Raw genomic sequence first — 57671 nt, 5'->3', positions numbered from 1 at the left:
TGCGCCGCAGCCGGCAAGTCGGTGATGCTCATCACGTTCTTGGTGATCAGCACCTGGATCAAGTCATCCAGCACGCGGATCATCTCAAGGTCACTGCTCTTGAGCTGCTTGAGGCTGGTCTCAATCTCATCGTCGGCAAACCACGCCTGGATTTCATGATGGTCAGCCGGTAGCGTCTCGCTCGCTTCGGCGAAGGCCTGCGCCTCGACGCGGACCAAAGCGTTGTATTGATCGCGTTGCACGTAGAACATCAGCCCTCTCCCAATAAAAAATCCCTGCAGGCGCCGCACACGGCTCCCACAGAGATTACACACATTTCCCCAAAGCGCCTGCCAAAGGGGCGTCAATCCCGAAAGTTTGACGCCCCTTGGGTGATCAGTCGTGGTGCTTGACGGTCAAGTCACCACCGGCGATCAGGCTATTGATCGCGGCAGAACCCGAGCCCCAACCGGCGCCATCCACCTTGATCGTGACATCAGCCGTACCGCCGCTGTTGCCGGTGAACGAGCCGGTGCTGCTCACGCTCAGCGTCGAGTTGCCCGACGCATCGGTGGTCAGCCTCAGGTAGCTCGACAGGTTGGTGTCGTTATTGCCTTGCAGCAAGTCGGACAGGTCCAGCTTGTCGCCTTCGCCGTGCTTGAAGTCAGTGATGCGGTCAAAGCCACCGCTGGTGTTGGTGTCGCCTTTGAGCCACACAAAGGTATCGGCACCCGCGCCGCCGGTGAGGATGTCGTTACCCTTGCCGCCCACCAGGATGTCGTTGCCTGCACCGCCGGAGAGCGTGTCGTTACCGCCCTGGCCGAACAGGATGTCATCGCCAGCGTTGCCGATCAGGGTGTCGCCGCCATCATTGGTACCGTAGATGTTCGACGCGTTGGCCAACGCACCGACGTCCTGCACGTGCTCAGAGATGTACTGATGCAAGGTGCGGTCATCGACCTGATCGACGCTGATGGACAGCTTCTCGGCCGCGAAGGCCTTGAGTGCCGCGCCGCCTTCCTGGCCTTTGTAGCTGATCAGGTCGCCGAAGATGATGTCGTTGCCCGAACCGCCGGAAACGTTGTCAGCACCGGTATCGGCGGTGTGGCCGGTAATGGTGTCCGCCAGCTTCGCGGTGTCGATCGTGCTAACCGTCTTGTCGGTATCGAAGTACTTTTGCAGCATGTCCTTATCGACATTACTGCCCAGGCCGATGGCCTGAACCTCAACCCCGCCCTTGATCGCAGTGGTCAGCGCGGCGTAAGCGGCTTTGGCCGCCTCCAACGGATAGTTGTAGTAGTAGTTGCTAGCACCCGCCACGTCGAAACCACCGCGGCCATCGGACACGACATAACCTTCAAAGGTCTTGGCGCCGGACGAGTTGTACGAATAGACCTTGCCATCGCTGTCAACGATGACCTGGGTCTTGCCGTAGATCGTTGCGGTGACCTCAGCGGACTGGCCCAGGGTGTAGTTTTTGCTATTGACCCTGCTGTCGAAGTAAACCGTATCGCCGTAGCGGCTGGTCGCGCCAAGAGTGATGTCGTCGTACGTGTAGTTGTAGACGTTCGGCGCACCGTCGGTAATGAAGTACGTCAGGTTCTTCGCACTGGCGTTGCTGGTCGCTTCAGAGCTCTTGAACCAGGCCGTCGCGGTGTTGAAGGCGTCCTGGTAGTTGGTCACGTCAGTCGAGTTGGAGCTCATGTTGTTCAACACAGCCTGCAACGCATCCTTGGCAGCCGCCTGGTCAGCCAAGTTGACCGACACTTGCGATTCGACCTTGGTATCGAAGTCCACCAGCAACACTTTCACCACACCCGAACCGGTCAACTTGGCGTTGGCGATCAGGGTATCGAAGATGGTCGACAACTGGGACTTGATCGAGGTCATCGCGTTCGGGCCGATACTGCCCGAGGTGTCAACGATAAACGCGATGTTGTAGTTGGTGCCCGGGGTGGTGATGCCACCTTTGTCGCCAATCACGATGTTGTGGGTCGAGGTGGAGCCCAGGTCGATGTTATCCACCGCAGCGCCGCCTTCCGTAACGGGGGTGTAGACCTGAGGCTTGACCGTGATGGTCGTCGTTGCCGGCAACGAACTCAGGCTGTTGCCCCCCTCGTTGTCAGTCACCGAGACATCAATGGTGCGATCGCCCAGCGTCGGGTACTTGCTGGTGCTGGAGTACTGGAACGACTCAAGCAGCGTCTTGTAGGTCGCCGCATCCGCCACGCCCGATAGGGTCAGCACGATCTTGCCGCTGACGTCAGTCCCGACGCTGGTCACGGTGATGCCTTTGTAGGTACCACCCACCGCTACCAGGTTGGAGCTCAGTACATCGCCCGAACTGGCGTTTTTCAGGGTGATGGTCGCACTTTGCATCTGGGTGCTGTCGACGTCGCCAATGGCAACGCTGCCGGTAATCGCCACACCCGTAGTGCTGCGTTCGGTGTACGCGGTGTTGTAGCCGGTGGCGACAGCACCGTCAGCCGTGCTCAGGTCCAGGGTTGGGGCGTCGTTGACCGCCGTGATTACGATGCTCACTTTGCCGGTCGTCACCGCCGAAGCGCCGGTGCTCAACTCGGTGGCCGTGGCTTTCACGGTGATGTCGAAGCTGGCGGTCGAATCCTTGAGCGGCGTAACCGTCAGGGTTTTCAGGTTCCAGGTGCTGACATCGTAGAGCGTGCCGCTGCCGTTCGACGTAATGCTGTGCCCAGTGGTGCCGTCGGTAATCACGGTACCGGCTGGCAAGCCGCTGATTTCCACCTTGTGCGACTCCGAACCATCGTTGTCGACAAACGTGGTGGTAATCGGGCTGACCTTGATCGCGGTGTCTTCCAGGCCGCGGTTGTAGACGTAGCCGGTGTAATAGCCTTCGCCATTGACCACGTGGCTATCGCCGAGCACTGCACCTGCGGCTTTCAACGCGTCCACGCTGGTGTAGGTCTGCAGGCCGCTGTTGCCCAGGGACATCGATACGCCGTTGTTGGTCGACACATTGACGTCGTAGTTGCCCGCGCCTGCCTGGTTGTAGTGGTAGATATCGAGGGTGTAGTAGCCCGATTCGGTCGGGGTGTAGCTCGACCCGGAAATCGCGCTGCCCTTGCTCCAGGTCTCAGTGGCAACCAACTTGCCGCCCACGGTGATTGCCAGGCTGTCGTCGGCCGTACCGGTGAAGGTGTAGCTCTTGCCCGCTTCCAGGTAGATCAGGCCAGAGACTTTGGTCGCCGTGCCATCAACCACATTGCTGTTGCTGACGTTGTTGGTCACACCGGTGGAGGCTGCGCTGGCGGCTGTCTTGGCGTCGATCACACGGATCAGATCGCTGGAATTGGCCACACCGTTACCGTTGGTCCCCAGATCATTGCGCAGGGTGCCGCCGGTCCAGGTTTGGATCACCAGGCCTGTCGGCACAGCGCCGAAAGCGCCAACCGCCACGACAGGCACATCCGCCACCGGGTGGATATCCACGGTGATGGTCTTGGTGTCGCTGTAGGAATTGCCGTCGGTAGCCTGGAATTTCAGTTGGGTGTAATCGCTCTGCTTGTTGCCGACAGCGGTGCCGCTGAAGCTGTTATCGCCCGACTCGTTGGCCGCCGGGGTGTAACGCACGTTGTGGCTATCGAAATCAGCCTGGCTGAACGACTTGCCGGCCGAGGTATCGGTTTTCAAATCAGTCGTGGTGAGTGCGACCCACACCCCGTTGACTTTGTACTCGATCGAACCGGCCGGAAGGCTGGTGAACACCACTTTCGGATTCGCGGTGTCTTCATCCTTGACGCCGAAGGTCGCCCAGGTCAGCTCGACCGGAGTGTCTTCGTCGCTCTGGATATAACCGTTGGTGGCGGTTGGGGCGTCGTCGACCAGCGTGACGGTAGGCGTCGCTTCATTGTGCGAAGTGGCATTGCCAGCGTCAGTGACAGTCAGGTCGATTTTCGGCAGTTGATTGCCAGCGTTGACCCAATCGGCGCCCTTCTGAGTCAGCACCACGTTGGTACCGGACAGGGTGTAGTAGCCGTCGGTGTTGGTGCCGGTGGTGAACGCCACTTTCAGGCTGGCAACCGGGGTTTCTTCGTCGGTTGCAACGAAGCTACCGGCGACGGTGCCGACCTTGGCGGTGTTTTCCACGATGGTGGTGGCGGTAACGGTGATGACCGGGATGTCGTTGACCAGCGTGACGGTTGGCGTCGCTTCATTGTGCGAAGTGGCATTGCCAGCGTCAGTGACGGTCAGGTCGATTTTCGGCAACTGGTTGCCGGCGTTGACCCAATCAGCGCCTTTCTGTGTCAGCACCACGTTGGTACCGGACAGGGTGTAGTAGCCGTCGGTGTTGGTGCCGGTGGTGAACGCCACTTTCAGGCTGGCAACCGGGGTTTCTTCGTCGGTTGCAACGAAGCTACCGGCGACGGTGCCGACCTTGGCGGTGTTTTCCACGATGGTGGTGGCGGTAACAGTGATGACCGGGATGTCGTTGACCAGCGTGACGGTTGGCGTCGCTTCGTTGTGCGAAGTGGCGTTGCCAGCGTCAGTGACGCTCAGGTCGATTTTCGGCAGTTGATTGCCGGCGTTGACCCAATCAGCGCCCTTCTGAGTCAGCACCACGTTGGTACCGGACAGGGTGTAGTAGCCGTCCGTGTTGGTGCCGGTGGTGAACGCCACTTTCAGGCTGGCAACCGGGGTTTCTTCGTCGGTTGCAACGAAGCTACCGGCGACGGTGCCGACCTTGGCGGTGTTTTCCACGATGGTGGTGGCGGTAACAGTGATGACCGGGATGTCGTTGACCAGCGTGACGGTTGGCGTCGCTTCATTGTGCGAAGTGGCATTGCCAGCGTCAGTGACGGTCAGGTCGATTTTCGGCAACTGGTTGCCGGCGTTGACCCAATCAGCGCCTTTCTGTGTCAGGACTACGTCGGTACCGGACAGGGTGTAGTAGCCGTCGGTGTTGGTGCCGGTGGTGAACGCCACTTTCAGGCTGGCAACCGGGGTTTCTTCGTCGGTTGCAACGAAGCTACCGGCGACGGTGCCGACCTTGGCGGTGTTTTCCACGATGGTGGTGGCAGCCACGGTGATGACCGGGATGTCGTTGACCAGCGTGACGGTTGGCGTCGCTTCGTTGTGCGAAGTGGCATTGCCAGCGTCAGTGACGGTCAGGTCGATTTTCGGCAGTTGATTGCCGGCGTTGACCCAATCAGCGCCCTTCTGAGTCAGCACCACGTTGGTACCGGACAGGGTGTAGTAGCCGTCCGTGTTGGTGCCGGTGGTGAACGCCACTTTCAGGCTGGCGGTCGGGGTTTCTTCGTCGGTTGCAACGAAGCTACCGGCGACGGTGCCGACCTTGGCGGTGTTTTCCACGATGGTAGTGGCGGTAACGGTGATGACCGGGATGTCGTTGACCAGCGTGACGGTTGGCGTCGCTTCGTTGTGCGAAGTGGCGTTGCCAGCGTCAGTGACGGTCAGGTCGATTTTCGGCAGTTGATTGCCGGCGTTGACCCAATCGGCGCCTTTCTGAGTCAGCACCACGTTGGTACCGGACAGGGTGTAGTAGCCGTCCGTGTTGGTGCCGGTGGTGAACGCCACTTTCAGGCTGGCGGTCGGGGTTTCTTCGTCGGTTGCAACGAAGCTACCGGCGACGGTGCCGACCTTGGCGGTGTTTTCCACGATGGTGGTGGCAGCCACGGTGATGACCGGGATGTCGTTGACCAGCGTGACGGTTGGCGTCGCTTCGTTGTGCGAAGTGGCGTTGCCAGCGTCAGTGACGGTCAGGTCGATTTTCGGCAACTGGTTGCCGGCGTTGACCCAATCAGCGCCTTTCTGTGTCAGGACTACGTCGGTACCGGACAGGGTGTAGTAGCCGTCCGTGTTGGTGCCGGTGGTGAACGCCACTTTCAGGCTGGCGGTCGGGGTTTCTTCGTCGGTTGCAACGAAGCTACCGGCGACGGTGCCGACCTTGGCGGTGTTTTCCACGATGGTGGTGGCGGTAACAGTGATGACCGGGATGTCGTTGACCAGCGTGACGGTTGGCGTCGCTTCGTTGTGCGAAGTGGCATTGCCAGCGTCAGTGACGGTCAGGTCGATTTTCGGCAGTTGATTGCCGGCGTTGACCCAATCAGCGCCCTTCTGAGTCAGCACAACGTTGTTGCCGGAGATGGCGTAGTAGCCGTCCGCATTGGTGCCGGTGGTGAAGCTAACAGTCAGACCATCACGCGGGGTCTCTTCGTCTTTAGCAACGAAGGTACCGGCAACGGTGCCTGCTTCAGCGGTGTTCTCGATGATGGTGGTCGGCGTGACAGCAATTTCTGGAACGTCGTTGACCAAGGTAACAGTCGGCTGACCTTCGCCAGTAGAGCTGAGACCACCAGCATCGGTGACGGTCAGGTCGATTTTCGGCAACGGGTTACCCGCGTTGACGAATTCAGCGCCTTTGGCGGTCAGGACAACGTTGTTGCCGGAGATAGCGTAGTAACCGTCGGCGTTGGTGCCGGTGGTGAAGCTAACGGTCAAACCATCACGTGGAGTTTCTTCGTCACGCGCGTTGAAAGTACCGGCGACGGTGCCTGCTTCGGCTGTGTTCTCAACGATGGTGGTGGCAGCCACGGTGATGACCGGGATGTCGTTGACCAGGGTAACAGTCGGCTGACCTTCGCCAGTAGAGCTGAGACCACCAGCATCGGTGACGGTCAGGTCGATTTTCGGCAACGGGTTACCCGCATTGACGAATTCAGCGCCTTTGGCCGTCAGCACAACGTTGTTGCCGGAGATAGCGTAGTAACCGTCGGCGTTGGTGCCGGTGGTGAAGCTAACAGTCAGACCATCGCGTGGAGTTTCTTCGTCTTTGGCAACGAAAGTGCCGGCAACGGTGCCTGCTTCAGCGGTGTTCTCAACGATGGTGGTGGCAGCCACGGTGATGACCGGGATGTCGTTGACCAAGGTAACAGTCGGCTGGCCTTCGCCAGTGGAGCTGAGGCCACCGGCGTCGGTGACGGTCAGGTCGATTTTCGGCAGCGGGTTGCCCGCGTTGACGAACTCGGCGCCTTTCGCGGTCAGCACAACGTTGTTGCCGGAGATAGCGTAGTAGCCGTCTGCGTTGGTGCCTGCGGTGAAGCTAACAGTCAGACCATCACGCGGGGTCTCTTCGTCTTTAGCAACGAAGGTACCGGCAACGGTGCCTGCTTCAGCGGTGTTCTCAACGATGGTGGTGGCAGCCACGGTGATGACCGGGATGTCGTTGACCAAGGTAACAGTCGGCTGACCTTCGCCAGTAGAGCTGAGACCACCAGCATCGGTGACGGTCAGGTCGATTTTCGGCAACGGGTTACCCGCATTGACGAACTCGGCGCCTTTAGCGGTCAGGACCACGTTGTTGCCGGAGATGACGTAGTAGCCGTCGGCGTTGGTGCCGGCAGTGAAGCTAACGCTCAGACCATCGCGTGGAGTTTCTTCGTCTTTGGCAACGAAAGTGCCGGCAACGGTGCCTGCTTCAGCGGTGTTCTCAACGATGGTGGTGGCAGCCACGGTGATGACCGGGATGTCGTTGACCAAGGTAACAGTCGGCTGGCCTTCGCCAGTGGAGCTGAGGCCACCGGCGTCGGTGACGGTCAGGTCGATTTTCGGCAACGGGTTACCCGCGTTGACGAATTCAGCGCCTTTGGCCGTCAGCACAACGTTGTTGCCGGAGATAGCGTAGTAACCGTCGGCGTTGGTGCCGGTGGTGAAGCTAACAGTCAGACCATCGCGTGGAGTTTCTTCGTCACGTGCGTTGAACGTACCGGCAACGGTACCTGCTTCAGCAGCGTTCTCAACGATGGTGGTCGGCGTGATGTCGATCAGCGGAACGTCGTTAACCAGCGTTACGGTCGGCTGGCCTTCGCCAGTAGAGCTGAGGCCGCCAGCATCGGTGACAGTCAGGTCGATCTTCGGCAGCGGGTTACCCGCGTTGACGAATTCAGCACCTTTGGCGGTCAGGACGACGTTGTTGCCGGAGATAGCGTAATAGCCGTCGGCGTTGGTGCCGGTGGTGAAGCTAACAGTCAGACCATCGCGTGGAGTTTCTTCGTCTTTGGCAACGAAAGTGCCGGCGACGGTGCCTGCTTCGGCGGTGTTCTCAACGATGGTGGTGGCAGCCACGGTGATGACCGGGATGTCGTTGACCAAGGTAACAGTCGGCTGACCTTCGCCAGTAGAGCTGAGGCCACCGGCGTCGGTGACGGTCAGGTCGATTTTCGGCAGCGGGTTGCCCGCGTTGACGAACTCAGCGCCTTTGGCGGTCAGGACCACGTTGTTGCCGGAGATGACGTAGTAGCCGTCGGTGTTAGTACCGGCAGTGAAGCTAACGCTTAGACCATCGCGTGGAGTTTCTTCGTCACGCGCGTTGAAAGTACCGGCAACGGTGCCTGCTTCGGCAGTGTTCTCAACGATGGTGGTGGCAGCCACGGTGATGACCGGGATGTCGTTGACCAAGGTAACAGTCGGCTGACCTTCGCCAGTAGAGCTGAGGCCACCGGCGTCGGTGACGGTCAGGTCGATTTTCGGCAGCGGGTTGCCCGCGTTGACGAACTCAGCGCCTTTGGCGGTCAGGACCACGTTGTTGCCGGAGATGACGTAGTAGCCGTCTGCGTTGGTGCCAGCGGTGAAGCTGATAGCCAGGTTTTCGCGCGGGGTTTCTTCGTCACGCGCGTTGAAGGTACCGGCAACGGTGCCTGCTTCGGCGGTGTTCTCAACGATGGTGGTGGCAGCCACGGTGATGACCGGGATGTCGTTGACCAAGGTAACAGTCGGCTGACCTTCGCCAGTAGAGCTGAGACCACCAGCGTCGGTGACGGTCAGGTCGATCTTCGGCAGCGGGTTACCCGCGTTGACGAATTCAGCACCTTTGGCGGTCAGGACCACATTGTTGCCGGAGATAGCGTAGTAGCCATCGGTGTTAGTACCGGCAGTGAAGCTAACGCTCAGACCATCGCGTGGAGTCTCTTCGTCACGCGCATTGAACGTACCGGCAACGGTACCCGCTTCAGCAGTGTTCTCAACGATAGTGGCCGGCGTTACATCAATCAGCGGCACATCGTTGACCAGCGCCACACCCGGCGTCGCCGCATCGTGGGAGCTGCCCTTGTCGGCATCCGTCACGGTCAGGTCAATGGCCGGCAGTTTGTTACCCGCGTTGACGAAGTTTGCGCCCGCCAGGGTCAACACCACGGCATTGCCCACGAGGGTGTAGTAGCCGTTTTTGTTGGTGTCGCCGGTGAAGGTGACTTTCAGATCGGCAATCGGGGTTTCGACGTCGCTGACGGTAAAGGTACCGGCCACGGTGCCTTCGCCGACCTGTTTTTCCACCAGGTCGTTCGCGACGACTTCAATCACCGGCAGGTCGTTGACCGCAATCACGTTGATTGGCAGCGTAATCGACTCGGACTTCGACGTCGCATCACCATCTTGCGCGGTGGCGGTAACGGTAAGGTTCACCAGGCCGTTGGCGTTTGGCACCGGGTTGTAGACCAGTGTGGCTTTGTTCCAGGTGCTGATATCGATGCTTTGCACGTCAGCCGTGGCCGTGAAGCTGTGGCCCGGCGTGCCGTCGGAAATGGTCGCGCCTTGCGGAATGCCGCTGATTTCCAGCTTGAGCGTCTCGGAACCATCTGTGTCAGTGGCATAAGCGTCGATCGCGGACAACTTGATCGCGTGGTCTTCAAGGCCAGTGTTCAGCACTTGGGTGACGCTGATGTTGTCCAGCACGCCACCAACCGAGTTGTTGGTGTCGCCGGCCGGGGCCTTGAATTCGAGCCTGGCGTCACCGTCAGCGGTGACGGGCACGGTGAAGGTGTAGGTCTTCATGCCCACGACGGTGGCGTCCAGGGTGCCGACTTTGACGCCGCCCCAGAACACGTCGATCACCGAGTTGTTCTCGGCGCCCGCACGCGGCGAGTAGTCAACCGAGATGGTGTACGCCGTGCCGCTTTCAGCCTTGATGATGGTGTACAGGCTGGCGTCGTCGCCGGCGCTTTTCTCCAGCTCGATGACCTGGCTGTTGCCTGGGGTCTCTACGCCGTAGACGCTGCCTTGGCCGATTTCCACGTTGCCGTCGGCGTTGCCGGTCAGCCATTGGGTATTCGGATTAGTGCCCGTGCCGGCTGCGTTGTTGGCATCGCCAACCGCGACCGTGCTCCAGGCGCCGTTGATCGGGGCGCTGTCGAAGTTGATCGCGCTCACCACGCCGCCGCCGAGCAGGCCCAGGTGCGGGGTGTCGGTGACTGGCGCGATGGTGATTGCGGCGGTGGTGTCGCCGCTCGGTTTGCCGTCATTGTCGACAGCGGTGAAGGTCAGCGCAGTGCTGCCGCTCCAGTCGCCGGTCGGCGAGAAGTACACCGAAGCCTTACCGTCGGCGCCTGCTGGTACCGAGTCGCCGACTTTCAGGGCGGTGGTGAGCGTCGAGTCGCTGTACAGCGTGCCGTTGGTCGGCAAGGTGGTGATGACGAAGCTGGCAACGGAGCCGTCAACATCGGCGCCGCTCAGGACGATCGTGGCCGCGTGGTCTTCGTTGGCAGTGGCGGGGGCAGCCGATGCGGTCGGCGCATCGTTGAACAGGTCGATGGTGACCTTGCCGGTGGCGCTGCCGGTTTCCGGTGGCTCGCGGTCAAGGTTGCCGCCGCCGATGTCGGTGACGTCGATGGTTACGGTGCGATCAGTGCCAGCTGGATTGTTGCCCGGGGCCTGGAAGGTAATCGCTTCAACCAGCTTGATGAAGTCCGCCGCACTGCTGCCGGCTGGCGAGTTGCTGGTCAGGGTGTAGACGACTTTGCCATCGGCGGCGCTGCCGGTTTCGGTGATGGTGATGCCGGCAACAGCCAGGGCCTTGAGTACATCGGCATTGCTGAGCAGATCACCAGACACCAGGTGATCAACCGTAACCACCACTTTGCTGAAGGTGGAGTTGTCGACGTCGCTGATGGACAGGTTCTTGACCAGCGCGCCGCCTGCGGTTTGCTCAGTGAAGGTGGTGCTGTCGAAGCTGACTACCGGCACATCGTTGACCGGCACAACGTGGATCACGGAGGTCACCGGTGCGGAGTCCGCCTGACCGTCGTTCACGGTGATGGTCAGGTTGCGATTGACCGGGCTCGGGTTCTCGCTCTCGCTGGCGAAATGCACCGAGCGCAGGACTTCCTGGTACTCAGCCTTGGTGGCTTCGCCGGACAGGCTCAGCACACCGGTGTTTTTGTCATAGCTGACGGTGATCTTAGTGTTGCTGACATCCGCGATCAGCACGTCATCGGTCAGGTGGTTGACCAGCGTGACTTTGGCGCTTTGCAAGGTGCTGTTGTCGACGTCGGCGATGGTCAGGTTGGCCGCGACGTAACCGCCCGGCTTGCCTTCGATGTAGGTGTCGCCGAACGCATTGGTCGAACCGTTGCCCAGTACCGGCGCGTCGTTGACCGCCGTGACTACGATGCCGATCTTGCCGCTGGTTACTTCTTCAACACCGGTGCTCAGCTCTTTGGCCGTGGCCTTCACGGTCAGCTCGAAACTGGCGGTCGAGTCCTTGAACGGGGTAACGGTCAGGGTGCTCAGGTTCCAGGTGCTCACATCGTAGAGCGTGTTGGCGCCCGTCGAGGTGATGCTGTGGCCGGTGGTGCCGTCGGTGAGCACGGCGCCTTCCGGCAGGCCGCTGATTTCGACCTTGTGGGACTCCGAGCCGTCGTTGTCGACAAACGTGGCGGTAATCGGCGCGATCTGGATCGCGGTGTCTTCCAGGCCGTGGTTGTAGACGGAGCCGGTGTAATAGCCTTCGCCGTTCACCACATGGCTGTCGCCGAGCACCATGCCGGCGGCTTCCAGCGCGGCCACACTGGTGTAGGTCTGCAGGCCGCTGCTGCCCAACGACACGGCCGGGCCGTTATTGGTCGATACGTTGACGTCGTAGTTGCCCGGGCCGTTCTGGTTGTAGTGGTAGATGTCGAGGGTGTAGTAGCCCGACTCGGTCGGCGTGTAGGAAGACCCGCCAATCCCGCTGCCCTGGCTCCACGTCTCGGAAGCAACCAGCTTGCCACCTACGGTGATTGCCAGACTGTCGTCGGCAGTACCGCTGAAGGTGTAGCTCTTGCCGGCTTCCAGGTAGACCAGGCCCGACACTTTGGTCGCGGTGCCTTCGGCCACGTTGCCGTTGCTCACATTGCTGGTCACGCCGGTGGAGGCTGCGCTGTCAGCGGTCTGGGCGTTGATCACATTGATCAACGTGCTCGACTGGGTAACACCCTGGCCGTTGGTGCCCAGCTCGGACGGCAGGTTGCTGCCGGTCCAGGTTTGGATGACCAGGCCAGTTGGCACTTGGCCAAAGGTCAGGACCGGCACATCCGTCACCGGGTGGATATCCACGGTGATGGTTTTAGTGTCGCTGTAGGAGTTGCCGTCGGTCGCCTGGAAGTTCAGCTCGGTGTAGTCGCTTTGCTTGTTACCCACGGCGGTGCCGCTGAAGCTGTTATCGCCCGATTCGTTCTCTGCCGGGGTGTAACGCACATTGTGGGCATCGAAGTCAGCCTGAGTGAAGGCCTTGCCTGCCGAAGTGTCGGTTTTCAGATCGGCCGTGGTGAGCTTGACCCACTCGCCGTCGACTTTGTATTCGATGGAACCGGCCGGCAGGCTGGTGAACACCACTGCCGGGCTGGTGGAATCTTCGTCCTGAACGCCAAACGTCGCCCAAGTGAGCTCGATCGAGGTGTCTTCGTTGCCCTCGATGCGGCCGTCGATGGCGGTTGGGGTGTCATCGACCAGCGTTACGGTCGGCTGGCCTTCGCCGGTGGAGCTGAGGCCGCCAGCGTCGGTGACGGTCAGGTCGATTTTCGGCAGCTGGTTGCCAGCGTTGACGAATTCGGCGCCTTTAGCGGTCAGGACGACGTTGTTGCCGGAGATGGCGTAGTAACCGTCGGCGTTGGTGCCGGTGGTGAAGCTGATCGTCAGGTTTTCGCGCGGCGTTTCTTCGTCACGTGCGTTGAAGGTACCGGCGACAGTGCCTGCTTCGGCGGTGTTTTCAACGATGGTGGTCGGCGTGATGTCGATCAGTGGAACGTCGTTGACCAGCGTTACGGTCGGCTGGCCTTCGCCAGTGGAGCTGAGGCCGCCGGCGTCGGTGACGGTCAGGTCGATTTTCGGCAGCTGGTTGCCAGCGTTGACGAACTCGGCGCCTTTAGCGGTCAGGACGACGTTGTTGCCGGAGATGGCGTAGTAACCGTCGGCGTTGGTGCCGGTGGTGAAGCTAACAGTCAGACCATCACGTGGGGTTTCTTCGTCACGTGCGTTGAACGTACCGGCAACGGTGCCTGCTTCGGCGGTGTTTTCAACGATGGTGGTCGGAGTGATGTCGATCAACGGTACGTCGTTAACCAGGGTCACAGTCGGCTGGCCTTCGCCAGTAGAACTAAGACCACCGGCGTCGGTGACGGTCAGGTCGATTTTCGGCAGCTGGTTGCCAGCGTTTACGAATTCGGCGCCTTTAGCGGTCAGGACGACGTTGTTGCCAGAGATGGTGTAGTAGCCATCTGCGTTGGTGCCAGCAGTGAAGCTGATCGTCAGGTTTTCGCGCGGGGTTTCTTCGTCACGTGCGTTGAAAGTACCGGCGACTGTGCCTGCTTCAGCGGTGTTCTCGACGATAGTGGTCGGCGTAACGTCGATCAGCGGAACGTCGTTGACCAGGGTCACAGTCGGCTGGCCTTCGCCAGTAGAACTAAGACCACCAGCATCGGTAACAGTCAGGTCGATCTTCGGCAGTTGGTTGCCAGCGTTGACGAACTCGGCGCCTTTGGCGGTCAGCACAACGTTGTTGCCGGAGATGGCGTAGTAGCCGTCGGCGTTGGTGCCGGTGGTGAAGCTGATCGTCAGGTTTTCGCGTGGGGTTTCTTCGTCACGTGCGTTGAAAGTACCGGCAACGGTGCCTGCTTCGGCGGTGTTTTCAACGATGGTGGTCGGCGTGATGTCGATCAGTGGAACGTCGTTGACCAGCGTTACGGTCGGCTGGCCTTCGCCGGTGGAGCTGAGGCCGCCAGCGTCGGTAACAGTCAGGTCGATTTTCGGCAGCTGGTTGCCAGCGTTGACGAACTCGGCGCCTTTAGCGGTCAGGACCACGTTGTTGCCGGAGATGGCGTAGTAGCCGTCGGCGTTGGTGCCGGTGGTGAAGCTGATCGTCAGGTTTTCACGTGGGGTTTCTTCGTCACGCACGTTGAAAGTACCGGCGACTGTGCCTGCTTCGGCAGTGTTCTCAACGATGGTGGTCGGAGTGATGTCGATCAACGGTACATCGTTAACCAGGGTCACAGTCGGCTGGCCTTCGCCAGAGGAGCTGAGGCCGCCAGCATCGGTAACAGTCAGGTCGATCTTCGGCAGCTGGTTGCCAGCGTTGACGAATTCGGCGCCTTTAGCGGTCAGCACAACGTTGTTGCCGGAGATGGCGTAGTAACCGTCGGCGTTGGTGCCGGTGGTGAAGCTGATCGTCAGGTTTTCGCGTGGGGTTTCTTCGTCACGTGCGTTGAAAGTACCGGCAACGGTGCCTGCTTCGGCGGTGTTTTCAACGATGGTGGTCGGAGTGATGTCGATCAGTGGAACGTCGTTGACCAGCGTTACGGTCGGCTGGCCTTCGCCAGTGGAGCTGAGGCCGCCAGCGTCGGTGACGGTCAGGTCGATTTTCGGCAGCTGGTTGCCAGCGTTGACGAATTCGGCGCCTTTAGCGGTCAGGACGACGTTGTTGCCAGAGATGGTGTAGTAGCCATCTGCGTTGGTGCCAGCAGTGAAGCTGATGGTCAGGTTTTCACGCGGGGTTTCTTCGTCACGTGCGTTGAAAGTACCGGCAACGGTGCCTGCTTCGGCAGTGTTCTCGACGATGGTGGTCGGCGTGATGTCGATCAGCGGCACATCGTTGACCAGCGTTACAGTCGGCTGGCCTTCGCCAGTGGAGCTGAGGCCACCAGCGTCGGTGACGGTCAGGTCGATTTTCGGCAGTTGATTGCCAGCGTTGACGAATTCAGCACCTTTGGCGGTCAGGACCACGTTGTTGCCGGAGATGGCGTAGTAGCCGTCGGCGTTGGTGCCGGTGGTGAAGCTGATCGTCAGGTTTTCGCGCGGGGTTTCTTCGTCACGTGCGTTGAAGGTACCGGCAACGGTGCCTGCTTCGGCGGTGTTTTCAACGATGGTGGTCGGCGTGATGTCGATCAACGGTACATCGTTGACCAGCGTTACAGTCGGCTGGCCTTCGCCAGTAGAACTGAGACCACCAGCGTCGGTGACGGTCAGGTCGATCTTCGGCAGCTGGTTGCCAGCGTTGACGAATTCGGCGCCTTTAGCGGTCAGGACGACGTTGTTGCCAGAGATGGCGTAGTAACCATCGGCGTTGGTGCCTGCGGTGAAGCTGATCGTCAGGTTTTCGCGCGGGGTTTCTTCATCTTTGGCAACAAAAGTGCCCGCAACAGTGCCCGCCGCTGCCGTTTCTTCAACAATGGTGTTAGCCGTGATTTCAATCACCGGCACATCGTTGACCAGGGTCACGGTCGGCTGGCCAGTTGCGTTGGCGTTGAGGCCTTCGGGGTCGGTGACAGTCAGGTCGATCTTCGGCAGTTGATTGCCGGCGTTGACGAAGTCAGCGCCCTTCTGAGTCAGCACGACAGTGTTGTCGACGATGGCGTAGTAGCCATCTTTGTTGTTGTCGCCCGTGAACGTGACGGTCAGTTGGTCAGCCGGCGTTTCTGCATCGCTGATAACAAACGTGCCTGCCACGCTGCCCGCGACGGCGGTGTTTTCGACCAGGGTCGTGCCCGTCACGTCGATCACCGGTGCATCGTTGACCGGCGTGATTGTGATTGTCAGCGTGCTGCTCGAGCCGGTGTTGGTGGTGTAACCGATCTGCGGCACTTCGCCACTGTAATCCTTGACCGGGGTAAACACGTAAGCGCCATCAGCCCCGATGGTGATGGAGCCAATGCCTTCGATGTCAGCAGTCTGACCGGCGCTGTAGGTCGCGTTACCCACGCTGAAGGTGGCGACAGCCAACGTGTTATCGATGTCGGTGTCGTTGTTCAGCACGTTGCCGACTGCGAGGCTATCTTCGACGATGGTGTTGGTATCTGCGACCAACACGCTCGGATCATCCACAGCAACCACGGTGGAAGTGGCCGGCTCTGGGTTGATTGCCAAGTCTTCGTAGTTACCGCCAGTCGCCTCGGTGATCGTAACGCTGACGGCCAGGTTCTTGCCGTCCGCCAGGTTGGCAGGTGTGTCGGCCGTGACCGTGCCGGTGGTTTTACCGGCCTCGATGGTGATGCTCAGGTCGTTGGACAGCTTGATCACAACGTCGGTCTGCGCCGCGTTGGTCACGGTGGCGGTGTAGACGATCTGGCCGCCTTCGTTCACCGACGGGGTCGCGGTCAGGGTGACGGTGGTGGTGTCGATGGTGTCCGCGATCTGCGTGACGGCTGGCGCAGGGTCGGTGGTGATGATCAGGTTGCCGCCGCCGGAGGTGCCGGCGATGGTGGCGGAGATCGACGAGGCGTCCAGGTAAGGCGTGTCATTCCCGGCAAACGTGACGTTCAGCACGCCGGAGGTCTGGCCGGCGGCGATCACAACGGAGAGGCCGTTGGACAAGGTCACGGTCAGGTCGCTGGTCGGTGCCTGGGTGATAAATACGGTGTAAACCACGACGCCACCGGCTTCGGTGATGCTCGGCGTGGCGGTCAGGGTGATGGTGACGTTGCGCGGGTCGACGCCGTTATTGTCGGCGCCGGTTTGGGTAGTGCCTACGGCATCACCGGCATTCAAGCCGGTCGTGGGGTAGCCGATGGTGGGGTCGACCACGCCTGCGGTAGCTTCCAGCACAACAAAGCTGTGGCCGCCGCCCACGGCACCGTCGGCGCCTGCGGAGGTCGGGCCGGCAGCGGTGGCTTCGAGGTCTTGGGTCGGGTCGGCGCCGGCAGCAATGGCTTGCTGCAGTTCGGCAACGGACGGTGCGGCTTGTGCAGTCGCGGCGCTCAGGTCGGTGACAGAATCAGGAGCGTTTGCGCTCCACTGAGTGTCGCGACCCAAATCGATGGTACGGCCGTCGGCCAATTCCAGAGACACGGCGCCCGATGCGCCGGTATCGACTTGCTCACCCGCGAACAGGCGATCCCCTTCTACAAGCAGGCGACGAATCCCTTCCGGGGATACCGCGAACACTTGACCGACAATGCTTTTGACGACCGCAACGCTGCTCATAAAAGACTCTCCGTGTATTACCGTTCGGGGGCATCCATCAAGGAGACCGGCCCGCTCACTGGTGCCGATTCAATAGCTGGAGTACTTAATTTCTTTGAAAAAACTTTGGCGTCAATATTTTGTTGTCCTGTCAGGAAAATTACTTTTCCGTCAAGGTATTGACCTATTGGGCGTCATCCTAAACAATCCGCCCGGTAATGTCACATTGATATTTATGCGGCCTCGCGACTTTCTGTTTGCGCCCTCCGGCGCCCTAGAAAAACGGGCATTTCGAGTTGCCACTCCAATGCAATATTCCAAGTTTGTTGCGGTTTTCAGGCAACCAATCCCCGGGAAAACATCAGAATGCGTTTGCACCTTCTTAAAGCTGTGCCTTTTGCTCTAGCCGCCAGTTTCGTCCAGGCTCAGACCCTGCCCGAAGCCATGCAAGATGCTGTGGAAAACCACCCGGAGATCCAGGCCGCTATCAATGCGCGCATTGCCGCTGACTATCAGGTGAGAGAAGCCCAAGGCGGTTACCTGCCTAAAGTCGACCTGCTGGGCGGTTATGGCCGTGAAAGCTCGGACAACACCTCGACCCGTGCCGCCAGCAACAGCCATGACTGGAAAACCTTGAACCGCGGCGAGTCGACCGTGCGCCTGCAACAAAATTTGTTCCAGGGCTTTGGCACCGTCAATGAAGTCGGCCGCCAACAAGCCACTGCCAACTCCCGTGGGTATGCGCTGCTCAATACCTCCGAGCGCACCGCGCTGACCGTCGCCCAGGTGTATCTGGATGTCTTGACCCGTCGCGAGATGGTGCAACTGGCAGAAGACAACCTGAAGAGCCACGAACGCATTTTTGACCAGATCAAACTGCGCACCAGCCGTGGCGTCGGAAGAATGGCGGACATGGACCAGGCCGAAGCCCGTCTGGCCCAGGCGCAAAACAACCTGATCACCGAGCAGACCAACCTGGCTGACGCCAACACCAACTTCCTCAGCGTTGTTGGCAAAGAGCCCGACCAATTGGAACGGCCAATGGGCATCGTGACCGCCCTGCCGGCCAGCCTGGATGAAGCCCGTCGCCAGATGATTGCCGACAGCCCGGTACTGCGCTCGGCCGAATCGGACATCGCCGCTGCCGAAAAGCAGTACGAAGCCGCGAAGTCGACTTTCTACCCGCGCTTTGATGCGGTGCTGCAACGCTCGGCCAACAACAACATCGGCGGCGAAGAAGGCCATGACAATGGCTATTCCGCCATGTTGAACATGCAGTTCAACCTGTATAACGGCGGCAGCGATAAAGCCAGCCTGCAGTCCAAGGCTTCCCAGGCCACCCAGGCGCTGGATATCCGCAACAACGCCCTGCGCCAGCTGAACGAAGAACTGGGCCTGGCGTGGAACGCCTACAACAACGCCAGCCAGCAGGTGCCAATCGCGCAGCAGTACGTGGACCGCAGCACCAAAGTGCGCACCTCGTACCAGCAGCAGTTCAGCCTCGGTGAGCGTACACTGCTCGACTTGCTCGACAGCGAGAACGAACTGTTCACCGCTCAGCAGCGTTTGGCACAGATCAAAAGCCTCTACGTTTACACCCAGTACCGTATCAAGGCCGACATGGGCCAACTGCTGAGAAGTCAGGGCGTGGTTGCCCCGCTGGCATCAGTTGTGCAGAACGATATTAAACCGTCGGTAAACCTGCCAGGGATGAACTGATTCTTGACGGCGTTGGACCACACAACCGTTTAAGAGAGAGTCAGCTTGGATTCTGAAATAGGTTTGGCGCCACTTCACCATGACCCGCGCACTCAGCATGACGACCCATTGCTAGATGGGTTGTTGGCTCTCTGTTCGCTGCACTACAAGCCTGCCAGCCGGGCCATGCTGACCACCGGCCTGCCCTTGGCCGGTCAGCGCCTGAGCGCCGATTTGCTGCCCCGCGCAGCCGCCCGGGCGGGTTTGCAGGGCCGCTTGCTGCAACGCAAGCTGGAGCAGATCCCGTCCATCGCATTGCCAGCCTTGCTGCTATTAAAGGAAGGACGCAGTGCGGTGCTGTTGGGATGGGAGGGTGATACTGCCCGCCTGCTGCTCAGCGAAAGTGACGGCGGCGAAGTCCAGGTCACTCGCGAGGTACTGAGCCAAGATTACAGCGGTCGGGTTTTCTTCGCCCAACCGCAACATAAATTTGACGTCACCAGCGGCACGCTGATCCCTCGCGCACGCTCGTGGTTCAAAGACACCCTCAAGCGCTCGCGCTGGCTGTACGCCGACGCCATCGCTGCCAGCCTGGTGATCAACCTGATCGCCCTGGCTGCGCCACTGTTTGTGATGAACGTGTACGACCGCGTGGTGCCGAACCAGGCCACTGCCACCTTGTGGGTGCTGGCCATCGGCATTTGCGGCGCCTACCTGTTCGACCTGCTGCTCAAGAGCATGCGCAGCCTGTGCCTGGACCTTGCGGGCAAAAAAACCGACCTGATCATTTCCGCGACGCTGTTCGAGCGCATCGTGGGCATGTCGATGAAAATGCGCCCGGCGCGCGTCGGCAGCTACGCCTCCAACATCCATGAGTTTCAGGGGATGCGCGACTTCCTCACTTCCCTGACACTCGCCAGCCTGATCGACCTGCCCTTTACCCTGATCATCCTCGCGGTGATCGCGCTGCTGGGCGGCCACCTGGTGTGGATTCCCATCGTCGCCTTCCCGCTGGCATTGGGTATCGGCCACTTCCTGCAAAAACCACTGACCGCGACACTTGAGCGCACCATGGCCCTGGGCGCCGAACGCCAGTCGAGCCTGATCGAAACCCTCGCCGGGCTCGATGCAGTGAAGGTCAACAACGCCGAAAGCGAGCGCCAGTACCAGTGGGAACAAACCATTGGCACCCTCAGCCGTCTGGAGCTGCGGGTCAAAGTGCTTTCTGGCCTGGCGATGAACATCACCTTGCTGATCCAGCAAGTCGCTGGCGTGGCGATGATCATCTTCGGCGTGTACCAGATCATCGATGGCACCCTCAGCATGGGCGGCCTGGTGGCGTGCTACATGCTCAGCGGCCGCGCACTCGGCCCGCTGGCCCAACTGTCGGGCCTGCTGACGCGCTACCAGCAAGCCAAGGTGACGATGGTCTCGGTGGACCAGATGATGGAGCTGCCGCAAGAACGCAACTTCGACGAACGCCCGCTCAGCCGCAAAACGCTGCAAGGCGCGATGACGTTCCGCGAGGTCGACTTCACCTACCCGAACCAGCAAACCCTGGCCCTACGCGGCATCAACCTGAACGTTCGCCCTGGCGAAAAAATCGGCATCATCGGCCGCAGCGGCTCGGGCAAAAGCTCGCTGGCCAAACTGTTGGTGGGCCTGTATCAGCCAGACTCCGGCTCGTTGCTGGTGGACGGTGTCGACATCCGCCAGATCGACGTCAGCGAATTGCGCCACAACATCGGCTACGTCGCCCAGGACATCCAACTGCTGGCCGGCACCCTGCGTGACAACCTGGTCTCGGGCGCACGCTACGTGGACGACGAGATGGTGCTGCAAGCCGCAGAACTCGCCGGCGTGCATGAATTCGCCAGGCTGCACCCACAAGGCTACGAGCTGCAGGTGGGCGAGCGCGGGCAGAACCTCTCCGGCGGTCAACGCCAGAACGTCGCCCTGGCCCGCGCGCTGCTGCTAAACCCGCCAATCCTGTTGCTGGACGAACCGACCAGCGCTATGGACAACACCGGTGAAGAGCGCCTCAAGCAGCGTTTGCAATCGGTGATCGAAAACAAGACGGTGATTCTCGTCACCCACCGTGCTTCGCTGCTGAGCCTGGTCGACCGCCTGTTGGTGATCGACCGTGGCCAGATCCTCGCAGACGGTCCAAAAGCGGCCGTTATGGAAGCGCTGAAAAAGGGGCAGATCAGTGTTGCTTAAGTCCGGCCCAGGCCGTTGGAAAGACGTCATCTTCCGCTACTTCAAGGGCAGCGACTCGCTCGATGACCAGCCACTGCCCGAAGTCGAAAAGGCACTGATCGACGATGCGCCGCGCATCGTGCGCCTGACCATCTGGGGCGTGATCGGCTTCTTCGTGTTCCTGCTGCTGTGGGCACACTTCGCGATCATCGACGAAGTGACCAAGGGCGAAGGCAAGGCCATCCCGTCATCGCGCATCCAGAAGATCCAGAACCTGGAGGGCGGCATCGTCGCCCAGATTTACGTGCACGAAGGCCAGATCGTCGAAGCCGGCGCACCGCTGATCCGCCTGGACGACACCCGATTTGCCTCCAACGTCGGCGAAACCGAAGCCGACCGCGTGGCCATGGAACTGCGCGTAGAGCGCCTCAGCGCGGAAGTCGACAACCGCCCGCTGAACATCACCGAGGCCGCACGCAAAGCCGTGCCAAACCAGGCCTCGAACGAAGAATCGCTGTACCTCAGCCGCCGCCAGCAACTGGCCGACGAAATTGGCGGGCTGCAACAACAACTGCTGCAACGCCAGCAAGAGCTGCGTGAATTCAGCTCCAAGCAGGAGCAGTACCGCAACAGCCTGAACCTGCTGCGCCAGGAAATCGGCATGTCCGAGCCCTTGGTGCAACAAGGCGCCATCTCGCCGGTAGAAGTGCTGCGCCTCAAGCGCTCGGAAGTTGAAACCCGCGGCATGCTCGACGGCACCACCCTGGCCATCCCCCGCGCCCAGGCCGCCATCAACGAAGTGCAGCGCAAAGTCGACGAAACCCGTGGCAAGTTCCGCAGCGAAGCCCTGGCCCAGCTGAACGAAGCCCGCACCAACCTGAGCAAGGCCCAAGCCACGTCCAAAGGCCTGGAAGACCGCGTCAGCCGCACCATGGTCACCTCCCCCGTGCGCGGCATCGTCAAACAGATGCTGGTCAACACCGTCGGCGGCGTCATCCAGCCCGGCAGCGACATGGCCGAAGTGGTGCCACTGGACGACACCCTGCTGGTCGAAGCGAAAATCCGCCCACAAGACATCGCCTTCCTGCACCCCGGCCAGGAAGCCATGATCAAATTCACCGCCTACGACTACACCATCTACGGCGGCCTCAAAGGCAAACTCGAAACCATCGGCGCCGACACCGTGATGGACGAAGAGAAGAAAAACACCTTCTACGTCATCAAACTACGTACCGACCGCAGCCACCTGGGCACCGATGAAAAGCCACTGCTGATCATCCCCGGCATGGTGGCCTCCGTGGACATCATCACCGGCAAGAAAAGCATCCTGAGCTACCTGCTCAAACCGATCATCAAATCCCGCGCAGAGGCCATGCACGAGCGTTGATTGTTGGCAGGCGACGCGCAGAAATGCGGGGAGATTCGCGAAAACTTGGGTTTTCGCAAAAATAGTCAGATTTCAGGGGTTTACAGAACCTTTGCAGTCGCTATAATCGTCGCCCAACACGCCGGTATAGCTCAGTTGGTAGAGCAACTGACTTGTAATCAGTAGGTCCCGGGTTCGACTCCTGGTGCCGGCACCATACAAGGTTCCAGAGAAGGCTTTCAAAATCTCTGAAACCCCCGAAAAACCCGCCTTTTGGCGGGTTTTTTCGTTTTAGCGTTCCATCGGTTTCCGTCAGAAACTGGTGGATTCCAACCGTTTTAAGGGTAGAGTTTGGGATACAGGTCACTTCGATAAAAGGGAGTACCCTTATGTCGCGCACCACAGCTCCGCTCTCCGACGCAGCTTGCCGCTTGGCAAAACCTACAGACCGCGCCTACAAGCTTTTCGACGGCGACGGCCTCTACCTCCTAGTCCAACCCAATGGCCGCAAAGGCTGGCGGCTCCGTTACGTCAAACCTGACGGACGCGAAGGACTGACCTCGTTCGGCAACTACCCCGTCATTGGCCTCGCCGATGCGCGCCGCAAGCGCTTGGAAGTTAAGCGAATGCTGGCGGATGGCGTTGATCCTATAGAGACCAAGCACCAAGCCAAGGCGGAAGCCGTAATCAAAGGCAGAACCTTTGAAAGCGTTGCGCTCGACTGGCATACGGAAATGGCGGCCAAGTGGGCACCAGGCCACTCCAAGACTGTGATGAGCCGCCTCAAAACCCACGTGTTCCCGCTGATCGGCACTCGCGCCATTGTCGACCTCGACACCCATGACCTCATGCAGCCCTTGGAAGCGATCAAGAAGCGCGGAACGATCGACGTTGCTTTAAGGGTACAAAACTACCTGCAGAGCATCATGCGCGAGGCAAAGCGCCTCCGGCTTATCACCATAAACCCTGCTTACGATCTCGAAGGCTCGATCAAAGCCCCGCGGGTGGTACATCGCCCCGCTCTACCCTTATCGAGACTGCCGGAACTGCAGGAGCGGATCGACACCTATAAAGGCCGCGCACTTACCCGTCTGACGGTGATGCTATCGCTGCATGTGTTTGTACGATCCAGCGAACTGCGTTTCGCCCGCTGGAGCGAGTTCGACCTCAAGCGCGGCACCTGGGAGATACCGGACACTCGACCCGCGTTGGAGGGAGTACCCTTTTCCACAAGGGGTACGAAGATGGCAGGGGATATCCATTTAGTACCCTTATCGCCGCAAGCAGTGGCGCTACTCGAAAAAATCCATGCACTCACAGGCAAATTCGCATTGGTCTTCGCAGGGGATGCTAAACCCTGGAAGCCCATGTCCGAAAATACCGTGAACAACGCGCTTCGGACGATGGGATACGACACCAAAACCGATATCTGCGGGCATGGATTTCGTTCGATGGCCTGCAGCGCACTGATCGAGTCAGGATTGTGGTCGGAGACAGCCATTGAACGGCAGATGAGCCACAAGGAGCGCAACAACGTCCGCGCCGCTTACATCCACAAGGCCGAGTTCATCGAGGAGCGCAGGCTGATCATGAATTGGTGGAGCCGGTACCTGGAGGCCAACCGGCAGGAGCATGTCACTCCACACGAATTCGCGAACCAGACAGGAGCGAACGTCACTCGCCTAAAAGCAAAACGTGGCGCAACTGAGTAAGCGCTCGATCTTCAAATCTCAGCGATCCGCTTGTCCACGCGGGTCCATCCAAACAGGGCTGCAAAGCCGCCCAGTTTGGAGGGACCTCACTTAAAAAATCTAAAGCCCACGCAACTATCTGTGGAAAACCACTGATTTCCACCGGTGGATAATTTCATCCACAGCCGCAGAACGCCCGAAAACTCGATCCTTGACCCGAATTATCCACAGGCGTAGAAAAGATCGGGCAAAGCGCTGTCGTTGACAGCAACCCAGGTAGCCAGAACCTTTAAGGCTACGCCACACCGTGGTGGTTCTCCCAAAGTGCGATTAGCGTCCGGCGGCTCGCACGGTCACAGCGATGTGATGGATGCCTACTTTTACCAGTGTGCCCACTGCGGCAACTCATCCCCCTTTCATAGCTGCTCTGCAGCAACCTATCCGCTTGGCCATTCCCGTGCGCCAACCTGCGCCCGTCTCTTTCTCCCGGAAAGAGACGGGCGCTCCTACCGCTGCTGCAGCCCAACTCGTACAAGGCTTTGCGGCATTTCCCCTCGTGACAATCGGCGTGACAAACACCGAAGTCACCAGCAACAGCGATGCAGATGATGGTGCCGCAGCCCAGGGAATGGACTGCACCTGACTGACAGTCAGGCACGCCCCGGTCATCGCATCACTGCCTTCACCCGGCTCAAGATCTCGCGGCGTTGGTCTCGTCAGCCAATGCAGCCTCCACCCGCCCACTTCCTTGGAAGTGTTCAGGAGGCCAGATCATGAGATGCCCAAGCTCCCGGTCGTAAAGAGCCGCCAGTCCCGCGTTAGTGGACAACCCTCACAGGTCGCAGGGGCCTTGATCCCTGATAACACTCAACATCCTTGGCGGGATGACGTGGGGAAGGTTTTAAGAGTTTACTTCGAGAGGAGTTCGATCATGGCATTGGTCGGTAGACGAGACGGGCGAAATTTTGGCTATGGCCGGCAGTTGAGTTATGCCGGGCCACAAGAGCTAAAAGATCTGTTTGGCGGCGGGCACTACGGGACGGTCAAAGCGCACAGTGATCGCTGGCAGGCGTTTGTGCGGTGGTGCCGGTCGGAGGATGGACCAGGACTTAACGATGCGCGACAAATTGATCGGCAGACCTTACTGGATTACGCCGGGCATCTGCGTCAGCAAGTTGAACAAGGCGCTATCGGCATTGCCACCGCGCAAAACCGATTGTCCAGCGTGAACCGAACCATGGCCGCGCTTCGCGGTGATCCGTATGTGAGAGTGCCAAGTCCGAGCAAGGCGTTGGGAATGCAGCGCACCAGTGTTCGTCGCTCGGTGCCGCAAGGCCAAGACCGCGAACACGTGAAGCGGATCGTCGACGAGCTTTGCGAACATCAGCAACCGCGTGCTGCGGCCATAGCTCAGTTAGCGCGAGCCACCGGCATGCGTTTACGTGAGGCGATTTTGGCCGACCTTCCTCGACTGCAACGGGAAGCCGAGCAACTCGGGAGGATCAACATCCAGGACGGCACCAAAGGTGGCCGCGGCGGAGCAACAGCACCTCGCTGGATCATGGTGGATGACCATGTTCGCGAAGCACTCAGATATGCCGAGCAGGTCTTACCGCATGGCAGCCGCAACCTACTGGCACCGAACGAAAGCTACCTTGATTTCCAACAGGGAATCGTCCGCCCCGCACGGGAGGTCCTCCATATACACAACCTCAAAGGCTTCCACGAATTGCGGGCAGCCTATGCGTGCGAACGCTACGAGCAAATCACCCAGCATCTTGCACCCATCAACGGTGGCAGGTGCTGCCAGCTAGACCGACGCCTCGATCAGGAGGCACGCGCACAAATCAGCGATGAGCTGGGGCACGGTCGTATCGACGTGGTTTCGGCGTACATCGGCGGCCGACCATGAGCAAACCATTCGATATGGAGTTGTTTCTAACGGGCGTGCTGGCGGGATCACCTGTAACACGACAACGCCACCTTCATCAGGCAAGGGCAATCCAGACAGCAATCAATGAGCGATGGCACTGCGACAACCCATGGGTTTGGCAACGGAAGCATCTCGCATGGTTTCTGGATTACCGTATAAACAATCACACAGAACCTACCCGCTATTATTACCTGCTGACTATTCATTTGCTCACTCTTCGCTTAGGGAAAACCTGGAAGTTCAAATGTTAGGTGGAGGCCCTAAACGGGACAAAAACCGTTGGCGACAGAACATAGCTAGCACTGGGATTGAAAATAGCTTGCGTCAACATGAAATTCGCGCAACATTTAGGTAAAAAATAAGCTAGAGGGATAATAATGCTAAAAGGAATCGACAAGCTCCAGCGTCAACTTGCAGATGTACAAAAGGTACTTCAATCACTCGAAGGCGATCTTTGTACAGTGAATTTTAATCCTCACGATCCCGTGAGTATTGAAGGTGCGATTCAGCAGATATCAAATCTCATAGATGAGCGTGTGGGAACCTATACGTCAAATCCAATAATCAGCTCCTTGGCAGAGCAGATGAAAGAGCGATATAGGGAAAAGATCATAGAACGGGCTGCCGCAGCGCGACTGTTAGAGGAAGAAAAATAGTGGCCATCGACCTCTTTGCTCAGATCAACAATGCGGTTATAGATCTACAGAGCTCACAACATCAGACCTTCGAACAACCGCTAAAAAAACTGGCCCGCCTACTTCGCGATCCGGCGCTTGACGCTAGCAACAATGAATTGATATCGGGGCTAGATCTCGAAGCATTCTTGGAAGCGAGCGAACGGTCTGGCGGCGGCATGGGGAATCATAAACTTGCTTGGCCAGAATCAGATGACGACAAACAACGACTAGGTCTCACCCTACTGCTAATCGAAAAACTCGCTGAAGATCCAAAATACGCCATTAATTTCGGTCATCACTACTTTAGCTCGGGCAGTAGAAAGCTTATTTCAGGTGTCCATGGATTTACTGGACAGATAATCGCCCCATTTGTGCGGGATTATAAAGTCTATGTCGAATCTCAGGGAGAGGTTAAACCGCAGTTGAAAATATCAAAATCTAATAAAGTATTTATTGTTCATGGCCATGACGAGGCTGCATTACAAGGTCTCGCGCGCTTCCTAGAAAAGCTCGGCTTAGAAGCGATTATCCTTAGGGAACAACCCGATCGAGGCCAGACGATTATTGAAAAATTTGAACATTCGGCTGATGTAGGTTTCGCGGTAATATTGTTAACACCCGACGATGTTGGTGGTTCAATAAAAGCTGACGTGAGCGATGCTCGCGCACGTCAAAATGTCATTTTTGAACTTGGATTCTTTGCCGGAAAACTTGGGCGCGGCCGTGTTTGTTTGCTTCGCAAGGGGCAGGTGGAAATACCATCTGATTTGTTTGGTGTAATTTATACCGACATGGACTCGGCTGAAGCCTGGAAGATGAAACTGGTACGAGAGTTGAAAGCGGCTCAGTTAGACTTTGATGCTACTAAGTTTTGGTAGCCAAGTAAAAATCTAGCCCCCTTACCGACTCCTAAATTATAAGCAGCGGGAGTGCTACCGGCCATATAGACCGATAGCTCTCCAAACTATTTTAACCAGAGGCTAACAAAGTCAATACTTCCATTGTTTATAATGGACCGATAGACTTTTCACCTAGCTGAATCAACTTAAATTTAACGCCCTCGGTAGACTCTTTAAAAACCGGCTCGGAATCATCGAATGATGCTGCAACAATACTTTGCAAACCTGTGGATGAAGAAAGCATTTGGAGAAGAGCATGCTGGCTCTTAGTGGCCATTGAGTGCTGTCCAGGCTCATCAAATAAAATGAAACCGGGGTGATTGGCTTTGATCGTTGGATGTGCCGAGGTTTGATGGATAGCTATCAGGTATGCCCAAATCAATCGTACAAAATCACTTGCACTGGAGTCTGCTGCCATGCTGTTTTGATTTTTATTACTTCTATACTGATGGATAGCCTTTTCGGACTCCGAGTTCTTTTCTCTAATAACCCGGAGCTCTATACGTGATAAGAATGGTAACAGGCTATCAAAATCTAGTTCAATATCTCCTACAGGGGCACTGTGATAATCAAAGGTTCCAACATTTGCTCTGAACATTTTCCCAAACAAGTTTAGAGTCTTAGTATCCTGCTCCGAGTAATGTTCTTTAGGTAAAAACAAACGCTGGTCTTGGTTGTTTTTTAGCTGAAGAGATAAAGAACCAAAACGTTTTTTTAGCTCATCAAACTTCGTATCGAAGCCATTAATTTTTTCGATTTCAGACTCAAGATGCATCTGTTTTCTTAACAGAGTTCGAGTGCCGGCGGTTCCACTTGTTACATCAGAGCGCAATGCTGCCAATATTGACCTAGATTTCGCAATCCGTTGACGTATACCTTCCCCTTCTTCTTCTAGATTTTGAATAGTCAACCTTATCCCTTGCTGTTGACGCTCTAACATTTTCAATTGGCTATCAAGATAATCGATATTTGTTTCAATACTCATTTTAGAGGTGAGTACGCCACCGCCGGTCAGAGAGTCGTCTACATATTGAAAACAGGTGGGGCATTGTTCTTTGGCTATATAGAGCCCCTGCTCCGCTCCAAATTTTTGCAATTTCAAGGTGGACTTATTTCTAAGCAACTCCTCACTCGCCTGCTCAGCTAACTGTTTGTTGGTAGCTAAGGATGAACGATGGATAGCTAAGGTGCTCACGCTAATTTCATAAAGCCCTACTAGCCTATTGAGCTCTGCGCTATTTACATCTATTGCCGATACAACCTCTGGACTTACACCATCTTTAAGCTTATTCATTTCGAGCTCTTGCCTTTCATAATCAGCACGGAGCTGGCTTATGTAGTCGGAAAGAGAGAACTTAGTTTGCCCCACTCGCTTATAAACAGCTATATTATCCGAATCAAGCGCCGAAGTTACTCGTAACGGCACCCCTTGAATCTCTATCCCTTCACCAGCCGCTCTTGATTCGCGAAGCAGCTCTTTATATGAGTCATTCCAAGCATTATCTATCTCAACTGACTCATAATTAAGCTCACTTCGTTTCGCATCAGCCTCAAATACATTCAGACCTAACAAAAACTCAACTACCTTCACCCGCACATCGCGAATTCCATAGTGCGGTATGTTTGCAATATAGTCAGTCCAGCCCCTTTTTTGTTCAACCGCAAGAGCGGCAAAAATCGCCTGGAGATATAACTTAACCTGTTTACCCGAAGAGTTTTGCACTTGCGGCAGATTGAAACCTAAAAACTTCTCCAGAAAATTATGAAAGCCCTCTTCATAAATTGCACTTCCACCATCGTGGAGATATTTGAAAGATGATTGCAACGGTAATTTTCCAGTGAGGAAAGCCCCATCCAACACCTCCACCAACTTAGCATTTCGTGTCTGATCCGTAATAGCACGACGAAACGTTCGAACATCCCCCAGCTTATTTTCAACCTCTAAATAAACCTCTGACTGTGTTATTGGTATTTTTTTGTCGTCATATTCAAAGTAGTCTTTAACTGCATATGGCAGTGATGACTGATTTTTACCACCAATCAATTCCTCCATGCCAAGTGAATATAGGATACTGTTAAATACAGTACTCTTCCCAGATGAGTTTGATCCTTTTATGATTGTCAGCGCGCGATCAAACTCAAGAAAAAAACCAAAATCACCTTCTTGAGTAGTAATCTTAAGCTTTAATGCCCTAATAATCATAAGGCATCCCATCCTTTCGCCACTGAATCAACCATTTTTTCTGAAATCCCTTTTCCAATTATTCTTAAGGACGTTTTTTCTGGAGATAAAAGATCTTTATCTTTAAGCAAAAAGCTCAAAAAATCTTGTCCCTTGACAGATATTTCCACCCCGGTCGACAAAGCAGTAACTAGTTGATCCTCTACAGCAAATTTCAAAGCTATTGCCAAAGCAGGATCGAACCCCCAAACAGGTAAAGTTAACACTCCTTTACGAGAAGCTTCTTTTAGACTAGCCAATCTTCTTTCTGACTTCAATGCCCAGTTAAACAAATGAAGTTTAAGCAAACTACATTTTTCCGCGCGACCGCAAAGATGTAAAACAAGGAGTATCTGCGAGATTTTATATAATGTTCTATGCTCAGCAAGTACAGGCATGGGTCGCTGCGTGAACTTTAATTTCATCATGACTAGTTACTCAAAGTCTAATTCACAAGCGGCGAGCCAACGTGCAACTGTATGCCTAGTTATTTCGCTCGCGAGAGTATGATCTACGCCCGGCCGTAACTCAGAGACGATCCTTTCCGCCAACTTATCGGTAACTTTTTCGATAAGTGATTCAGCGGTCCCCGACCAAGTAAACGCCCACTCCTTTACATCCTGCTCAAAAACAGACAACAACCTTACAAGTCTAAAATAAATTGTGGGGGAAGCGGCATTTAAAGCGTTAAAGTAATTATCATGTTCTAGAAAGGTTTGCAGCGTAAAATTATATAACCGACCAACTAGCTTTTCTGATGGAGGATCCATTTTCTCAACTAATCGAAGTGCAGACTTTCTTAAGAGGTGTTGCTCATACAGTTCAGGGTCAGAGTCGAGTAGCGGTAGAGAAGTCACCTGGTTTCCAAAACTGATAGCTACTCCATTCAAACTGCGCTGCTCATTTATTTCGCGAAGGTAAAAATCCGCATCATGCAAATGTATTGTGAAATTAGGATGCAATATATCGAGACCCCAGTCACGCGCCTCAACTTCTTTAACTTTAGCGTGGGAAAGCAGGTTGTGATGATTGATTTCAGGAGATACAAAGCACCACTCTTTTATCTGCGTACCTCCTAGACGGCCTTTGAGCTCAAGTTGAAACTTCTTCAACTTGTTTACATCATCAGTGATTTTTCGTTTTTGCTTGTCTAGCAATACTTGTTGAGTATAAATCCTATCAGGACAGTAGCACTGGAATGCACGTCCGGTATTAATTGTATAGCCTTCTATACCGAAGTCTCCTGGCGAAGCTGGCATCTCCTGATAGCCATCAATTCCATGCTTACTCTTGAAAACTAACTGGCATAAATTCTCCCATGTATCGCCATTGAATGGGCCCAATTTTGTAATGAACATCAGATGGCTATCCCTTCCGCTTTAGATATATACCATTACGATCACAAGTCCATAAAATGGCTAATGGCCATGTCAATTCTAGTGCAATTGACAATTTTTCGCTATTTTTTTCTATATACTAAAAAATCTGCATCTATAGAAAGCTGATCGATACATTCACTAAAGAACTACGTTTCCATTCATTAACCACTCTTCCCTAAACAAAAATATTTTCACTCACTAAAAATAGCTATCATTACAGAAGGGTATTTTTAGAGGTAGCAACTATATTTTTCTAAAAAAAATCTTGTACTTTCATAGTATTAGGATGCTATTCGACTCCTGGTGCCGCACCATCTCTCAAAGCCCCGCAATGCGGGGCTTTGTGGTTTCTTGGGTTTGGAAAAAGCTGGAGATTTGAATAGCGGCTTTCGTCAAAACGTCCACAAAACGTCCACACTCAATATTTGAACCCCCTCTTCAGGCGCTGCCAACCCTTCAACTGAGGCTTGGTAAGCTGCGTTCCAATCTCAGTCGCCGCCTCTAGAATTGCGGCGGTTTCTCCATACGATTCGTGTTCGCCCCGATAGCAAACGTGGTAGCTCTCACTCAATACGGGAGTTTTACCAATGAACGCTACACCTCCGTCCGCGTTAACCACCCTCGGCGTCACCCCCTTCTCCTTTCACTCCGGCCAACCTCTGTTGCGCGTCAACAGCGGTGTTTCCCTGCATGAAGCGTTGCACCACGTTTGCGATTTGCCACACGTTGCCAAGCTGCTCGCCGAAGATGCGGCGATGACGAAGGAGACGGACCGTTATGCCTGGGCGTCGCATTATTTGCAGGAGATGAGCAAGGCGGTGATTGATGATGTGGTGAAGGTGTTGGAGTCGCCTGGGAATACCGTGCTGTAAGTAGGGCTGTGAAGCGGCCCCAAAACCAGGCGCTTAGTTTTAACAGAAAAATCTCAGTGTCTTTATTGGGGCTGCTGCGCAGCCCGGCGCGGGGCAAGCCCGCTCACCACAGAGTGGTGTGCCCGCATTTGAGAGTGGTGTAGATACCCAGGGGCGCTTTTTTCGGTATAAACCTGAATACCCTCCGCGTCGTGAACGGACTCCCATGAACGCCCTGAAGCTGATATTCCTCCTTATCGTTTTCCCGCTGCTGCTGGCCGCTCTCGGTGGCTGGGAGCGTCAGCGTGCTGATGAAACCACCACCACCATGATCGATTACCACATCACCGTGGGCATCGCTAAACAGCAACTCCAAGCCCTGGCAGCCAAAGACCCGGCAGCTATCGTCGACCTGGTCGATGAAAATATCAGTGTGCAACTCGCCCTCTCCCGCCTGGAAAAAATCGAATCCGAGCTGCCCACCGCCCACCGTGTAAACCGTGTGATGCGTGCCCTAGCACCGTGGGTCATCGGCCTGGGTCTGTTGGCGGCATTGATCGGCGTGGCCGCGCTGGCGGGCACGCACTGGGCAGGGCGCCGCGCGCAGCAGTCGCGGGAAAAGTTGTTGCACGCGTTCGCCCTGGGCAGCCGTTTGTTGCCTTACGTGCTGGTGAGCCATGTGGTGGCAATGGCAGCGGCGGTCGCGTTGGCGTTGAGCTATGAAGGCCTGGCGCTGTGGCATATCGGCCGGTTGGGCAGTGGCGAGGTCAAGCTGATGGCGGTGCTGGGGGTGATTGCGGCGTTTTGCCTGTATTCGATCTGGCAGTTGCTTAAACAGTTGCGTCATATGCTGGGGATGTTCACGCCCGAGCCGCTTGAAATGTTTGGGCAGGCGGTGACGCCGGAGCAGGCGCCGGGGTTGTGGCGCCATGTGGATGAACTGGCGGGCAAACTCGGCGCGCTGCCGCCGGACCACATTGTGGTGAGCCTGGCCCAAGGCTTTTATGTGACGTCCAGCGCGGCCACTGTGCAGCCGGCAAACACGGCGCTGCACGGGCGCACTTTGCATGTGCCGCTGTTGTACCTGGGCCTGTTGAGCCACGAGGAAGTCGGCGCGGTGATCGGCCATGAGCTGGCGCATTTTGCAGGGCAGGACACGGACTACAGCCTGCGCTTTTTGCCGATCTACGAGGGGGTCAATCGCAGCCTGGAGGCGCTGTTGAACACGATGCTGGCCAGCGATTTTATCCAGGGGCGGCTGATGCGGCCGTCGTTCATGTTCGGTGTGTTTTTCATGCAGCGCTTTGATGGCGCGGTGAACCACTGGAGCCGTGAGCGCGAATTGCTGGCGGATGCTGCCGGTGCGCGGCTGGTAGGCCGTGTACCAGCGGCCTCGGCGTTGTTGCGGGTATCGGTGTTGCAGCCGCACGTTGAGGACTCGTTGCTGGCGTTGTGTGATGCAGGGTCGACTGCAGATCTGCCCGACGCTGTGTTCAACACCTTGCGTGAGTGCCCATTGGAATTGCCGCCCGAAGCCTTGGCGATTCATCAACCGCACCCGACCGATTCCCACCCGTCCAATGGCGAACGCCTACAGGCGCTGAACGTGTCGCTGGACGATGCCCTGCACAGCGCCACCCGTGCAGTGGAGAGCGACGCGGCGAATGCGCAGCTCGATGCCTGCTTCAGCGCACCACAGGCACTGCGCGAGCAACTGACTGGCGATGTGATGGAAGTGGCCGTGTCGGAAAACACCGCACACACCCACCTGCTGGAAACCCTGGCCGCGTCGGCCGAGGGCGAGCGTGCATTGCATGAAGGCAGCGCATGGCGCGGCGCGTTGATGGCACTGTCGGGGCTGCCCTTTGTGCTGGGTGGGCTGTTTATCCTGAGCCGGGTTTTGCTCGCCCCGGAGCGCTTGAAAGGCACGCCGCTGTCGGCATTCGGCGCAGGCGCGTGCCTGGGTGTCATCGGGCTGGGGCTTCTGTGGCTGGGCATCCGTCGATTCAAGCGCGCGCCGCAGACCGCGTTGCGCCTGACGCCGGAGCATTTTGTGTTCAATAACCTGGCGCAACCGTTGCCCATCGAACATATAGAAGAGATCACCCTGCAATTCGTGCAGGGCATCTGGGTCACCGTTCAACTGACGCCCGAGGCGCCATTACCTGCAATGCGCAAAACGGCGTTCGGCGTACCCGGCGTGCGGGTCAACAAGAAGAAACGCCAGGTGCTGCTGCTCATGGCACAACTGTGTATCGACAATAAAAAAATCGAGCCCTATGAGGGGCTGTCCTTGATGCTCGACTACAAAAATGCAGCGCTGGCACGCAAGATTTTGCAGAACCGCGAGGACTGATCGGCGCCCATAAAAAAACCCCGAACCAGTCGGGGTTTTTTATCGCCTGGCATCAGGCGCGACGTGCGATCACTTAGAAAACATTGATCGGGTAGTCGGCGAACAGACGCAGTTCGTTACCGCCAATGTTGTAGTTGCTGGCGTTGTCGGAAACGCGCAACCACGAGGCGCGAGCACGCAGGCTCAGGTCTTTGGCCGGGCCGCTCTGAACGACGTATTTGAACTGGTTGAAGATTTCACGCTCTGTACCATTGCCGCGGTTGGAACCATCGTCAATGTTGGTACCACGTACGTATGCAACGTTGTAGCTCAAGCCAGGTACGCCGAAGGCGCTGAAGTCCAGGCCGTAGCCCACTTGCCAGGAGCGCTCGTCCTTGCCGTTGAAGTCAGACCAGTAGGAGTTGGCCAGCAGGATAGTGTTACCACCGTCGCCGATCCCGCTGTTCTTGTTGTTCTGGTGGTAGCCGCTGTACAGGTAGCCGGTGTCACCGGTGCTGCGCTGGTGAGCGACGGTGAAGCTGTGCGGGCCAACGGCCCATGTAGCGCCCAGGCTCCAGATTTTGTTGTCGCGGGCGTCTTCATCACCCTGGGTCAGCTGGGCGAAGCTCTTGTCCAGCTTGGTTTTGTAGCCGTTGAAGTCAAAGGTCAACGATTGTTTTTCTGGCAGGGCCAGTACGTAGTTCACGTTGACGTATTGCTTCTTCAGCACGTCCTGCATGTCGGATGCGTACAGCGCAGCGGACAGGCTTTCGGTGAATTTGTAGCTACCGCCGAGGTAGTTGATGCTCTTCAGGTCGCCGCTGTCGCTGCCTTCAGCGCTCTTGCGGCCCTGCTTGGTGAAGTGACCCGCGTCCAATTGCAGGCCTGCGATCTCCTTGGAAACAATCGAGGTACCCTCGTAGGTTTCCGCCAGCAGACGGCCGCTGTCGTAGCTCAGGACTGGCACGGCTGGCAGTTGCTGACCGTATTTGAGTACGGTGTTGGAGATACGCGCCTTGACGGCTGCGCCACCTTTGGCCAGGTCGTTGGCTGCCGAACCGCTGTCGCCTTTCTTGAAGAAGTCGATACCGCCACCGCCACTGCGACCTTTACCACCGTCCAGACGGATAGCGTATTGGCCCAGCACGTCCACACCCACACCGACGGTGCCTTGGGTGAAGCCGGACTCGAACTTACCGATGAAGCCTTGGCCCCATTCAGCTTTGTCCTGGTTATGGTTTTTGTAGTCGCGGCTGATGTAAGCGTTACGTGCCGCAATATTCAAGTGGCTATCTTCAACGAAACCCTTGGATTGCTCCTGGTCGTTTGCCATTGCTGCCGATGCGCTCAAAATCCCCAGAGCGATCAGACTCATCCGTTGCTTCAACATTTTCTTGTATTCCTTATTTCTGGTTGAGTACGCGCTGTGACACCAGGCTCCATGTCGCTTTCTGGTGTCTGCTTATTCCAAAAAAGAAGGCCCGCGGACGACTGAACAGGCCGCGGGCCTTTTCTTATTGGATGAGTCATGGCTGTTAGCCACAGGCGTTGGGCGCAATCCTAGTCGTGCGTTGAACTATGTGTCAATTTCGCGAATCGTCTGTATTTAGGCGTAATTGTTCTAAGCGAAGGCATAGGACATTTCTGAAAGCGACATTAATCCGCCTCAACCGACCCCGAAAACATATCCTGTAACATATTTCAAAGTCGATACGTTTGGTAATGGATAACGCGCGCAAATGCAAAGCATTAACATTAACGTGCTTTTCCTCCCAAACACTTTGGATACATTTCCCCATGCCTGCCCCTCGCCTGACGCCCATGACCCTTGGGCTCTCTGTTCTGCTGTCTGCCGGTTTTGCCTGTGCGGCCACCACCTTGCCCGAAACCTCGATCAGCGCCGAAGCGGACGAAGACGACCCGCGCATCAAGGAAACCAGCACCGCCACCCGCACCGCCACGCCGGTGCGATATGTACCCCAGGCCATCGACTCGGTGAAGACCGAAAGCCTGCGGTCCTACGGCACCAACGATCTGGGCCAGGCCTTGAGCGGCATCCCCAACGTCAGCAGCGGCGCCGATACGCGCTTCGACAGTTTGCGTATCCGTGGTTTCGACGCGAGCAATGACTTCTACCTGGACGGCATTCGCGACGACAGCCAGTACGTGCGCGACCTGCATAACATCGAGCGCATTGAAGTGCTCAAAGGCCCGGCAGCCGTACTTTACGGGCGAGGCGGTCAGGGAGGGATCGTCAACCGCGTAAGCAAGCTGCCCACGGCCGGGCATAAGTCGAGCATCGAGGCCCAGGGCGGCAGCAACGATATGCGCAGCCTGTATGCCGACCTGAGCACCGACCCCACCGATAACATCAGCCTGCGCCTGAACATGGGCAACCAGGACAACAACAGCTTTCGCGACGATGTCAGCGGCAGTCGCCAACTGTTTGCGCCGTCCATGAGCTGGCAGCTCACGCCTGACCTGAACTGGCTGGTGCAATACGAATACAGCCGCTACAACCGCACGCCGGATCGTGGCGTCCCCGGCGTCAACGGGCGCCCGGCGGACGTGAGCCGCAGCACTACCTATGGCGACAGTCGCGACTATATCGACGACAAAACCCAGTCACTGCGCTCCAAGCTGGCCTACGAACTCAACGACAACTGGCAACTGCGCCAGACCCTCGGCGTGTTCAAGCTCGACAGCGATTTCGACAACACCTACCAAACCGGCTACAACCGGGTGAACAACCGCGTGACGCGCCAACGCTGGCAACAGGACCTGACCACCCTCAACATTTTCAACAACGTTGAGCTCGAAGGTAGCTTCAGCACCTACGGCCTGGAACATCGCCTGCTCACCGGCGTTGAGCTGGGCAGTCAACGTCGCGACCCGAAGCTGTACAGTGCTGGCCTGAGCGTACCGGCGCTTGACCTCAACCAGCCGAATCGTCATCTGAGCCACACCGGACGCATGAGCGTGTCGAGCAACAACCACACCGAAGTCGAAAGCCGCGCCATTTACGTCCAGGACCAACTGCGCCTGAATGATCAATGGCAGGTACTGGCCGGCGTGCGGTACGACGTATTTGAAGTGAGCACCAAAAACAAGGTGCTCAACGTGCAGCAGGAGGTCGACAGCCGCAAGGCCAGCCCACGTTTTGGCCTGGTGTGGACGCCCCTGGAGCACCACTCGTTCTACGCCTCGTGGAGCAAGACCTTTTCCCCGGCGGGTGGCGGCCTGATCGGCATCACCCCGAACGCCGCCGGCAGCGTCAACGAGCTGAGCCCCGAGCTGACCAAGCAGAAAGAAATCGGCGTAAAAAGCGACTGGCTCGACGAACGCCTGAGCACCACCCTGGCGCTGTACGAACTGGAACTCTACAACCGTCGCACCGCCGACCCGCTGGACCGCACCATCACCCTGCTCAGCGGCCTGCAACGCTCGCGTGGCGTAGAGCTGACGGCCACCGGCAAGATCGTCGGCAACTGGTATGTGCGCGGCGGCGTAGGCCTGCAGGACGCAACGGTCGAGAAAGACAACAACGGCTTTGAAGGCAAGCGCGTCAGCGACGTGGCCAAGCGCAACGCCAGCCTGTTTATCACCTGGAAACCGCAAATGGGCTGGTACGCAGAAACCGGCCTGACACTGGTGGGCGATCGTTATGCCGACAACCTCAACACCGTGGTCCTGCCGGGTTATGGCAGTTGGGATGCGCTGGTCGGGTTCCGTCACAAGGAATGGGATGTGCGCGCGGCGCTGAACAACATCGCCGATAAGACTTACTACGAATCGGCAACCAGCGTGGCGCAGATTCAACCGGGGGAGCCGCGTAACCTGGTGGTGACGGGCACTTACAGTTTCTAGTTATCACGCAACCCCGTAGCAGCTGTCGAGCGCAAGCGACGCTGCGTCAGGCGCACTGCCGATTCAAGCTCGAGGCGCGGCCGACGCAGCGTCGCTTGCGCTCGGCAGCTGCTACGGGGGGTTGTGTGGTGCTGGATAAGGCGGTATCTGCGCTTCAGCTACACATCAACTCACACAGGGCGTGCAGTTCATCCTCACTGAACAACCCCACCGGGTAACGTTCCTTCATCACGCTGCGCAGATCTGGCTGCTGCCGGGCCTGCCGCGAGCCGTGTTCCTTCAACCAGTGCCCCAGCGCATGAATCGTGTCGTTGTTAACCCGTAAAGGGTGGAAGGTGCGCGTGTGGATCGGGTTGATATCGGCGTTCATTTCAGCGCTCTCTCCTACTGCTTGAGCGGCTAACTTACTCAAGGTTTATGACAGAACTGTGCAGTCATTACCTTGGGCCACTGTGGCAACACCGATACAAGAGCTATGCCAACGTCGCGTGTTTATAGGCATGTGCACACAAAAAAGCCCGAGGCCTTGCTGGGCCGCGGGCTTGCTGTAGGCGCTGACGTCGAGTAGCAACCGGTCGCTGGAAAGGCGCTGTTACAACTGCACTCAGTTTTTGTGCGGGGCAGGCTGTTGTTGGGTCAGGCAGTGGATATTGCCGCCGCCCAGTAACAGTTCACGACCGGGCACCATCACCACTTCGTGCTGCGGGAACAGGTTCTGCAGGATGGCCTTGGCTTCGCTGTCCAACGGGTCGTCGAAACTTGGCGCGATGATGCCACCGTTGACGATCAGGAAGTTCACGTAGGAACCGGCCAACCGCACGCTCGGATTACGCTCCTGGGTGCCGTCCACCGGGTCGACGCCTGCGCATTCTTCTTCAGTAGCGTGCAACGGCCCCGGAATCGGCATTTTATGCACTGTAAACGGGCGTCCCTGGGCGTCGGTATTGCTTTGCAGCACGTCCATGGCCGCGTGGCAGCGTGCGTAGTTCGGGTCTTGCGGGTCGTCGGTCCAGGCCAGCAGCACTTCGCCCGGGCGCACGTAGCAGCAGAAGTTATCCACATGGCCGTCGGTTTCGTCGTTGAACAGGCCGTCCGGCAGCCAGATGATCTTATCCACAGCCAGGTTGGCACTGAGCACCGCTTCAATCTCGGCGCGGTCGAGGTGCGGGTTGCGATTGCGGTTGAGCAGGCATTCTTCGGTGGTGATGAGGGTGCCTTCGCCATCGACGTGGATCGAACCGCCTTCCAGCACAAAACCTTCGGTGCGGTAACGCGGCGAGCGCTCGATTTCGAGGATCTTGCCGCCCACCTGCGAGTCGCGGTTCCACGGCGCGTACAGGCCGCCGTCAAAACCGCCCCAGGCGTTGAAATCCCAGTTCACGCCACGCACTTCGCCGCTGTTGTTGATCACGAACGTCGGGCCGGTGTCGCGCACCCAAGCGTCATCGCTGGACATCTCCACCACACGGATATTCGGCACGTCCAGACGGGCGCGGGCGTTTTCGTATTGGCCGGCGGAAACCGCGACGGTCACCGGTTCAAAACGCGCAATGGCCTTGGCCACCGCCACATGCGCCGCCTGCGCCGGCTTGCCGCCCAGGCGCCAGTTATCCGGGCGCTCGGGCCAGATCATCCAGGCCTGGGTCTGTGGTGCCCATTCGGCAGGCATGTGGAAGCCGTCGGCGCGGGGTGTGCTGTGCAGGGTGGTCATGGCGTTCTGGACTCCGAATGGGGGCAAAGGCCGACTTTATAACGGATAAAAATCGGCTTTAAAAGCGATCAAAAAGCATGATCGATAAATATGACAATAAATAACCGATAACAATCGATTAATTACAATTGTTCATCGAGCACCTTGGACAGCATGTCGACAAAAAAATCCACGCTACGTTTAGACGTGACCATCGGCGGCTTGATCTTGAGGATGTTCAGGTAGTCACCGGTAGGTTGCATGAAAATTCCCAACTCGCGCAGGCGGTCACACAGCAGCGTGGTCTCTGCGGTCGCCGGCTCCAGGGTTTGCCGATCGCGCACCAACTCCAGGCCCAGATAAAAACCGGAACCGTGAACCGCGCCCACCAACGGATGGCGATCAATAAGCGCTTCCAACCGCGCCTTGAAATGCCCGCCCACCTCTTGGGCGTTTTCCCACAGCTTTTCTTCTTCCATCACGTCCAGCACCGCCATGCCCACCCGGCAACTGACCGGGCTACCGCCCGACGATGAGAAGAAATACCCTTCGGCCTCCAGCGCCTCGGCGATTTCGCGGCGAGTGATCACCGCACCCAGGGGCTGGCCGTTGCCCATGCCCTTGGCCATGGTGATGATGTCCGGCACCACGCCCTGCTCCTCGAACCCCCAGAAAAAATGCCCCATGCGGCCGTAGCCCACTTGCACTTCATCCGCGATGCACACGCCACCCTGGGCGCGAACCAACCCATACACCTGCTGCAAATAGCCCGGCGGCAAAGAGATCCCCCCCGCATTGCCATACACCGGCTCACAGATGAAACCGGCCAATTGGCGCTTACTCGCGGCAATTTTCGCCAGGTTGTGTTCCACGCTTCTTACGTAATCCGGCGCGCTGTCCTGCCCACGGAATTCACCACGATAGGTATTCGGCGCGGTCACCGGGTGCACCCAATCCGGCCGGCTGCTCAGCGCCTGGGGGTTGTCGGCAATCGAGGTGGACACGGCATCCGCCGCCACCGACCAGCCGTGATAAGCCTCCAGCACACTCAACATGTCACGCCCGCCGCTGAACGCCCAGGCCAGACGGATGGCCAGGTCGTTGGCCTCGGTGCCACTGTTGACCAGGAACACCCGGTCCATGCCCGCCGGCGCCAGCGCCAGCAAGCGCTCGGAAAACTCGGCAATCGCCGCATAGTGGAACCGCGAGTTGGTATTGAGCAGCGACCACTGCCGCGCCGCCACCGCCGCCATGCGTGGGTGGCCGTGGCCCAGCACCGCGACGTTATTGAGCATGTCCAGGTAGGACCGGCCCTGCATGTCGATCAAGTGATTGCGCCAGCCGCGTTCGATGCGGGGCGGATCAACGTAATAGTGTTTCTGCGAACGGGCGAAACTGGCGTCGCGACGGGCCAGCAGGGCGTGAGGGTCCAGCTCCGGCTCGGCATCACAGGCCAGCCCCAGCAAGGTGGCGGGCGATGGGCACAAGGCTTGCCAGGCCAATGCACGGGACGGCGTGCAAAACAGCGGCGGTTCGAGGTCGGCGCGGCACAACTGCACGGTCAGCGGCGCGTGAACCTCGCCAAGCACCTGCCCTTTGACCAGCAACGAACCTGGCTTCAACACGGTGTCTATGCCCCACAACCGCACGCTCAGCTCGACCCCCTGAACACTCACAAACCCGTCGGCGTCTTGGCGCAGCGTCCCGGCGAAAGGCACCTCCAGCAACGTGCCGTGGGGTAAATGCAGCTCTACATGGAGCGCAAAAGTCTGCGGCTCGGCGGCGCTGTCCGGGCAGGTGCGCGACAACCGGTACTGGCCATACCGACTGGCCGCCAGCCCATGCACCGTTGCGGCCTCATCCAATAACCGGCGGTCGATGCCGGGCGATTCCCAGTTGCCTGCTTCGAAATGCGGGCTGAGCACGCCCAAGTCGATCAGCGCAAACTCGCGCCCCACCAGGCCGGGGAGCAAGGGCGCGAAGTCCTGGCTGGCAATCGGCGCCAGCGTCTCGCCGACGCCGGTGAGTATCGCGGCCTCCATCAGCTCAAACGAAACCGACGTCGCCACATGGAAAATTTCCCACTCGTGCTCGGCGTTTTTCAACAGGTAGGTGTTATCCGGATCCAGGCGCTGCTGCTGTTCGCTGCTCAATACCAGCACCGCCGCACGGGCGACGATCAACGGCCACAACGCTTGCAATTCTTCGCGCTGCAACGGGGTAACGGCGTGGCACGCCTGGACCGCCGGCAGGATGGCAAACGGGTCGCCCTCGGCATGGTGCAACAGCGCGGCGCACGTCACCGACAGGTCGGCAATACGCCAGGTGTGCACCAGGTCGCCGAAGTCGATCACGCCCTGCAGTTGCCAATGCCGCTGGGCATCGCGCTGCCACACCACGTTGTCATCGGTGATGTCCATGTGCACGGCCTGCCACGGCAAGCGGTCAGCCAAGGGGCGGATGCGGTTTTCTACCTGCTCGGCGACCTGCTCGAGTGCAGCGCGGTGGGGCAGGTTGTGCAGGGTGGCCAGCAGGTGGGTGATCAGTTCCCGTGCATGGCGCGGGTCCCATTGCAGGGTGCGGTCCAGGCCAGGGTGGGTGAAGTCCGCCAATGCGAGGCTCATGCGACCGCACAGGTCACCAAAGCCTGCAATCACATCGCGCCCCACATGCGGCAGATGGGTCAACGGCTGCCCGTCGATGTAGTCCAGCAGCCGCAGGTGCAGGGTTTGGCCATCGACCGCAACTGTCAGCAGCTCTTCACCGCAGAGTGCCTTGATGACCTTGGGCACGCGCACGCCCTGCAGTGTGTTGAGGGCCGCGTGCTGGGCCTGCAACTCCACGGCGGCGTAGTCGCTCCGGCAGATTTTCAGAACAAAGCGCCCCCGAGCGCTGTCGATTTTGTAATTGAGGTCTTGCTGGCTGCCCAAGGACTGCAACGTGCCGGTAAGGCCGTAATGCTGCGCAAGCAGTTGAGCCGCCTGATCGGGGCCTACTTGCGGGCAGGGTAGACTGGCGCGGTGGATCAACGTAGCGAGCAGCATGGGGGTGGTCTCGGTTTTTTTAGAGGTGTATATCGCCATTGTTCAGGGGGCTTACGCAACCCCCACACGCAGACCGCCCTGCCCAGCGCCGCAACACAGGCTATGCTCCACTCGCTAAATGTCCGACTAAGGAAAAGGGCCCCCGACATGCGCATTCTCATCACCGGTGGCGCCGGTTTTATCGGTTCTGCTTTGGTACGTCACCTGATTCAACACACCGAACACGACGTGCTCAACCTGGACAAACTCACCTACGCCGGCAACCTGGAGTCGCTGACCAGCATCGCGTCGAACACCCGCTATGAGTTCGTCCAGGCCGATATCATCGATCAGGCTGCCGTCAGCGCCGTGCTCGCGCGCTTCGAGCCCCAGGCGATCATGCACCTGGCCGCCGAGTCCCATGTCGACCGTTCGATTGACGGCCCGTCGGACTTTATCCAGACCAATATCGTCGGCACCTACAGCCTGCTGGAAGCCGCCCGCGGTTATTGGCAATCGCTCGCTGAACCGGCCAAAAGCGCCTTTCGCTTCCACCATATTTCGACCGACGAAGTGTACGGCGACCTGCATGGCGTTGACGACTTGTTCACCGAAACCACGCCCTACGCGCCCAGCTCGCCCTACTCGGCCAGCAAAGCTGCGTCCGACCATTTGGTCCGCGCCTGGCAACGCACGTACGGCCTGCCGGTGCTATTGACCAACTGCTCCAACAACTACGGGCCGTTCCACTTCCCGGAAAAGCTGATCCCGCTGGTGATCCTCAACGCACTCGCGGGCAAGCCATTGCCGGTCTATGGTGATGGTTTGCAAGTGCGCGACTGGCTGTTTGTCGAAGACCACGCCCGAGCCCTGCTAAAGGTCGTGACACAAGGCATCGTGGGCGAAACCTACAATATCGGCGGCCACAACGAGCAGAAGAACATCGACGTAGTGCGCAGCATCTGCGCCCTGCTTGAGGAGCTGGCACCGCAACATCCAGCCGGCGTGGAGCAATACACCGACCTGATCACGTTCGTAAAAGACCGCCCCGGCCACGATCAGCGCTATGCGATCGATGCCAGCAAGATCGAGCGCGAACTGGGCTGGGCACCCGAAGAAACCTTTGAAAGCGGATTACGCAAAACCGTGCAGTGGTACCTCGATAACCTGCAATGGTGCCGCAGGGTCCAGGACGGCAGTTATCAGGGCCAACGATTGGGCAATACCGACATGAGGGATCTGATCGCATGATGAAAGGAATCGTATTGGCCGGTGGCTCCGGCACGCGTTTGCACCCCATCACCCTGGGCGTCTCCAAGCAACTGTTGCCGGTGTATGACAAACCGATGATCTATTACCCGATCTCGGTGCTGATGCTGGCAGGCATCAAAGAGATCCTGGTGATTTCCACGCCGGCGGACTTGCCGCAATACCGCAACCTGCTGGGCGACGGCAGCCAGTTCGGGGTCACGTTCAGCTACGCCGAGCAGCCGACACCGGATGGGCTGGCGCAAGCGTTTCTGATTGGCGAAGCGTTCATTGGCAAAAACCCCGTGTGCCTGATCCTGGGCGACAATATTTTCCACGGCCAGCGTTTCAGCGAGCAGCTGCATGCGGCCGTGGCCCGTGGCAAGGGCGCTACCGTGTTTGGCTACTGGGTCAAAGACCCGGAGCGCTTCGGTGTGATCGACTTCGACAGCGAAGGCCGTGCCCTGTCCATCGAAGAAAAACCCGCCGTACCGAAATCCAGCTATGCGGTCACCGGCCTGTATTTCTACGACAACGACGTGATCGAGATCGCCAAAGCGGTCAAACCTTCCGCCCGTGGCGAACTGGAAATCACCGACGTCAACAACGCCTACCTCAAGCGCGGCGACTTGCAGGTGGAGCGCTTTGGACGCGGTTTCGCCTGGCTGGATACCGGCACCCACGACAGCTTGCTGGATGCCTCGCAGTACGTGCAGACCATCGAGCGCCGCCAGGGCCTCAAAGTGGCGTGCCTCGAAGAAATCGCCTACGGGAACGGCTGGATTGACCGCGATCACCTGCTGGAGCGCGCCAAATACTTCGGCAAGACCGGCTACGGCCAATACCTGTACTCGCTGGCGGGTGACAACCGGTGAACGTCGTCGAAACCATCCTGCCCGGCGTACTGATCCTCGAACCCAAGGTGTTCGGTGACGAGCGCGGTTTTTTCTACGAAAGCTTCAACGCCCGCACCTTTGAAGAGGCTACCGGGCTCAGGCGCAACTTCGTGCAGGACAACCATTCACGCTCGCAAAAGGGCGTATTGCGGGGGCTGCATTACCAACTGGAACACACCCAGGGCAAACTGGTGCGCGTCACCGCCGGTGAAGTGCTGGACGTGGCCGTGGATATCCGCCGCAGTTCACCAAACTTCGGCCAGTGGGTCGGCGTGCACCTGTCGGCGCACAACCATCGTCAATTGTGGGTGCCGGAAGGGTTTGCCCACGGGTTTGTGGTGCTGAGCGATACCGCCGAGTTCCTCTACAAAACCACGGATTACTACCAACCCAGCGCCGAGCGCAGCATCCTGTGGAATGACCCGACGCTGGCCATCGACTGGGAGCTTGGCGAGCCGCCGCAGTTGTCCGCCAAGGACCAGGCCGGCAAACGCTTGATGGAAGCCGACCTGTTCCCATGACCAGCTCTTTGAAGATCCTCATCACCGGCCAACACGGCCAGGTCGCCCAGGCGCTGCAACAGCAACTTAAGAGCCTCGGCGAGCTGATTGTGCTCGGCCGCAACGCACTGGACCTGGCCAACCCGGCACAGATCCGCGAACACGTACGCGCCCATCGCCCCGGTCTGATCATCAACGCAGCCGCCCACACGGCGGTCGATCAAGCCGAAAGCGAAGCGAACATCGCCTTCGCCATCAACGCCACCGCCCCCGGCATCCTCGCAGAGGAAGCCAAGGCCCTGGGCATCCCGCTGATTCACTACTCCACCGACTACGTGTTCGACGGCAGCAAGGCTGCGCCCTACACCGAAGCCGACACGCCCAACCCGTTGAGCGTCTACGGCCAAAGCAAGCTGGCGGGCGAACAGGCGATTGCGGCCGTGGGCGGCCAATACCTGATCCTGCGCACCAGTTGGGTCTACTCCAACCACGGCAAGAATTTCCTGCTGACCATGCAGCGCCTGCTGCAAGAGAAACCACAGATGCGCATCGTGGCCGACCAGATCGGCGCGCCGACGTGGGCCGGGACCATTGCCAGCAGTACCCGCGCACTGATCGAGCGTTGGCAGGCGTGCAAGGCCGGGGAATGGGGCGTCTATCACCTGACTGCCCAGGGGGAGACGTCGTGGTTCGGCTTCGCCCAGGCGATTGGCGAGCACCTGCGCGCCGAGGGCAAAGCCTGTGCCGAACTGGAGGCGATCCCCTCCAGCGCCTACCCGACGCCCGCCAAGCGCCCGTTGAGCTCACGCCTCGATTGCAGCCGCTTGCAGCAACAGTGGCACGTCAGCCAGCCACACTGGCAAGACGCATTGCGCGAGTGTCTTGCACAGCAGCACTAGGCATAATGCGCCTGTACCCACAGGCGCACGACTCCCATGAACCCACCCCTTCCGCGAAGACCCCGCTGGCGCAGCCTCGCCCTGCTGGCGTTGTGCCTGGCGCCGCTGCTATGGCCGCTGGAGCACTTGGCCGAGCGTTATTACCGCAGCGAACTGGCCGGGCAGAACCGCCAGACCCTCGACCTGTACGTCGCCAACCTGCTGGGCACCCTGCACCGCTATGAAGTGCTGCCGCAGATCCTCGGCGACTTGCCCGCCCTGCGCACGGTGCTGGACGCACCGAATGTCAGCACCCATCAGGTCAACGCCAACCTGCTGCTCAAGGACGTCGCCGCCCAGGCCGGGGTGGAGGTGATGTACCTGATGGACACCACGGGCAAAACCCTCGCGGCCTCCAATTGGGATAAACAGGACAGCTTTGTCGGGCGCAATTTTTCGTTCCGTCCGTACTTCAGCGAAGCAATGGCGGGCCGCCTGGGGCGGTTTTTCGGGTTGGGCACCACTTCGGCCAAACGCGGTTACTTCTTCGCCGCCGCCGTGCGCGAGGGCGACACGATCATCGGCGTGCTGGTGGTCAAGGTCGACCTGGACCACACCGAAAGCCTGTGGGGCAACACGCCAGAACAACTGCTGGTCACCGACCACAACGGCGTGGTGATCCTCACCTCACGCCCGCAATGGCGGTTCCGCGCCACGCGGCCGCTGACCGTCGAAGAACGCCAGGCGATCATTGCGATCCAGCCCTACCCGACCCGCGACCCGCAGCCGCTGAGCCTGAGCACCACCGCGTGGCTGCGCCAGTCCACCGCCATCGCCGAAACCGGCTGGAACGTGGAGATCCTGGCACCGCAATCCTTGATCAGCCGCCCGGTGCGCACGGTGGTGGCCGTGGGCGGCGCCACACTGCTGGTGCTGATGCTGTTGCTCGGTTTAATGATGCAACGGCGCCGCCATTACCTGGAACGCATTGCGTTTGAAGCCAAGGCACGTCGCGAACTGGAAGCCCGTGTGGTCGAGCGCACCAGCGACCTCGAAGGCCTGAACCGGCGCCTCAAACAGGAAGTGCTGGAGCGCGAACACGCCCAGCAGGAACTGGTACGCGCCCAAGACGATTTGGTGCAGGCCGGCAAGCTGTCGGCACTGGGCACCATGTCGGCGAGTATCAGCCACGAACTCAACCAGCCGCTGGCAGCGATTCGCAGCTATGCAGAAAACGCCGAGATCCTGCTCGACCATGAACGCACCAGCGATGCGCGGGGCAACCTCAAGCTGATCAGCGAACTGACCGGGCGCATGGCCTCGATCATCGCCCACCTGCGCGCCTTCGCCCGCCGCGACCGGCATGCGCCGGAGAGCGTGGCCCTGCAACCGGCGCTGGACGATGCGCTGGCGTTGCTGGCCAAGCGGCGGCGGTCGATGGAAGTGGAATTGATCCGCGACCTGCCGGAAGCGACCCTGTGGGTGCAGGCCGGCGAAACCCGCCTGCGCCAGGTGCTGGGCAACCTGCTGGCCAACGCTCTCGACGCCCTCACCGAAAAAGGCCCGCCGCGCAAACTCTGGTTAAGTGCCCAAACCACCGAACAGGGCGTCAACCTGTACATCCGCGACAATGGCCCTGGGTTTTGCATGGAGGCACTGGGCCGCGCCAGTGAGCCGTTCTATACCACCAAGACCCGCACCCAGGGCCTGGGGCTGGGCCTGGCGATCTGCGATACCTTGATGCGTGCCTTTGGCGGCGAATTGCTGTTTGCCAACCACAAGGAAGGCGGCGCGCTGTTAACCCTGAAATTGCGTGCCGGCTCGCCGGGCGTCAGTCTGCAACCGTCCGAGGACCGCAGTGTATGAGTATCGATAACCAGATTCAGGTGGTGTTGATCGACGACGATCCACACCTGCGTCAGGCCCTGTGCCAGACCCTGGACCTGGCCGGGTTGAAGGTCCTGCCCCTGGGCGAGGCGAGTGGCCTGACCGCGCGTTTGTCCCGCGACTGGCCCGGCGTCGTGGTCAGCGATATCCGCATGCCCGGCATGGACGGCCTTGAGCTGCTGGCCGAACTGCACGGCCAGGACCCGGACCTGCCAGTGCTGCTGATCACCGGCCACGGCGACGTGCCGCTGGCGGTGCAAGCCATGCGCGCCGGCGCCTATGACTTCCTCGAAAAACCCTTCGCCAGCGACTCGCTGCTCGACAGCGTGCGCCGCGCCCTGGCACTGCGCCGGCTGGTGCTGGACAACCGCAGCCTGCGCTTGGCCCTCAGTGACCGCCAGCAACTGAGCACGCGCCTGGTGGGGCACTCGCCGCAAATGCTGCGCCTGCGCGAGCAGATCGGCGCCTTGGCCGCCACGCGTGCCGACGTGCTGATCCTCGGCGAAACCGGCGCCGGCAAAGAAGTGGTGGCGCGCGCCCTGCACGACCTGTCGAGCCGCCGCAGCGGGCCGTTTGTGGCGATCAACGCTGGCGCCCTGGCCGAGTCGGTGGTCGAAAGCGAACTGTTCGGCCATGAACCTGGCGCCTTTACCGGCGCGCAGAAGCGCCGCATCGGCAAGTTCGAATTCGCCAACGGCGGCACGCTGTTCCTGGATGAAATCGAAAGCATGAGCCTGGATGTGCAGGTCAAGTTGCTGCGCCTGTTGCAGGAGCGCGTGGTGGAGCGCCTGGGTGGCAACCAGTTGATCCCGCTGGATATCCGCATCATCGCCGCCACCAAGGAAGACCTGCGCCAGTCCGCTGACCAGGGCCGTTTCCGCGCCGACTTGTACTACCGCCTCAACGTCGCGCCGCTGCGCATTCCGCCACTGCGCGAGCGCGGTGAAGATGCATTGATGTTGTTCCAACACTTCGCCGACGAGGCCAGCAGCCGCCACGGCCTGCCGTTGCACGAACTGCAACCGGGCCAACGGGCCTTGCTGTTGCGTCATAGCTGGCCGGGCAATGTGCGCGAGCTGCAAAACGCGGCCGAGCGCTTTGCGTTGGGCCTGGAGCTGGCGCTGGACAGCACGCCGGACAACCCCGCCAGCAGCGTGCTGACGTCCACGCCGGGCGGCTTGAGCGAACAGGTCGAGCAGTTCGAAAAAAGCCTGATCGCCGCCGAACTGACCCGCCCCCACAGCTCCATGCGCAGCCTCGCCGAAGCCTTGGGCGTGCCGCGCAAAACCTTGCACGACAAACTGCGCAAGCACGGCCTGAACTTCGCCAACCAAAGCGCTGACGACGAATGACCACGCCCACTCACCCAGAGGCCCCCATGAACCGCGACAGCCGTTACCTGGAATCCGTTCTGCACCACGACATCCCCCTGACCCGGGACATGGGCCTCAAGGTGCTCGACTGGCAAGGCGCGCAACTGCGGCTGCACCTGCCCCTGCAAGCCAATATCAACCACAAGAGCACCATGTTCGGCGGCAGCCTCTACTGCGGCGCAGTGCTGGCGGGTTGGGGCTGGCTGCACCTGCAACTGCGCGAGGATGGGATTGAAGACGGGCACATCGTGATTCAGGAAGGGCAGATCAGTTACCCGTTGCCGGTGACGCGGGATGCGACCGCGATTTGCGCAGCGCCGCAGGAGAAAGTGTGGAAGCGCTTTCTGGCCACTTACAAACGGTACGGCCGGGCGCGCTTGACGCTGCAGACGTGGATTGTGAATGAAGGCAGCGAGGCGCACGCGGTGGCCTTCACCGGCCAGTACGTCCTGCACCGCTAGAAGCCAATACACAAAAAAATGTGGGGGGGGCCCCCCTCCCACATTTTGATCTGCGGTGGTTTTAAGATCTTGCCAAGGTGAGCAACCGCTCGCGCCATGCAGCCTTCGCCGGCAGTGCCAGGAAAAACGGATTCAACAACGACTCCCTAGCCGGGTAACTGAACGGCTCGCCGCTCAACTCCAGCACCTCGCCTCCTGCGCCTTCGAGCACGCCTTGTGCAGCAGCCGTGTCCCACTGCGAAGTCGGCGCCAGGCGCGGGTAGCAGTCGGCACTCCCTTCAGCCAACAGGCAGAACTTCAACGAGCTGCCGATATTCGCCAACTTCAACTCACCCAAGCCTGCGCTCAACCCCTCCAGCAAACGCTCCTGCTCGGGGCTGGTATGGCGGCGGCTGGCAACCACGGTAAACGCCTCACCCGCCGCCGGCGCCTCGCGCACCTGGATCTGCCGGGGCGCTTCGTTCACATCGGAGCGCCAGGCGCCCAGGCCTGCACCGCCAAAGTAGCAACGGCCATTGGTGGGCATCGACACCACGCCGAACACCACACGCCCCTGCTCGATGAGGGCTATGTTGACGGTGAACTCTTCGCTGCCGGCGATAAATTCCTTGGTGCCATCCAACGGGTCCACCAACCACCAGCGGGTCCAGCCAGCGCGCACGCTCTGGTCGATATCGGCATCCTCTTCGGACAGCACCGGGATACTCGGGTCCAGCGCGGTCAGGCCATCGAGAATCAGATGGTGGGCGGCGAGGTCAGCCGCAGTCACCGGCGAATCGTCGGCCTTGGAGGTCACCGCCACATCGGCGCGCCAGTACGGCAGGGTGGCTTCACCGGCTTGGCGAGCCAGCTCGATCACAGGGGCGATAAACGGGTGGCCTAAAAACAGTTCGCTCATGCGCTAAACGCTCCACGCTGGGTCAACAGGTCTCGTACCAGGTACAACGCCGCCAAGGCGCGGCCCTCACTGAATTGCTCGTTTTGCGCCAACTGCGACAGCTCGCGCAGGTTGACCTTATCCACGCGCATCGGCTCGGGCTCATCGCCTTCCAGGCGTTCTTCGTAGAGGTCGGTGGCGAGTACCACCTGGATCTTCTGGCTCATATAGCCTGGGGACAACGACAGCTCGGTAATGTGCTCCAACTGCCGAGCGCCGAAGCCAGCCTCTTCCTTGAGCTCACGGTCTGCCGCCGCCAGCACGTCTTCACCCGGTTCGATCAGGCCCTTGGGCAAGGACAACTCGTACTCGTCGGTACCGCCGCAGTACTCTTCGACCAACAACGCATGATCTTCATCGATCATCGCCACGATCATCACCGCGCCGTAGCCAGCACCACGTCCCACCAGGCGTTCGTAGGTCCGTTCAACGCCATTGGAAAAGCGCAATTGCACTTCCTCTACGCGGAACAAACGGCTACTGGCGACGATTTCGCGGGCGAGGACGGTGGGTTTCTGGCGCATAAGCGGCTCCTTGGCGTGATCGGGTTACTATACCGTGGCTTTTCCGATTGTCTGTGTCGGATATTTCTACTTACATGAGAACGCCCCATGCCCTCTTTGCCCTGGCACGCTATCGACACCGTCCTGCTGGACATGGACGGCACCTTGCTGGATCTGCATTACGACAACCACTTCTGGATGGAGCACCTGCCCCAGCGTTACGCCGAGTTACACGGGGTGAGCCGGACCATGGCCGAGATGGAGTTGCTGCCGCTGTTCGAGCGTAACGCGGGACAGTTGCAGTGGTATTGCCTGGATTTCTGGAGCACAGAGCTGAAAATCCCGGTGCGCGAACTCAAGCTGGAAACCGCTCACCTGATCGCCCTGCGCCCGGATGCGGATACCTTCCTGGCGGCGATCAAACGTGCCGGCAAGCGGGTGATCCTGATCACCAATGCCCATCGTGATTCGCTGTCATTGAAATTGGAGCGCATTGAACTGGCGCCGTATTTCGAGCGGCTGATCAGTTCCCACGACTACGGTTTTGCCAAGGAGAACCCGCAATTCTGGGATGCCTTGCAAGCCGACATCCAATTCGACCCGGCTCGTAGCCTGTTTATCGACGACACCCTGCCGATTCTGCGCAGCGCCAGGGATTTTGGTGTGGGGCATTTGTTGGCGGTGAAAGAACCGGACAGCAAAAAAGCACCCAAGGACACCGGGGAATTTGCCGCCGTCGACGACTATCGCGATCTCATTGCCGGACTCTGAACCAATGTGGGAGGGGGCTTGCCCCCTCCCACATTTGGATCTGCGTATTACTCAGGGATACGCAGTGTCTGGCCCGGGTAGATCTTGTCTGGATGCGACAACAGCGGCTTGTTGGCCTCGAAGATCTTGTTGTACAGATTGGCATTGCCGTACACCGCCAGCGAGATTGCACTCAGGGTGTCGCCCTTTTTCACTACGACGAAACGGGCAGCGGCAACCGCCGGCCCGGAAACAGTGATCTGGTCATCCACACTCGCCACACCGGCAATATTGCCCAGCGCCAGCAGGATCTTCTCTTTCTCTTCCTGGGAGGCGACTTCACCGGTCACGGTGACCTTGTCGCCATCGACCGTGGTCTGCACATTCGGATTCCCCAGACCCACCTTCGACACGTGATCCTTCAACTGCTCACTGGCGTTGGCATTACCCGGCGTCAAAAGGTCGACAATCTTTTCGCCGGCTTCTTTGATAAAGCTGAAAATGCTCATAGTGCGCTCTCCTTGGTAGTTGTATTCCAGATGCCCAAGACTAGACCAGTCCTACAGATTTGGGTTCCAGCCCGGCCAAAGACCCAAACGCGCTAGAATCCCCCCGCCATTGGAATAAGCCCTGGAGCGAAGATGGACATCAAACAGTTGAAATTCCTCATCGCCCTCGACGAAACCCGTCACTTCGGCCAGGCGGCCGCGCGTTGCCACATCACCCAGCCAACGCTGTCGATGCGACTGCGCAGCCTCGAAGAAGAGTTGGACTTGCCCCTGGTCAATCGCGGCCAGCGTTTCGAAGGTTTCACCGCGCCCGGCGAACGCGTGCTGGCCTGGGCGCGCACGGTGCTGGCGGCGTATGACGGCTTGCAGGCCGAGGCCGCCGCCTGTCGCGGCAACTTGGTGGGCACGCTGCGCCTGGGCGTGGTGCCGCTGTCGAGCTTTGATCCGCTGGCGCTGATGCAGCAATTGCATAAAGAGCACCCGAGCCTGCGCTTTGAATTGTCGGCATTGAGCTCCGAGCAAATCCTCGAACAGCTGGCGAGCAACCGCCTCGACCTGGGCGTCTCTTACCTGGAGCGTCTGGACAACGAACGCTTCGACTCACTGGCCTTGGGCGAAACCCGCATGGGCCTGCTCTACGACCAACGCTTCTTCAGTTTTGGCGACACGCCGTTGAGCTGGGAGGCGCTGATCGAACTGCCGCTGGGCATGCTCACCAGTGGCATGCACTTTCGCCAGTCCATCGACCACAACTTCCACAGCCGCGGCCTGAACCCGCAACCGCTGCTGCAGACGGATGCCGTCCATCAGTTATTACAAGCAGTGCACGGCGGGCTGTGTTGCGCGGTAATGCCACTGGACGGCGGCCTGGATGCGCTCACCGAGCACCTGCGCCTGCAACCCATCGAGGATGCCCACACCCTTGCACGCCTAGGCCTGATCATGCGCCGCAGCGCACCGCGTTCGGCGCTGGCCGAGGCGTGTTTCGCGCTGTTTCAGAAATCGCAAAACGAGTCTTGATCGACGTCATCTATCGGCAGATCAGTACTGGCAATTAGACGCGACGCTTTGTCGCGCCTAGTCTAAACACTGATCAATCCGCCGGTGGTACTGCCCCATGAACGCCAAGCGCCCAGTCTGCGCGGCGCCCGCCTCTGAAACGCCCGCGCCCGCCGCCAGCCAGAGCTACCAGTATTGCAACCTGGAACACACCGAAGTCGCCAGCACAGCGTTGGCGGAAGAAGTGGCGTTGGCGATCGCCTATAACGACATCAGCCAGGCAGTCATGTTGGTCACTCCGACGGACCTGGAAGACTTTATCGTCGGTTTCAGTATCGGTAGCGGCATTATCACCGACGTTAGCGACATTTATGACCTGAAACTCAGCGGTTCGGGTTCAGCTCAGTTCGCCCAGGTGCAGATTTCCAGCCGCGCGTTCTGGAACCTCAAGCAGCAACGACGCCAGTTGGCCGGCACCAGCGGCTGTGGCCTGTGCGGCGTGGAAGCCGTGGAACAAGCCCTGCCCGACCTTCAAGTGCTGCCCGGCGCGCCCCTACCGCCAGCCGAATGGCTTGACGGCCTGCGCCAACGCATCAGTGCCTTCCAGCCCCTGGGCCAATACAGCGGCGCGGTGCACGCGGCGGTGTTCATGAACAGCCAGGGCGAGTTGTTGCTGGGCCGCGAAGACATCGGCCGGCATAACGCGCTGGATAAGCTGATCGGCGCGCTGATTCGCCAAAAGATCCCGACCGAAGGCGGCCTGGCAATTGTCACCAGCCGTTGCAGCCTCGAATTGATCCAGAAAGTTTTGCGCGCAGGCATCCAGACCCTGGTCAGCCTGTCGTCGCCCACCGGCCTGGCCCTGCAATGGGCGCGTCGGCATAACCTCAATCTCATCCACCTGCCGCAGAAAAATGCGCCGCGGGTCTACAGCCCTGCGATGGAGAACCAGCCGTGAGCAATCATCATCAAGCCGACCAAACCCCAACCCCGCGCTACAAGCCTTACAAGGGCGCGGCCGGCGGCTGGGGCGCGCTGATCAGCGTGGCGCAAGCCTGGCTGACCAGCGACAACGCGCTGAAGAACCTGCGCATGATGCTCAAGACCAACCAGAACGGCGGCTTCGACTGCCCGGGCTGTGCCTGGGGCGACTCGCCGGAAAGCGGCATGGTCAAGTTCTGCGAAAACGGCGCCAAGGCGGTCAACTGGGAAGCCACCAAGCGTCGGGTGGACGCGGCCTTCTTCGCCAAGCACAGCGTCACTGCGCTGCTCGAACAGAGCGATTACTGGCTCGAATACCAGGGCCGCCTGACCGAGCCGATGCGCTATGACGCCGAAAGCGACCGCTACACACCCGTCAGCTGGGAGGCGGCGTTCGACCTGATCGGCAAGCACCTCAACGCACTGCCCAGCCCGGACATGGCCGAGTTTTACACCTCGGGCCGGGCCAGCAACGAGGCGGCGTACCTGTACCAATTGTTCGTGCGCGCCTACGGCACCAACAACTTCCCGGACTGCTCGAACATGTGCCACGAGGCCAGCGGCGTGGCCCTGGCGCAGAGCGTGGGTGTCGGCAAAGGCACCGTGACCTTTGACGATTTCGAACATGCCGACGCCATTTTCGTCTGGGGCCAGAACCCCGGCACCAACCACCCGCGCATGCTCGAACCCCTGCGCGAAGCGGTTAAACGCGGCGCCCAGGTGGTGTGTATCAACCCGCTCAAAGAGCGCGGCCTGGAACGCTTCCAGCACCCGCAACACCCGCTGGAAATGCTCACCAACGGTGACAAGCCGACCAACACCGCGTACTTCCGCCCGGCACTGGGTGGCGACATGGCCATCCTGCGTGGCATGGCCAAGTTCCTGCTGCTGTGGGAACGCCAGGCCCAGGCCGAAGGCAAGGAAGCCGTGTTCGACCACGACTTCCTCAACGAACACACCGCCAACGTGCTCGATTACCTGGGCCAGATCGACGACACCTCTTGGGATGAAATCGTCGCGCAGTCCGGCCTGCCGCTGGTGGAGATCGAACAAGCGGCGCGCATGTACGCCAAGGGCAAGAACGTGATCATGTGCTGGGCGATGGGCATCACCCAGCATCGTCACTCGGTGCCGACCATCCAGGAAATCGCCAACCTGATGCTGCTGCGCGGCAACATCGGCCGCCCAGGCGCCGGCCTGTGCCCGGTGCGTGGCCATAGCAACGTGCAGGGCGACCGCACGATGGGTATCAACGAACGCCCACCGGTGGTGTTCCTCGACGCCCTGGAGCGCCGCTTCCAGTTCCAGGTGCCGCGCACCAACGGCCACAACGTGGTCGAAGCGATCCACGCGATGCTCGAAGGCCGCTCCAAAGTATTTATTGGCCTGGGCGGCAACTTTGCCCAAGCCACCCCGGACAGCCCGCGCACCTTCGAAGCGCTGCGCAAGTGCGACCTCACCGTACAAATCAGCACCAAGCTCAACCGCAGCCATTTGATGCACGGTAAAGACGCGCTGATCCTGCCGTGCCTGGGCCGTACCGACATCGACATCCAGGCCGACGGCCCGCAAGCGGTCACGGTGGAAGACTCGTTCAGCATGGTTCACGGCTCCAACGGCCAGCTGCAACCGCTGTCGAAGCTGATGAAGTCCGAGCCTGCCATCCTCGCCGGTATTGCCGCCGCGACCCTGGGCAGCAAGCCGGTGGACTGGAACTGGCTGGTGGCCGACTACAGCCGCATCCGCGACCTGATCGCCGACACCATCCCAGGCTTCAAGGACTTCAACGAGAAGATCAAAAACCCAGGCGGCTTCTACTTAGGTAACTCTGCCGGCGCGCGCCGCTGGAACACACCGTCGGGCCGCGCCAATTTCCGCCCGAATGTCCTGCCCAAAGACCTGATCCACGAACGCACCCACGCCACCGGCCGGGTACCGGACCTGATCATGCAATCGATGCGCTCCCACGATCAGTACAACACCACCATCTATGGCCTGGACGATCGCTACCGGGGGGTGAAAGGCCAGCGGGATGTGCTGTTCGTCAACGAGGCCGACATCATCCGCCTGGGCTTCAAGCCGGGGCAGAAGGCTGACATCGTGTCGCTGTGGGAGGATGGCCGCGAACGCCGCGTGAAGGGTTTCACCTTGCTGGCGTTTGATATTCCAGCGGGGCAAGCTGCGGCCTACTACCCGGAAGTGAACCCACTGGTGCCGCTGGAAAGCACTGGGGATGGCAGCCATACGCCAACATCCAAGTTTGTGGCGATCCGTCTGGAAGCAGCGAGTGACAGTGGCTTGATCATGGCGCGCACGGCCTGATCGATCAATTCGGACACAAAAAAGGCCGCTCTTGCATAAAAGCGGCCGTTCCGAAGTAGTTAAAGACTCGCAAAAACAACTTAAGTTCCCGAGTCAAAACAGTAACTTAGCGAATTGTGTACAACTCGTGTTATTGGTCGGATTTCTATTGTCACCATGTCAATACAGCCTCAGGATCGCGCCGTCATCCTCTTGAGGTTTCCCGAATGAAGTTCTCCTCGATTCTCTTGTTGTCCCTTGGCCTGGTCAGTGGCGCAGCCATGGCCGGTGGCACCACCGAAGCCGGTGTAGGCGGCGCATTGGGCGGGGTTCTAGGCTCGGTTGTCGGCCAGCAGTTGGGCGGCAATACCGGTTCGACGATTGGCGCGGCCCTGGGTGGCGCGGGCGGCAGTGCAGTCGGCGCCGATAAGCGCAGCCGTG

General features: G+C 58.9%; 34 protein-coding genes and 1 tRNA gene (2 of these 35 cut by a window edge). 23 read left to right on the top strand and 12 right to left on the bottom strand.

Annotated elements, in window-relative coordinates; genetic code table 11:
• Both PspS35_RS01450 and PspS35_RS01445 read right to left on the bottom strand, forming a co-directional pair.
• A protein-coding gene (locus PspS35_RS01450; RefSeq protein ID WP_159932471.1) for a tryptophan synthase subunit beta crosses the window boundary here: on the bottom strand, positions 1–251 show its 5' portion. Its footprint begins 88 nt before the window's first position; 251 of the gene's 339 nt are visible here — the first part of the coding sequence; the start codon lies at positions 249–251; the stop codon falls past the left edge of the window.
• 124 nt (positions 252–375) lie between these two features.
• Positions 376–17199 carry a retention module-containing protein gene (locus PspS35_RS01445; protein ID WP_159932470.1) on the bottom strand — a complete coding sequence of 5608 codons (16824 nt, stop codon included), beginning with the start codon at positions 17197–17199 and terminating at the stop codon, positions 376–378.
• Positions 17200–17544: 345 nt separating this feature from the next.
• Here PspS35_RS01445 and PspS35_RS01440 point away from each other — a divergent pair, with 345 nt between their 5' ends.
• The 8 genes from PspS35_RS01440 to PspS35_RS01400 all read left to right on the top strand — a co-directional run bounded on the left by PspS35_RS01440 (position 17545) and on the right by PspS35_RS01400 (position 27620).
• Positions 17545–18897, top strand: a complete 1353-nt coding sequence (locus PspS35_RS01440) for a TolC family outer membrane protein (RefSeq protein WP_159932469.1) — start codon at positions 17545–17547, stop codon at positions 18895–18897.
• Between the two features lie 45 nt (positions 18898–18942).
• Positions 18943–21096 (top strand): type I secretion system permease/ATPase, encoded by a 2154-nt coding sequence (locus PspS35_RS01435; protein ID WP_159932468.1) that lies wholly within the window; start codon positions 18943–18945, stop codon positions 21094–21096.
• Positions 21086–22462 carry an HlyD family type I secretion periplasmic adaptor subunit gene (locus PspS35_RS01430; protein ID WP_159932467.1) on the top strand — a complete coding sequence of 459 codons (1377 nt, stop codon included), beginning with the start codon at positions 21086–21088 and terminating at the stop codon, positions 22460–22462. Before PspS35_RS01435 ends, PspS35_RS01430 begins: the two co-directional genes overlap by 11 nt.
• A 120-nt stretch (positions 22463–22582) precedes the next feature.
• Positions 22583–22658 (top strand) — tRNA-Thr (locus tag PspS35_RS01425).
• 172 nt (positions 22659–22830) lie between these two features.
• Positions 22831–24153, top strand: coding sequence for an integrase arm-type DNA-binding domain-containing protein (locus tag PspS35_RS01420; RefSeq protein ID WP_159932466.1), 1323 nt, complete (start codon positions 22831–22833; stop codon positions 24151–24153).
• A 910-nt stretch (positions 24154–25063) separates the two neighbouring features.
• On the top strand, positions 25064–26044 hold the full coding sequence (locus PspS35_RS01410) for an integrase domain-containing protein (protein ID WP_159932465.1): 981 nt from the start codon (positions 25064–25066) through the stop codon (positions 26042–26044).
• Positions 26045–26442: 398 nt separating this feature from the next.
• The gene (locus PspS35_RS01405) at positions 26443–26721 is read left to right on the top strand and encodes a hypothetical protein (RefSeq protein WP_159932464.1); all 279 of its coding nucleotides are present in this window, start codon (positions 26443–26445) and stop codon (positions 26719–26721) included.
• Positions 26721–27620 (top strand): nucleotide-binding protein, encoded by a 900-nt coding sequence (locus PspS35_RS01400; protein ID WP_008435723.1) that lies wholly within the window; start codon positions 26721–26723, stop codon positions 27618–27620. Before PspS35_RS01405 ends, PspS35_RS01400 begins: the two co-directional genes overlap by 1 nt.
• A 127-nt stretch (positions 27621–27747) precedes the next feature.
• On the opposite strand, the gene PspS35_RS01395 is transcribed toward PspS35_RS01400, so the two are convergent.
• Genes PspS35_RS01395 through PspS35_RS01385 form a run of 3 tightly spaced genes read right to left on the bottom strand, consistent with a single transcriptional unit; the run spans position 27748 to position 31220 of the window.
• A complete protein-coding gene (locus PspS35_RS01395) occupies positions 27748–29844 on the bottom strand; it encodes a hypothetical protein (protein WP_159932463.1) in 2097 nt (698 codons plus the stop codon).
• Positions 29841–30260 carry a hypothetical protein gene (locus PspS35_RS01390; RefSeq protein ID WP_238785964.1) on the bottom strand — a complete coding sequence of 140 codons (420 nt, stop codon included), beginning with the start codon at positions 30258–30260 and terminating at the stop codon, positions 29841–29843. Before PspS35_RS01390 ends, PspS35_RS01395 begins: the two co-directional genes overlap by 4 nt.
• Positions 30261–30296: 36 nt before the next feature.
• Positions 30297–31220: a hypothetical protein gene (locus tag PspS35_RS01385; RefSeq protein ID WP_008435726.1), complete on the bottom strand. Its 924-nt coding sequence runs from the start codon at positions 31218–31220 to the stop codon at positions 30297–30299.
• A 608-nt stretch (positions 31221–31828) separates the two neighbouring features.
• Here PspS35_RS01385 and PspS35_RS01380 point away from each other — a divergent pair.
• Positions 31829–32113 (top strand): DUF3077 domain-containing protein, encoded by a 285-nt coding sequence (locus PspS35_RS01380; RefSeq protein ID WP_159932461.1) that lies wholly within the window; start codon positions 31829–31831, stop codon positions 32111–32113.
• Positions 32114–32318: 205 nt separating this feature from the next.
• Positions 32319–34448, top strand: a complete 2130-nt coding sequence (locus tag PspS35_RS01375) for a M48 family metallopeptidase (protein WP_159932460.1) — start codon at positions 32319–32321, stop codon at positions 34446–34448.
• A gap of 73 nt (positions 34449–34521) precedes the next feature.
• On the opposite strand, the gene PspS35_RS01370 is transcribed toward PspS35_RS01375, so the two are convergent.
• Positions 34522–35817: an OprD family porin gene (locus PspS35_RS01370; protein WP_159932459.1), complete on the bottom strand. Its 1296-nt coding sequence runs from the start codon at positions 35815–35817 to the stop codon at positions 34522–34524.
• Positions 35818–36224: 407 nt separating this feature from the next.
• Between PspS35_RS01370 and PspS35_RS01365 the strand changes: the two genes are divergently transcribed.
• Positions 36225–38294 (top strand): TonB-dependent siderophore receptor, encoded by a 2070-nt coding sequence (locus PspS35_RS01365; RefSeq protein ID WP_159932458.1) that lies wholly within the window; start codon positions 36225–36227, stop codon positions 38292–38294.
• A 154-nt stretch (positions 38295–38448) separates the two neighbouring features.
• Here the strand turns inward: PspS35_RS01365 and PspS35_RS01360 are convergent, their stop codons facing one another.
• The 3 genes from PspS35_RS01360 to PspS35_RS01350 form a co-directional block, all read right to left on the bottom strand.
• On the bottom strand, positions 38449–38664 hold the full coding sequence (locus tag PspS35_RS01360; protein ID WP_159932457.1) for a hypothetical protein: 216 nt from the start codon (positions 38662–38664) through the stop codon (positions 38449–38451).
• A gap of 234 nt (positions 38665–38898) precedes the next feature.
• Positions 38899–40005, bottom strand: a complete 1107-nt coding sequence (gene aguA / locus PspS35_RS01355) for an agmatine deiminase (RefSeq protein WP_159932456.1) — start codon at positions 40003–40005, stop codon at positions 38899–38901.
• A gap of 122 nt (positions 40006–40127) precedes the next feature.
• Positions 40128–43028 (bottom strand): aminotransferase, encoded by a 2901-nt coding sequence (locus tag PspS35_RS01350; protein WP_159932455.1) that lies wholly within the window; start codon positions 43026–43028, stop codon positions 40128–40130.
• A gap of 147 nt (positions 43029–43175) precedes the next feature.
• Between PspS35_RS01350 and rfbB the strand changes: the two genes are divergently transcribed.
• The 7 genes from rfbB to PspS35_RS01315 are packed head-to-tail and all read left to right on the top strand — an operon-like array spanning position 43176 to position 50250.
• A complete protein-coding gene (gene rfbB / locus PspS35_RS01345) occupies positions 43176–44258 on the top strand; it encodes a dTDP-glucose 4,6-dehydratase (protein WP_159932454.1) in 1083 nt (360 codons plus the stop codon).
• A complete protein-coding gene (gene rfbA / locus PspS35_RS01340) occupies positions 44255–45130 on the top strand; it encodes a glucose-1-phosphate thymidylyltransferase RfbA (RefSeq protein WP_159932453.1) in 876 nt (291 codons plus the stop codon). Before rfbB ends, rfbA begins: the two co-directional genes overlap by 4 nt.
• Entirely contained in the window at positions 45127–45672 is a 546-nt protein-coding gene (gene rfbC, locus PspS35_RS01335) for a dTDP-4-dehydrorhamnose 3,5-epimerase (protein ID WP_159932452.1), read from the top strand. The genes rfbA and rfbC overlap by 4 nt, the downstream gene beginning before the upstream one ends.
• Positions 45669–46550, top strand: a complete 882-nt coding sequence (gene rfbD / locus PspS35_RS01330) for a dTDP-4-dehydrorhamnose reductase (RefSeq protein ID WP_159932451.1) — start codon at positions 45669–45671, stop codon at positions 46548–46550. Before rfbC ends, rfbD begins: the two co-directional genes overlap by 4 nt.
• Positions 46551–46586: 36 nt before the next feature.
• Positions 46587–48395: an ATP-binding protein gene (locus tag PspS35_RS01325; protein WP_159932450.1), complete on the top strand. Its 1809-nt coding sequence runs from the start codon at positions 46587–46589 to the stop codon at positions 48393–48395.
• Positions 48392–49768, top strand: a complete 1377-nt coding sequence (locus PspS35_RS01320) for a sigma-54 dependent transcriptional regulator (protein WP_159932449.1) — start codon at positions 48392–48394, stop codon at positions 49766–49768. Before PspS35_RS01325 ends, PspS35_RS01320 begins: the two co-directional genes overlap by 4 nt.
• 26 nt (positions 49769–49794) lie before the next feature.
• Complete coding sequence (locus PspS35_RS01315; protein ID WP_159932448.1) at positions 49795–50250, top strand: YiiD C-terminal domain-containing protein; 456 nt, start codon at positions 49795–49797, stop codon at positions 50248–50250.
• A 61-nt stretch (positions 50251–50311) separates the two neighbouring features.
• Here the strand turns inward: PspS35_RS01315 and cysQ are convergent, their stop codons facing one another.
• On the bottom strand, positions 50312–51148 hold the full coding sequence (gene cysQ / locus PspS35_RS01310) for a 3'(2'),5'-bisphosphate nucleotidase CysQ (protein ID WP_159932447.1): 837 nt from the start codon (positions 51146–51148) through the stop codon (positions 50312–50314).
• The gene (nudE, locus tag PspS35_RS01305; protein ID WP_159932446.1) at positions 51145–51711 is read right to left on the bottom strand and encodes an ADP compounds hydrolase NudE; all 567 of its coding nucleotides are present in this window, start codon (positions 51709–51711) and stop codon (positions 51145–51147) included. Before nudE ends, cysQ begins: the two co-directional genes overlap by 4 nt.
• Before the next feature lie 87 nt (positions 51712–51798).
• Here nudE and yrfG point away from each other — a divergent pair, with 87 nt between their 5' ends.
• Positions 51799–52461 carry a GMP/IMP nucleotidase gene (gene yrfG, locus PspS35_RS01300; RefSeq protein ID WP_159932445.1) on the top strand — a complete coding sequence of 221 codons (663 nt, stop codon included), beginning with the start codon at positions 51799–51801 and terminating at the stop codon, positions 52459–52461.
• A gap of 47 nt (positions 52462–52508) precedes the next feature.
• On the opposite strand, the gene lysM is transcribed toward yrfG, so the two are convergent.
• A complete protein-coding gene (gene lysM / locus PspS35_RS01295; protein ID WP_159932444.1) occupies positions 52509–52949 on the bottom strand; it encodes a peptidoglycan-binding protein LysM in 441 nt (146 codons plus the stop codon).
• A gap of 132 nt (positions 52950–53081) precedes the next feature.
• Between lysM and PspS35_RS01290 the strand changes: the two genes are divergently transcribed.
• From PspS35_RS01290 to PspS35_RS01275, 4 genes are all read left to right on the top strand, one after another.
• Entirely contained in the window at positions 53082–53969 is an 888-nt protein-coding gene (locus PspS35_RS01290; protein ID WP_159932443.1) for a LysR family transcriptional regulator, read from the top strand.
• Between the two features lie 97 nt (positions 53970–54066).
• Positions 54067–54906, top strand: a complete 840-nt coding sequence (gene fdhD / locus PspS35_RS01285) for a formate dehydrogenase accessory sulfurtransferase FdhD (protein WP_159932442.1) — start codon at positions 54067–54069, stop codon at positions 54904–54906.
• A complete protein-coding gene (locus PspS35_RS01280) occupies positions 54903–57251 on the top strand; it encodes an FdhF/YdeP family oxidoreductase (protein ID WP_159932441.1) in 2349 nt (782 codons plus the stop codon). Before fdhD ends, PspS35_RS01280 begins: the two co-directional genes overlap by 4 nt.
• Positions 57252–57457: 206 nt before the next feature.
• A protein-coding gene (locus PspS35_RS01275) for a glycine zipper domain-containing protein (protein ID WP_159932440.1) crosses the window boundary here: on the top strand, positions 57458–57671 show its 5' portion. 266 nt of this gene lie beyond the right edge of the window; the window shows 214 of its 480 coding nt (coding positions 1–214); its start codon is at positions 57458–57460; its stop codon lies beyond the right edge, outside the window.

The sequence above is a fragment of the Pseudomonas sp. S35 genome (assembly GCF_009866765.1).
Lineage (GTDB): Bacteria > Pseudomonadota > Gammaproteobacteria > Pseudomonadales > Pseudomonadaceae > Aquipseudomonas.
Note: the sequence above shows the minus strand (reverse complement) of the source record. Positions and strands in the feature narration are given on the sequence as shown.

Bases quoted from the DNA above. Each gene is read 5' to 3' on its own strand.
- PspS35_RS01405 (WP_159932464.1), top strand. From the start codon at position 26,443: ATGCTAAAAGGAATCGACAAGCTCCAGCGTCAACTTGCAGATGTACAA.
- PspS35_RS01375 (WP_159932460.1), top strand. From the start codon at position 32,319: ATGAACGCCCTGAAGCTGATATTCCTCCTTATCGTTTTCCCGCTGCTG.
- PspS35_RS01320 (WP_159932449.1), top strand. From the start codon at position 48,392: ATGAGTATCGATAACCAGATTCAGGTGGTGTTGATCGACGACGATCCA.
- rfbA (WP_159932453.1), top strand. From the start codon at position 44,255: ATGATGAAAGGAATCGTATTGGCCGGTGGCTCCGGCACGCGTTTGCAC.
- nudE (WP_159932446.1), bottom strand. From the start codon at position 51,711: ATGCGCCAGAAACCCACCGTCCTCGCCCGCGAAATCGTCGCCAGTAGC.
- PspS35_RS01325 (WP_159932450.1), top strand. From the start codon at position 46,587: ATGAACCCACCCCTTCCGCGAAGACCCCGCTGGCGCAGCCTCGCCCTG.
- PspS35_RS01350 (WP_159932455.1), bottom strand. From the start codon at position 43,028: ATGCTGCTCGCTACGTTGATCCACCGCGCCAGTCTACCCTGCCCGCAA.
- PspS35_RS01380 (WP_159932461.1), top strand. From the start codon at position 31,829: ATGAACGCTACACCTCCGTCCGCGTTAACCACCCTCGGCGTCACCCCC.
- rfbD (WP_159932451.1), top strand. From the start codon at position 45,669: ATGACCAGCTCTTTGAAGATCCTCATCACCGGCCAACACGGCCAGGTC.
- PspS35_RS01445 (WP_159932470.1), bottom strand. From the start codon at position 17,199: ATGAGCAGCGTTGCGGTCGTCAAAAGCATTGTCGGTCAAGTGTTCGCG.
- PspS35_RS01440 (WP_159932469.1), top strand. From the start codon at position 17,545: ATGCGTTTGCACCTTCTTAAAGCTGTGCCTTTTGCTCTAGCCGCCAGT.
- rfbB (WP_159932454.1), top strand. From the start codon at position 43,176: ATGCGCATTCTCATCACCGGTGGCGCCGGTTTTATCGGTTCTGCTTTG.
- fdhD (WP_159932442.1), top strand. From the start codon at position 54,067: ATGAACGCCAAGCGCCCAGTCTGCGCGGCGCCCGCCTCTGAAACGCCC.
- PspS35_RS01360 (WP_159932457.1), bottom strand. From the start codon at position 38,664: ATGAACGCCGATATCAACCCGATCCACACGCGCACCTTCCACCCTTTA.
- cysQ (WP_159932447.1), bottom strand. From the start codon at position 51,148: ATGAGCGAACTGTTTTTAGGCCACCCGTTTATCGCCCCTGTGATCGAG.
- PspS35_RS01420 (WP_159932466.1), top strand. From the start codon at position 22,831: ATGTCGCGCACCACAGCTCCGCTCTCCGACGCAGCTTGCCGCTTGGCA.
- aguA (WP_159932456.1), bottom strand. From the start codon at position 40,005: ATGACCACCCTGCACAGCACACCCCGCGCCGACGGCTTCCACATGCCT.
- PspS35_RS01290 (WP_159932443.1), top strand. From the start codon at position 53,082: ATGGACATCAAACAGTTGAAATTCCTCATCGCCCTCGACGAAACCCGT.
- PspS35_RS01365 (WP_159932458.1), top strand. From the start codon at position 36,225: ATGCCTGCCCCTCGCCTGACGCCCATGACCCTTGGGCTCTCTGTTCTG.
- yrfG (WP_159932445.1), top strand. From the start codon at position 51,799: ATGCCCTCTTTGCCCTGGCACGCTATCGACACCGTCCTGCTGGACATG.
- lysM (WP_159932444.1), bottom strand. From the start codon at position 52,949: ATGAGCATTTTCAGCTTTATCAAAGAAGCCGGCGAAAAGATTGTCGAC.
- PspS35_RS01395 (WP_159932463.1), bottom strand. From the start codon at position 29,844: ATGATTATTAGGGCATTAAAGCTTAAGATTACTACTCAAGAAGGTGAT.
- PspS35_RS01410 (WP_159932465.1), top strand. From the start codon at position 25,064: ATGGCATTGGTCGGTAGACGAGACGGGCGAAATTTTGGCTATGGCCGG.
- PspS35_RS01370 (WP_159932459.1), bottom strand. From the start codon at position 35,817: ATGTTGAAGCAACGGATGAGTCTGATCGCTCTGGGGATTTTGAGCGCA.
- PspS35_RS01390 (WP_238785964.1), bottom strand. From the start codon at position 30,260: ATGCCTGTACTTGCTGAGCATAGAACATTATATAAAATCTCGCAGATA.
- PspS35_RS01315 (WP_159932448.1), top strand. From the start codon at position 49,795: ATGAACCGCGACAGCCGTTACCTGGAATCCGTTCTGCACCACGACATC.
- PspS35_RS01385 (WP_008435726.1), bottom strand. From the start codon at position 31,220: ATGTTCATTACAAAATTGGGCCCATTCAATGGCGATACATGGGAGAAT.